The following is a 56,779-nucleotide window of genomic DNA, read 5'->3' as shown; positions in this document are numbered from 1 at the left end:
CGTCTTGCACCAACGGGTGACCTGCTCGACATACTCCGGCACTTGACCGACCGCCGCGCCCATGCCGCGCTCCGGCATCCCGTGCGGGCAACCGAAGTTCAGTTCGATGCCGTCGGCGCCGGTGGCTTCCACCAGCGGCAAGATGAATTTCCACGATTCTTCGACGCAGGGCACCATCAGCGACACAATCAGCGCGCGGTCAGGCCAGTCTTTTTTGACCTGAGTGATTTCCCGCAGGTTGATCTCCAGCGAACGATCGGTGATCAGCTCGATGTTGTTGAAGCCCACCACTTCACGGTTGGCACCGAAGTGTGCTGAGTAACGCGACGACACGTTGACCGCCGCCGGGTCCTCGCCCAGGGTTTTCCAGACCACGCCACCCCAGCCGGCCTCGAAGGCACGGACCACGTTGTAGGCTTTGTCGGTCGGTGGCGCGGAGGCCAGCCAGAACGGATTGGGGGCTTTGATGCCGGCGAAGACAATCGAGAGATCGGCCATTTACGCAGCCTCCACGTTGAGCATGAGTTGGGCGTTGATGGCCTCGGCGGCCCGTTTGCCGTGCTGGACGGCCTGCACGGTGAGGTCCTGATCGAGACTGGTGCAGTCGCCGCCGGCGTACACGCCGGGGATGCTGGTGCGCAGGTTTTCGTCCACTTGAATCCGCTCGCCCTGACGTTTGAGTTCACGGGCCAGCGGGTCGGCGAGGGCATTGGCGTCGAAGGCCTGGCCGATGGCTTTGAAGATCGCATCGGCGGCCAGTTCGAACGTTTCGCCAGTGGTTTGCAGGCGACCTTCGACTAACCAGGTCCGAGCGAAGCGCATGCCGCGTACTTGGCCTTGAGCATCGAGCAGGACTTCTTCGGGTTGTGCCCAGGTCAGCAAGCGCACTTGATTGGCTTTGGCGATGTCCTGTTCGTGGCCGGTGGCGCCCATTTCCTCGACACCGCGGCGGTACACCAGATTGACGTCGCGCGCCCCGAGGCGAGCCATTTGCACGGCCATGTCGATGGCGGTGTTGCCGGCGCCCAAAACGATACAACGGTCAGCGAGGGGGAGTTGGGTCAGGTCATCGGCCTGACGCAGTTCGCGGATGTAATCGGTGGCGGCCAACAGGCCCGGCGCGTCTTCATGAGCAAGCCCCAGCTGTTTGCTGGCGGCCAGACCCAGCCCAAGGAACACCGCATCGAACTGCTGATGCAGTTCGCTGAGGGTCAGGTTCTCTCCGAGTTTCTGCCCGTGGCGGATTTCGATTCCGCCGATTTCCAATAGGAACTCGAGCTCCTTCTGCGCGTAGTCGTCCACCAGTTTGTACTTGGCGATCCCGTATTCGTTGAGGCCACCAGCCTTTTCCCGTGCCTCGAAAATCACTACGTCATGACCATGCATGGCACTGCGGTGAGCGCAGGACAAACCGGCCGGACCGGCGCCGACCACGGCGATGCGCTTGCCGGTTGTTGCCGCACGCGTGAAGGGGTGTTCGCTGAAGTGTGCGTTGTCGACGGCGTAACGCTGCAACAGGCCGATCAGCACCGGGGCGCATTCATGGTCGTTGTTGCGCACGCAGGCTTGCTGGCAAAGCACTTCCGTCGGGCAGACCCGGGCGCAACTGCCGCCGAGGATGTTCGCCGAGAGGATTTTCTGCGCAGCGCCCTGAACGTTGTCCTGATGGATATTGCGGATGAACGACGGAATATCGATCTCGCTCGGACAGGCATTCACGCACGGCGCGTCGTAGCAGTACAGGCAACGCGAGGCTTCCAGATGAGCCTGACGGTCGTTGAGTGGTGGCGCCAGATCGGTGAAATGGCCGGCGAGGGCGGCTGCATTCTCGTGCGGATGCGGGAGGTGGTTCAGGGTCTTGATCACGGTGTTGGCCTCACGGTTATTGAGGTGCTGCCTCTGATGGGCATTGGTTTTGTGTTGTCGCTACCGGCCTCTTCGCGAGCAGGCTCGCTCCCACAGGGAAATGCATTTCAAATGTGGGAGCAAGGCTTGCCCGCGATAGGCCGAAGGCCGCTTTCAGCGTTTCACTGCGGTCGGCTTATTCATCTCAGCCCGCTTGCTCAGCAAATCAAACACCGCGGGATACGCCGGCCGTTCGACATACCGCCCGGCACCACGCTCGGCCCTTAAATCACCATCGGCCCACACCACCCGGCCCTGGCTGACCGTGTGGCTCGGTACACCGCGCACGGTCTTGCCTTCGAAGATGTTGAAGTCCACTTGCTGATGGTGAGTCTTCGCCGAAATCGTCCGCGTACCTTCCGGATCCCACAGCACCAGATCCGCGTCCGCACCGACGCGAATCGCGCCTTTGCGCGGGTAGAGGTTGAAGATTTTCGCGGTGTTGGTGGAGGTGAGCGCCACGAAGTGCTGCATCGACAGACGCCCGGTGTTCACCCCTTCATCCCAGAGCACCGCCATGCGGTCTTCGATACCGGCCGTGCCATTGGGGATCTTGCTGAAATCGTCACGGCCGGCGGCTTTTTGTTCGGCGCAGAAGCAGCAATGGTCGGTGGCGGTAGTGTGCAGGTTGCCCGATTGCAGACCGTGCCAAAGCGCCTCTTGATGGCCGCGCGGACGGAAAGGCGGGCTCATCACGTAACCGGCGGCGGTCTGCCAGTCCGGGTGTTGGTAGACGCTGTCGTCCAGCAGTAAATGCCCGGCCAGGACCTCGCCATAAACTTGTTGGCCCTTGCTGCGGGCGTAGGTGATTTCGTCGAGGGCTTCCTTGGTCGAGACGTGCACCAGGTACAACGGCGTGCCCAGGGTTTCGGCGATGCGGATCGCCCGACTGGCCGCTTCACCTTCCACTTGCGAGGGGCGCGACAACGGATGCGCTTCCGGGCCGGTCATTCCCTGGGCCATCAACTTGCGTTGCAGGTGATAGACCAGCTCACCGTTTTCCGCATGCACGGTCGGCACCGCGCCCAGTTCCAGGCAGCGCTCGAAACTCGCCACCAGCGTATCGTCGGCGGCCATGATCGCGTTCTTGTAGGCCATGAAGTGCTTGAAGCTGTTGACCCCGTGCTGGCTGACCAGCTCGGCCATTTCCTCGCGGACCTGTTCGCTCCACCAGGTAATTGCGACATGGAAACCGTAATCCGACGCCGACTTCTCGGCCCAGCCGCGCCACTGATGAAAGGCTTCCATCAAGGATTGCTGTGGATTGGGAATCACAAAGTCGATGATCGACGTGGTGCCGCCGGCAAGCCCCGCCGCGGTGCCGCTGAAAAAGTCTTCGCTGGCCACCGTGCCCATGAAGGGCAGCTGCATATGAGTGTGCGGGTCGATGCCGCCGGGCATCAGGTATTGACCGCTGCCGTCGAGCACTTCGGCATCGGCGGGAACATCGAGGTTTTCACCGATGGCTTTGATCACGCCGTCGGCGCAATAGACGTCGGCGCGATAACTTTCATCATGGGTAATAACGGTGGCGCCACGGATCAACAGAGACATTCCGAGTTCCTCGCAGGCAATGACCGACTTGTGCCGGTTCTAAATGTTTTATATGAAGCGACGCAAACAGGTGTATTCCTGTCAACGCTGTCAGGAATAAACGCTAGTCTGAGTTTGAGGATTGAGCAAGAATATTTTTTATAAGCTTATATCTGTTTTAACGTATTGATAAATAACGACTAAATACGTAAATCACCAAAATGGTGAGGCCGCTCACCATTTTGACGCACTTGACAGGTTCCAAAAATAGACGAGATTTCTTATGTGAAATCAGCCGCTTGAGGATGGTCTATGGTTGATGCGCAACGTTGAAAAAAAAGTGGCATGCACCAGATTGAGTCCTGACGGTTCGGACAACTTGCCTGGCATTTGGCCTGAGTGAACAAGCAAGTCACCGGTGACTCATTGGCTATATAAATAAACTGATAAATATCAGTTGGTTACAAATTTTTTATGGAACTGCCCGATGCGCAAACGGGGAGACCGGCACGTTAATTGATGCCTCCAGCCCCGGATGAGCAACAATAATCAAAAGAACAGTGGAGCGGCCATGCAACAGATCAGATCGCAAGTGACCGAGCGCGACGGCTTGTTTGAGCTCGAAGCCGGCAGTGACGTCCTCGACAGCCCCCGTTACAACCACGACATGGCACCGACCAAGGTGCGCGAACGAACCTGGAACAAATGGCACATCACCGCATTGTGGGTCGGCATGGCGATCTGCGTGCCGACCTACACCCTCGGCGGCGTGCTCACCGCGCATTTCGGCCTGAGCGTCGGTGAAGCGCTGCTGGCGATTCTGTTCGCCAACATCATCGTACTGATCCCGTTGACCCTGAACGCCTTTCCCGGCACCAAGTACGGCATTCCGTTTCCGGTGTTGTTGCGTTCGTCCTTCGGCATCCTCGGCTCCAACATTCCGTGCCTGATCCGGGCGCTGGTGGCGTGTGGCTGGTTCGGCATTCAGACGATGTTCGGCGGGCTGGCCATTCACCTGTTTCTCGGCTCGGTGTTCGAGGATTGGAAATCCCTCGGCGGTACCGGTGAAGTGATCGGGTTCATGGTGTTCTGGGCCTTGAACCTATGGGTGGTGATTCGTGGCGCGGACTCGATCAAATGGCTGGAAACCCTCTCGGCACCGTTGTTGGTACTGGTGGGTGTGGGGCTGCTGATGTGGGCGATGCCGAACGTATCGATGAGCGAATTGATGGCGATCCCGCCCAAGCGTCCGGAAGGGGCCAGCGTGGTCAGTTACTTTGCTGCCGGGCTGACCGCGATGGTCGGGTTCTGGGCCACCTTGTCGCTGAACATTCCGGATTTCAGCCGCTATGCGAAAAGCCAGAAGGATCAGATCGTCGGGCAGATTATCGGCTTGCCCCTGACCATGTTTCTGTTCGCCTCCCTCGGCGTGGTGATGACGGCCGCCTCGGTCAAACTGGTGGGCGTCACCGTCTCTGATCCGGTCACCCTGATCGGCCATATCCAGAGCCCGGTCTGGGTCGCACTGGCCATGGCGCTGATCATCATCGCCACGCTGTCGACCAACACCGCGGCCAACATCGTTTCGCCGACCAACGATTTCCAGAACGTAGCCCCCAAGTTCATCAACCGCACCAAAGCGGTGTTGCTCACCGGCCTGGTCGGCTTGGCGCTGATGGCCCATGAGCTGTTGAAGAAGCTCGGTTTGATCGTCTCGGATTTGAGCCTGGAGACGGTGTATTCCAACTGGTTGCTGGGCTATTCGAGCCTGTTGGGGCCGATTGCCGGGATCATGGTGGTGGACTATTTCCTGATCAAGAAACAGCAACTGGATCTGGCCGGACTTTACCGCGACGACGTTTATCCAGCGTGGAACTGGTTCGGGTTTATTGCGTTTGGTGTGCCGGTGGCGCTGACGCTGCTGTCGCTCGGCAGCAATGCATTCAGCTGGTTCTACGACTATGGCTGGTTCACCGGATCGGTGCTGGGTGGGCTGATTTATTACGGGTTGAATGTGATGCGGCCGAGTCCGATTGCTGTGAAAACTGCGGTGTGACGGATGGCCCTATCGCGAGCAGGCTCGCTCCCACATTTGGAATGCATTCCCCTGTGGGAGCGAGCCTGCTCGCGATGGCGGCCTCGAATACACCCAGGAAATGCCTGAAGAAACCTATAACAACTGCCTGAGGAGATCATCATGAACGCTGCCGTAGACGTTCTGCAGTCCACCGATCAGCACATCAACCGCGACCGCTTGTGGCAGTCGCTCATGGACCTGGCCAAGCTCGGCGCCACGGTCAAGGGCGGCGTCTGTCGCCTGGCCCTGACCGACCTCGACCGCCAGGCCCGGGACATTTTCGTCAACTGGTGCGAGGAGGCCGGTTGCACCGTCAGCATCGATGCCGTCGGCAACATCTTCGCCCGTCGGCCGGGTCGCAACCCCAACCTGCCACCGGTGATGACCGGCAGCCACATCGACACCCAACCCACAGGCGGCAAGTTCGACGGTTGCTTCGGTGTATTGGCCGGCGTCGAAGTGCTGCGCACCCTCAATGACCTGGGCGTGGAAACCGAAGCGCCGCTGGAAGTCGTGGTCTGGACCAACGAGGAAGGCTCACGCTTCGCCCCCTGCATGATGGGATCCGGTGTATTCGCGGAAAAATTCACCCTTGAAGAAACCTTGGCCAAGGTCGATGCCGAGGGCGTCACCGTCGGTGAAGCCTTGAACGCCATTGGCTATGCTGGCGAGCGCAAGGTCAGCGGCCATGCCGTCGGCGCCTATTTCGAGGCCCATATCGAACAAGGCCCAATCCTCGAAGACGAACGCAAAACCATCGGTGTGGTGATGGGCGCCCTCGGCCAGAAATGGTTCGACCTGAAACTGCGCGGCGTCGAAGCCCATGCCGGCCCGACGCCGATGCACCTGCGCAAGGACGCCCTGGTTGGCGCCTCGGTGATCGTCGGTGCGGTCAACCGCGCCGCTCTCGGCCATCAACCCCACGCCTGCGGCACCGTCGGCTGCCTGCAAGCCTATCCCGGCTCACGCAACGTCATCCCCGGTGAAGTGCGCATGACGCTGGACTTTCGGCATCTGGAACCAGCACGGCTGGACTCGATGATCGCCGAAGTCCGCGAAGTCATCGAAACCACCTGCGAGGAACACGGCCTGACCTTCGAACTGACACCTACTGCGGATTTCCCGCCGCTGTACTTCGACAAAGGTTGCGTCGAAGCGGTACGCGGCGCCGCCCAAAGCTTGGGCCTGTCGCACATGGACATTGTCAGCGGAGCAGGGCACGACGCAATCTTCCTCGCCGAACTCGGCCCGGCTGGAATGATCTTCGTACCGTGCGAAGGCGGCATCAGCCACAACGAAATCGAAAACGCCGCACCGGATGACCTGGCGGCCGGGTGTGCGGTGTTGTTGCGGGCGATGCTGGCGGCGTCGGCGGCGATTGCCAGTGGTCAACTGACGGCTTGAGATTTCCCGGCGTTGGGGGTGGCGGGCTTGCCCGGTGATGGGCTGCTGGAAATGGAGTGGGTGGCGACGGTCAGGTAGGCCGCCAATGCCAAAAGACGTTCGACTTGCCTCATTCCACCGACTCCATTGCAGGCAACGTTTCAGATATCAATAGATCCACCCGATGAATCGGCTTGCTCCGGTGCTTCAGCATCGCGCCATTGCGCTGGTTTAACACCGCGGTTATCTCCGCCAAAATCGACAACGCCACGCTCTCAGGCGCATCGCCGCCCAGGTCCAGCCCCATTGGGTAGTGCAGCATGGAGGTGTGCGATCCGATATCGGCCAGCAGCCGTTCGGTTCGCTCCCGTGGCCCGAGTTGGCCGAGGTAGGCGGGTGAACCGTGCAGCAATTGCCCAAGCCAATGCCGATCCTGTCGGTAGCTGTGAGTCATCACTACCGCCGCTGAGCCATCGATCAATGGGCTCAGATCGAAAGGGTTTTGCAGATTTGCGAAGATCACCGCATCGGCCTGAGGAAAGCGTTCAGGCCGGGCGAAGTGGCTGCGGCCATCGATGACGGTGACGTACCAGTTCAGCAACTTGGCGATGCGCACCAGCGGCTGGGCGTCGTGACCGGCACCGAAGATCACCAGCCGCGGTGGCGGCGCGACGTATTCGAAGAACACTTCGACTTCGCCACGGGCATCGGTGTAGAGCCTTAACGACGATTTTTTCTCGGTTAACGTCTTGCGCAGGTCGTGGCGGATGGCGCGGTCGAGTGTTGGGTTTCTCAAGGTGCAATCGGCATTCGACATCACTCGATCACCGACCTTGACCGACGCGTTGCGTGAGGTGGCAATGATGGTCGCCATGGCCGCGGGTTGTTGACTGTCGCGAACCCGGCACAGCAATTCGATGGCCGGTGACGGGCTTTTCACTCGCAGGCGTTCGAGCATCACAAACACCGTGCCGTTGCAGCCGAGGCCGAAGGTCAGGGAGCTGTGTTCGTCGTCTTCGTCCTCGGTGGCGCCGGTGCTGTAGCGACGCACCACCGGTTCGCCCGAATCGGTCAGCCACCAGGCTTTTTTTGCCAGGTCCTGTTCCAGGCAACCGCCGCTGACAGTGCCGATGGTGCGGCCGTGCAGGGGAATGAGCATGCGTGCGCCGGGGCGGCGATAGGCTGAACCTTCGACCTTGACCACGGTGGCGAGGATGGTTTCTTCGCCATTGAGGGCGGCGGTTTTGATGGCTTGCAGGAGATCGTTGAGGCCGGACATATCATTTCATCCCGAAGGCTGGCGCGGAATCTGTAGGAGCTGCGCACCGCAGCTTCTACAAGGGTTCTGGGCAGGGAGGTCAGTCGACATCCTGCTGCATCAACTGCCGCACCCCATCCCACGCTTCGGCGCGCATTTGCGCCAGATCCAGCCCCGGTATCACGCCGTCATCGACCACCACGCGGCCACCGACGAGGCTATACCGAACGGCAATCGGCTCTCCCGCCACCACCGGCGCCACGGCGATATCGTGGAAGCCGAAGAACCGAGGGTGATCGAGGCTGTAGATCACCAGATCCGCCGCTTGGCCCACTTCCAGCGTCCCGACCGCACCGAGTCCCAACACCTGCGCGCCACCGGCCGTCCCCCAATGGATCACGTCTTCGGCGGTGGTGGCCGACGCGCCTTGTTCTGCACGATGAATCAGCCACGCCGTATGCGCTTCACCAACCATGCTGCCGGACTCGTTGGACGCCACACCGTCCACCCCGAGGGAAATCGGCACGCCTGCCTCGAACATTTGCGGCACCGGAGCGATACCACTGCCCAGGCGCGCATTGCTCACCGGGCAGTGGGAAATCCCGGTGCCGGTTTGCGCAAGCATGCGGATTTCCCCCGGTTGCAAATGCACCGCATGGGCGAACCAGACATCGGGGCCGAGCCATTCGTGTTCGGCGACGAACTCCACCGGCAGGCAGTTGTATTTTTCGCGGCAGAAGTTGACGTAGTTCTGCGTCTCCGAGAGGTGCGTGTGCAACCGCAGTCCGAGGCCGCGAGCGGTGTGGGCCAATTCCCGGAGCAAGGTGGGTGGCAGCGAGAAGGTCGGTGTAGTCGGCGCGACCACCACCCGGCGCATCGCGTCCGGAGTGTCCTGGTGATACAGCGATTTGAGCCGTTCGATGTCACCGACCATCTGATCCAGTGTCTCCGGTTGCAACGCCGTTTTGGAGAACCCCGGATGCGCGCTGGCCGACTCCAGCGCCCCGCCCCGGCACAGTACAAAACGCATTCCGAACGCGTCAGCCGTGTCGAATAGCAGGTCGCCGGTCTCGGTGGTGCCGTTGGCGTGGTAGAGGTAATGGTGATCGGCGCAGGTCGTCACCCCCGACATCAGCAACTCGGCCATGCCCAACCGCGCGGCGATCCGCGCCAATTGCGGAGTAAACCGATTGAGCCGCGGGTAGGGCACGCTGGCCAGCCAGCCTTGCAGGTCCTGGTTCAACCCTTCGGGCACGGCTTTGAGCAGATTCTGGAACAGGTGATGGTGAGTGTTGATCCAGCCTGGATAGACCACCGAGTTGCGCGCATCGATCACCCGCTCGCCGGGTTGCGCAACCAGGTCCGCAGCCATTTCGGCAATGCGCCCGTTCACCACTCGAATGTCTACAGCTCCGGCCCGGGCTCGCGGGCCACGCAGGCCGGTCATCACCGCCACCGGATTCTTGATCAGGATGTTTTGAAGTTGAGTCATGGGTTTCTCCAGTCAGAGGCTGTGGGAGGCGGGCTTGGTCGCCGCGCTGTCGGGAACGCTGACGCCGTTGAGCGCCGCGTTGAGCAACACCGACACCAGGCAGGCGATCACCACGCTGCTGTGCAGGAACGGCTGGGACCACTCGGGCATTTGCTTGAACAGAGCCGGCGCGAGCACCGGCACAAGGGCAGCGGCGATGGTGAAACCAACGATCAATACGTTGTAGCGATTGCGTTCGTAATCGACCTTGGCCAGGGTCTGAATCCCCGCCGCCGCGACCACGCCGAACATGGCAATCCCGGCACCACCGAGGGCGGCGGTCGGCATCGAGGCGATGATTGCGCCGGCCTTGGGCACCAGTGCCACGGAGCACATCAGCAAGCCGCTGATCGCCACCACCCAGCGACTGCGCACGCCGGTCAGGATCACCAGCCCGACGTTTTCCATGAAGGCAATGAATGGAAACGCCGCGAACATCCCGGCGATGGTGCTCGCCAGTCCGTTGGCGCGCAGGCCGTTGATCACCTGTTTGTCTTCCACCGGTTTTTCGACGATGTCGCCGATGGCCACGAACAGCCCCATGGACTCGACCATCTGCACAATCATCACCACTACCATGGTGGCGATCGGGATCAGACTGAAGGTCGGCAAACCGAAGTAGAACGGATAGGGCACGGTGAGCCACGGTGACTCCTGAATGCTTTGGAAACTGCCCATGCCCAGACCGTAGGCCAGCCCCGCGCCCACCAGCATGCCCACCAGCACCGCCATGTTGCGCAGCATCGGGCTGCCATAACGGTTGACCAAGAGGATGGTCGCCAGCACGACGGCGGCGACTGCAAGGTACGCCGGCGCACCGAAATCGCTGGCGTGTCGACCGCCACCGACCCACTCATAGGCAATCGGAAACAGCTGCAAACCGATCACCGTGACGATGCAACCGGTGACCACCGGCGGAAAGAACCGCCGTAATCGACCCACAAACGGCGCGACCAGCATCGTGAAGATCCCTGCGCCGATCACCGCCCCACAAACCCCGGCGAACCCCACCTCCGGGTTGGTGCCGATGGCGATGACCGGGCCGACGCTGCTGAACGCCACACCTTGAAGGATCGGCAGACGCACGCCGAATTTCCAGAAGCCGACGGTTTGCAGCAGGGTGGCGATGCCGGAGCAGAACAGCGTGGTGCTGATCAGTACCACGGTGTCGGCCTGGGACATTTTCAAGGCGCTGGCAACAATCAACGGCACGGCGATGGCGCCGATGTACGAGACGGCCATGTGTTGCAGGCCGAGGGTGAGCATTTGTCGGATCGGCAGAATCTGGTCTACCGGGTGCACGGCTGAAGTCATGGCGAAGCTCCTCTTGCTGTTTTTTGTTGTAGAGAGGGATACCCGTTCAGTGTGCCCGGAGCCGCCATCCACCGGCCCCGGAGCCGTTTAGCCTGCCAGGCAGGCGGCAAAGCCCTGGTTCAACGCCGCGCGGTCCAGGTCGCGGCCGATGAACACAATCTTACTGGAGCGTGGTTCTGTGCCCCATGAGGTGGAGGCGCGGAACTCGACGAGGCTGTGCACGCCTTGCAGCACATAGCGTTGATCCTGATCTTTTACCGCCAACACGCCTTTCATGCGGTAGAGGTTGTCGGCTTGTTCGGTGCGCAATTCGCTGATCCAGCGGTGGAAGGCGCCCAGGTTTACGGCGCCGTCTACCGCGATGCCGACTGAGGAAACGCTGGGGTCGTGGTCATGATCCAGTTCATCGTGATGATGCTCATCAGCGTGGTGATCGTGCTCCGAGCCAATCTCCATCAGTTTTTGCGTGGACTCGAACGCGCCGATGCCGAGGATTTTCGTCAGGTCGATCTCTGCATAGCTGGAAGTCACCAGTTCCGCCGTCGCATTCAACCCGCGAATCTTGCCGCTCAGCGCCACCACTTCGTCTTCGCTGACCAGATCGACCTTGTTGATGACGATGCGGTCGGCACAGACGATCTGATCCACTGCCTGGTTGTCCACGCCATCCAGTTGCAGGTCTTCCAGGTGCTGGGCGATGTGCTTGGCATCGACCATGGTGACAATCGCATCCAGTTCCACTTCATCGGCGATCGGGTCGTTGATGAAAAAGCTCTGGGCCACCGGGTAGGGGTCTGCCAGGCCGCTGGTTTCGATCAGGATGTGATCCAGCCGCACCGGGCGCGCCACCAGTTCGCGGACAATGCGCACCAGGTCCTCTCGAACCTCGGCGGTGCAGCACACGCAGCCGTTGACCATCTCGTAGATTTCTTCGGTCTCAGAGCTGAGCACCAGGTCGCCGTCGATGCCGACTTCGCCGAATTCGTTTTCGATTACGGCAATCTTGCGCCCGTGGTTTTCCTTGAGGATGTAGTTGAGCAGGGTGGTTTTACCGGCGCCGAGGAAGCCTGTGAGGATGGTCACCGGGATCTTGCGGTTCGGGGTCGGGGCGTTGAATGGGCTGTTCATGCGAGCTCCTTCGTTGTTGCGAAATGGCCGGTGGGCGATGTGCCGGGTTCACCCCAGCGCAACGCGGTCCCGGCGTCGAGGCCGAACAGGTCGAGGACACGGCCAAGGCTGTGATCGACCATTTGCGAAAGGTTTTGCGGGCAGGCGTAAAAGGCCGGCACCGGCGGGGCGATGATTCCGCCCATCTCGGTGACGGCAGTCATGTTGCGCAGATGGGCCAGGGTCAGCGGCGTTTCCCGGGCCATCAGCACCAGGGTGCGGCGTTCCTTGAGGGTCACGTCGGCGGCGCGGCCGATCAGCCCCGATGAAGTGCCGGTGGCGATCTCCGCCAGGGTGCGCATGGAGCAAGGCGCGACCACCATGCCCAGGCAGCGGAACGAACCGCTGGCGATCCCGGCAGCCACGTCGTCGGCGCGGTGGTAATGGCTGGCGAGGGCGGTGACGTCCGCCAGTTTGTAGTCGGTTTCATGGGCCATGGTCAGCAGCGCGGCACGGCTGATGATCAGGTGGCTTTCGATGTTTAACTCCGCCAGCAATTCCAGCAGGCGTACGCCGTAGATGAACCCCGACGCGCCACTGATGCCGACCACCATGCGCCGGCGGTTCATGACTGCTCTCCGGGTGGATGTCTCTTCAGTAGATTGCGTGCACGCTCGACCACGTCCTGATCCAGCTGCGCCTTGATCCCGTCGAACCCCGAACCGCGCGTGGCATCCAGCCCCATGCGCGACGTGGTGCCGTTGACCGAGGACGATGGGTCCAGCGGACTGCCGGGCAAGCCGTCGATGACGAAGATGTCCTGATGCGGCTGAAAGTGTGTGGCCAGGGCCCACAGCACCTGGCTGTCATCGGTGATGTCGATGTCGCTGTCCACCGCGATCACGGTTTTCAGATACGGGTCCCAGCCCAGCAGCGCGAGCATGATCTGCCGCGCTTCGCCGTCACGGCTTTGATCCAGCGCCACGTAGCAATGAAAGTGCGTGCCGGAGTTCGGGTAGTGCATGGCGGTGACGGCGGGGAAGCGTGCCTTGAGCTTTTCACTCATCTCCGCTTCCCGCGGCAGTCGCGCCAGAGTCAGGTGTTCGGCGTAACGGCCGCCGACCACGTCCACCAGCCAGGCGTCTTTGCGGCGCATCAGCGTGTCGACCCGCAGCACGTTGTTGGTCGAGCGGTCCGAGGAATAGCCGCTGAACTCGCCGAACGGACCTTCCTCGGCATACGCCGCCGGGTCGATGGCGCCTTCGAGCACAAACTCGGCGTAGGCCGGCACGCCGATGCCATAGCGCGGCGTCTTGACCAGCTCCAACGGCGCGCCGAACAGGCCGCCGGCCACCGCACGTTCGTCGCTGCCAAATGGCAGACGCGCCGCCGCAGCGAGCATAAACAGCGGATGCGCACCGACTACCATGGCCACGCGCAATTCTTCACCGCGCTCCCGGGCGGTTTGCAGCATGCGCCACAGGTGACCGCGTGAGTGCAGGCTGGTGGCGAGGGTCTGCCGGGTATGGCGCATGGAGCGGTGATAGCTCATGTTGGCGATGCCGGTGACCGGGTCTTCGGCAATGATGATCGCGTTGGTGATGTAGGGGCCGCGGTCGCTGTCGAAGTGCTTGAGCATCGGCAGCAGCGCCAGGTCCACGGCTTCGCCTTCGAAGATCTCGTCGAGTACCGGGCCGGTTTTGACGTAGCGCGGCGGGATCGGATGGTTGGCACGGGTCTGGAAGGTTTCGTGCAGCTGCGCCGCAGTGACACCGAAGATCCGCGCGATGCGGGTCCGGGAGGCGAACACATTGGTGGCCACTGGCACCCCGAGTTGGCCGACCTTTTCGCAGATCAGCAGCGGGTCACGGCCCTGGGTGGCCAGAGCATCGACCAGGGCGGTGACGTCCTGATCGGCGGAAAGTTTTTCGTGAACGGTCAACACATCGTCCGGGTACTGCCGGCGATAGGCGTCGATAAAATCGTGAAAATCCTGGGTATCGCCGAGCGTAGAGAGGGTCATGGTTTCACCTCGTAAAAAGCAGGCGCGCAGGGCTGAGGGCGACGCTCGATCGACAAACCGTTGGCCTGCCGGTCGATCGAACGCCGGGCTCATCTGTACGCCTGGAAAGCCGCTTTTGTTACAAGTAGGTCGTGGTCAGACGAATGTCCGCCTCGATCAGATCCTTGGGTGGCGGTGTCGGTTCGATGCCGCACAACCGGGCAATGTTGTTACCCAGGTAATCCTCAAGGTGATCCTCATCAATCCCCAGGCCTTGCGGCGCTGGCGAACACAGGACTTCGAGTTCGCGCAACCACATGCCCGGTTCGTTCGGCGGCGAGTCGGTGCCGAAGACGATCTTGTTGCGCGGCAGCTCCTTGGCGAACTCGACGATCCGCGACTGGAAGCACCAGCCGGATTCGCAGTACACGTTCGGCGTGTCCATGGCCATCCAGAACGCTTCGAACGAGTAGTTGCCGCCGGTCTGGATGCCGAAGTGACCGATGATGAAGTTGACCATCGGGAATTCGCGGATGATCGGGTAGAACATCGTCGGGATGGTGTACGGACCGTCACCCGTGTGGATCAGCACCACGATGTTGTACTTGGCGCAGACTTTCATCGCCGGCCGCAGCCAGTCCAGTGCCCGGTCGGGACGATAGCCGTGCATGTTGGCGTGCAGCTTGAGCATCTTGAAACCGTATTCCTTGATATGAAACTCCAGCTCTGCTGCACCGTTTTCCGGTCCCCAGCGCGGGTTGAAGTTGAAGTTGCCAATGAACCGATCCGGGTACTTCATGCACAGCTCGGCGATGTACGACATGTAGTCGCGCACGCCTTCGCGGCCCCGCCGGTTGCCGTCGCGATAACCGGTGTTGCCCGGTGGCGGCTGGATGAAGCCCATGTCGATGCGGCGCGGTTTGCCGTTGATCATGTACGGGCCGTCCATCAGCTTGAGCATGCGCTCGCCGGTGAACGGTTCGCCGGTGTGACGCCAGGCCTCGTCGACCAGGTTGGTGGGGTGCAGATGGGTATCGATAATCATCGGTTCAACTCCTGGCCAGTTGGGTAGTGACAGGGCGCTTCAACTGCGCCTCGGCTTCGGACACGGAACGCGGCGGCGGGGTCGGTTCGAGGCCGATCATCCGCGCGGTGTTGTTGCCCAAGTATTCCTCCAGGGTGTCCTCGTCGAGGTTCAGGCCTTGCGGCGGCTCATGGCAGAGCACTTCCAGAAGGCGCAACCACATGCCCGGCTCGTTCGGCGGGGTGTCGGTGCCGAACAGGATCTTGTGGGTCGGCAGGACTTTGGCGAACTCGACGATCCGCGATTGCAGGCACCAGCCCGATTCGCAGTAGACGTTGGGCAACTCCATCGCCCATTGCATCGGTTCGAACACGTAGACGCCACCGGTCTGCACCCCGAAGTGGGCCATGATGAAATCGACGTTGGGGAATTCCTTGATCATCGGCACCCATTCCGATGGGATGCTGTACGGCCCGTCGCCAGTGTGCAGTTTGACCGGGATGCCCAACTCGGCACATTTCTCGAACGCCGGCCGGACCCAGTCCAGCGCACGGTCAGGACGATAGGCGTGCATGTTGGCTTGCATCTGGACCATCTTGAAACCGTGTTCCGTGACGTAGCGCTCGATCGCTTCGACGCCGTTTTCCACGCCACAGCGCGGGTTGTAGACGAAGCAGCCGATGAAGCGATCCGGGTAGGTCTGGACCATCTTCAGGGTGTAGGCCATATAGGCGTCGATCGATTCGCGACCGGTGAGGTCGCCGTCGGTCCAGGTGTAAATGGTGTTGCCTTGCGGCGGCTGGATGAAGGCTTTGTCGATGCGGCGTGGTTTGCCGTTGACCATGTACGGGCCATCCATCATCTCCAGCAGACGCTCGCCGGTGAACGGGTCACCGTCATGCCTCCAGGCGAGGTCCACCAGGTCGGTGGGATAGCAACTGATATCGATGATCATTGAAGTCGATCTCCTGATAGCGGGGAAGGGAACCTTGCGGTTCGCAGCAGCCACGTCCCGGGTAATCGGCCATTTCTATGCGCACAACGCTGCGCATTCCCACGCCTGGTCGCATCCGGCTCGGGACGCTGGTTGCTTGGGGGGAAGTATTGGAAGAGGGGTTGGGGTTCGTACAATATTAATTGGGCGAGGGGGTGATACGTGTTCGATATGGGGCCGGTTGATGGGGTAGATGTGCCGGCCTCTTCGCGAGCAAGCCCGCTCCCACATTGAATCTTCAACGGACACAAAATGTGTGAACGACGCCGATCAAATGTGGGAGCGGGCTTGCTCGCGAAGGCGTCAGGTCAGTGTTTGCTCAGCCAACTGTTTGATCACCTCTACCACCGGCGCCACCCGCTCGGCCTGCCCCGACGGCCACACCGCATACAAGTTGTAATGGGCCGCAATCTCCGACTCGGTCAGCTCCACCAACCTGGCGCTACGCAACGCATCTGCCGCCAACAACCCGCGCACCAACCCGGCACCAACGCCAGCTTCAGCTGCCGCAATCAAATTCGCCGCATTATCAAAAACCACCCGCGCGCCCGGTTCGGTGGGTGGCATCCCGGCCGCATCCAGCCAAGGAATCCACGAGCGCCGCGTATACCCCAGCAACGGCAATTCCAGCACCTGCGCCGGCGTGATGGGCACCTGCAATCCATAGCGCTCAAGCAACGCAGGTGAAGCCACCGCAGTCACCCGATCACCACAGATCTGCGTCATCTCGCAGTCCTCCCAATCCCCATAACCGTAGCGTAACGCCAGGTCCACCCGCTCGAACGAACTGCGATCCGAACGCGGCATCGACAGCAACACCACCTCATGGTCGGGCAACGCGTCGAGCAGTTCCGGCAGTCGTGGATTGAGCCAGCTCTGCGCCAGTTCACTGTCCACATCGATCGTCAGTCGTTGCGCCACGCTGCGGTTTTTCACCGAGGACAGCGCGCGGTCAATCTGCGCCAAGCCGTCGGACAACACGCTGGCGAACAACTGCCCGGCGTCGGTCAGGTTGCTGCCACCGCCTTCGCGCACGAACAGCGGCTGGCCGATGAAGTCTTCCAGGGCGCGGATCTGCTGGCTGATGGCGCTGTGAGTCAGGTCGAGTTTGCGCGCGGCACTGGAGAAGCTGCCGCTGCGCGCCGCCTGGATAAACGCACTCATGGACTGCACCGACGGGTATCGCTTGTACATGCTGTTAGTCCTACTTACACAGGATGGCAGAAATCGTCGCTGGCCCGATTTTCCGCAGACTCCCAATAATCGGCGACCAGGCCTGCACAAAGACGGGCCGCTCTCTTGGAGCCTGACAATGATCGAATTCACGGTAAACGGCGAACGACACGAGCTGGTAGAGACATCGCCCTCCATGCCCTTGTTATGGGTGTTGCGTGATCACTTGAAACTCACCGGCACCAAGTTCGGTTGCGGCATGGGCCTGTGCGGTGCCTGTACCGTGCACCTGGACGGTGTCGCAGTACGTTCCTGCCAACTGCCGGTCGCCGCCGTGGCGGGGCACAGCATCACCACCATCGAGGGCTTGTCGCCCACCGAACAGCATCCGCTGCAACTGGCCTGGGTTGCCGAAGATGTCCCGCAATGCGGTTACTGTCAATCCGGGCAGATCATGTCCGCGGCCGCGTTGCTCAATACCGGTGCGACAGTCACCGATGACTCGATCCTCAACGCCATGTCCGGCAATGTGTGCCGCTGCGGCACTTACGGGCGAATCAATAAAGCCATCAAGCGCGCAGCTGCTGCGCCGAAGGAGGCGTGATGACGTTTATCGACGACACACAGATCGAACTGCCGCGCCGTCTCTTTCTCAAGCAGGCCGGCACTGTTGCCTGCGGCCTGGCAATTGGGTTCTATCTGCCCTCAGGCATAGCCGCTACGGACCCGAAAGCAACTGCGCCTGCGGGTGATTTCGAGCCCAACGCCTGGGTTCGAGTATTGCCCGACGGCACGGTGAAACTGGTGGTGCACAAACACGATTCCGGCACAGGCACCCACACCGCATTGGCCGCTTGCGTGGCCGAGGAACTGGACGTCAATCCGATGACCGTGCAGGTGATATCGCCGGAAAATCCGTTCTTTGAAACCTACATTCACCCGATATGGAAAGTCTTCTCGACGGGTGGTAGCACCAGTGTTTCGCTGGAATACGATCGCCTGCGGATGGCCGGCGCCACGGCGCGCGCACTGCTGATCACTGCGGCGGCCAAGCAATGGAAAGTCAGTCCCGACAGTTGCACAACCGAAGAGGGCCGGGTGGTACATTCCGCCAGCAAACGCAGCCTGGGTTATGGTGAATTGGTGAGTGTTGCCGCGAAATTGCCAACACCGGCCAAGGTCACTCTGAAGGACCCCGCGCAGTTCAAGTACATTGGCAAACTGCGGCACAAGCGCGATGCGGCGGCCAAGGTTTGCGGGCGCTTCAAGTACAGCATCGACGTGGAATTGCCAGAGATGCTGGTGGCGGTGATTCAGCGCACTCCAGTGGTCGGCGCCAAGGTTGTCTCGATGGATTCCAGTACGGCGTTGCAAGTACCGGGCGTGCGTAAGGTGATCGCGATTCCCGGCCGGCCTGATGTGCTGGGCGGCAATCAGGAAGGCGTCGCAGTGCTCGCGGACAATTACTGGGCCGCGCAACAGGGTCGCGCGTTGCTCAAGGTGCAATGGAGCGATTCACCCCTGGCCGATTTTGACAGCGATCAACTGGCGACGGCGCAAGCGGCGGCCATCGACGACAAAAATGCACAACGGGTGTCCGCCATGGTTGCAGGTGATGTGAGCGCTCAGTGGCCGAATGCCGCGAAGCTGCTCGAAGCCGATTACCTCATGCCGTACAAGGTGCAGAACCCGCTGGAACCGATCTGCATAACCGCCCAGGTGAAGAATAACGCCATCACTTACTGGGGCGGCGTTCAGGTGCCATCCTCGGCGCTGGAAGCTGCGCAAACGGTGTGCAAGATCGCCAAGGACAAGGTCACCATCAACGAGTTGGTGTCCGGTGGCAGCTTCGGGGCGCGGGAGGCCAAGTACTGGTTGTTCGAAGTGGCATACCTGGCGCAGCAGGCCAAGGTTCCAGTCAAGTTGATGAACAGCCGTGAAGACGAAATGCGTTCGCTGTTCATGCACCCGGCGACGCTGCATCGAGTCAAAGGTGCGCTGGATGCTCAGGGCAAACTCACGGCGTTGAAACTTGACGCTGTCTCACCGGCTTCGCCGGAACAGTGGGAACCAGGCTATTTCGAACGCCCCGACCACATGGACTACAGCACGACCGAGGCTATCACTGCGTGGGACTTTGCTTATCGTCCTGCGAATCTGGACCTGGTCTGGGTCAAGCACGAAAGCAACGTGCCCAGCGGTTGGTATCGCTCCGTGAGTTTTATTCCCAATGTGTTTGCCGTCGAAAGTTTCATGGACGAATTGGCACACGGCGCGGGACAGGATCCGTTGGCCTTTCGCTTGGCCAACATGCAAGACCGGCCCCGGCATGTCGCGGTGCTGAAGAACGCCGCCGAACGCGCCGGTTGGGGCCAGCCATTGCCGGAAGGGACAGCCTTGGGGATCGCTACCAATCAGGGTTACACCAGCTTCATCGCGGTGGTCGCCAGGCTTTCGAAAAAAGACGGGACGATCAAGGTCGATAAGCTCACCTGTGTGGTCGATTGCGGTCTGGCGGTGTCGCCGGGCGGTGTCGAAGAGCAGATCTACGGCGGCCTGATGTGGGGCCTCGGCCACGCGCTGTTCGACCGCATGGACATCAAACAGGGCAGGGTGGTGCAGAGCAACTTCCATGATTACCGGGTGCCCCGGATGTCGGACATGCCGACGATAGATATTCTGGTGCTGGACGGCGAGCCGAGCAAACCTGGCGGTGTCGGTGAACTGGGCAGCACGTCGGTGGCCCCGGCCATCGCCAATGCGCTGTTCGGCTTGACTGGAGTGCGCCAGCGCTCGACGCCACTGACCCTGGGATAGCCGTCATGGACTTGCGATTGCTGCGGTACTTCATGGCATTGGCCGAAGAGCTGCATTTCGGCCGGGCCGCCACACGGTTGCACATCTGTCAGCCACCGCTGAGCCAGCAGATTCGTCTGTTGGAGGAAGAGCTGGGTACGCCGCTGTTCGAGCGCAGCCATCACCGGGTGGAACTGACGGCAGCCGGACAGATGCTCAAAGAACAGGCTCCGCTGGTGTTCGAACAACTGAACCGCGCGCTGGACCTGACCCGTCAGACCGGCCGTGGTCAGCTAGGGGAACTGGAAATCGGCATGATCAGCTCGGTGATGGTCGGGGTGCTGCCACGGGCATTGCATCTGTTTCGCGAGCGCTACCCGCAGGTCAGTTGGCGTCTGCATGAGATGACTCCGGCGGCACAGGTCATCGCGTTGAAGGAGAAACGCATCGATGCGTGTGTGTTTCGGGTCGGCTATGACGACCCGCAGCTGCGCAATGAACTGCTGGTCTACGAGCCGATTCGGGTGGTCATGCCTGTCGATCATCCGCTGGCCCGACACGAAAAACTGGCGCCGGCGGACCTGGCGCAGGAGCCGTTCGTGGCGTTGGAACTCAAGCAATCGCGGTTTGCCGATTTTCTCTATCAGTGCTGCATCAAGGCCGGGTTTACGCCGCAGATCCGTCAGCAGGTGATCGAGGTGCAAACCTTGCTCAGCCTGGTGCAGGCCGGTTTCGGCGTGGCATTGCTGCCGGCGTCCATCGAGCAGATGGCGCCGGCCGGGCTGGTGTTCCGCCGCCTGACACCGGCGTTGCCGGAAGTGCCGCTGTACGCCACCTATCGCGCGGACGACGACTCGCCGGTGCTCAAGTTGTTTCTCGATACATTGCGCGAGTTGGTGTTGGAGGCGCGCCTTGGGTGACATGCCGTTTGCACTATCCCACCCCCCCGCGGTCGTAATCTTCACAGGGCGGCGCATGAATGCGCCGCCGCACGCGTGGAGATCCAATGAGCCAGGACGTACTGACCACCGAAACCAATCGCCGTCAGTTGCAGCAGATTATCGCCGGCCTGTCCGATGGGGTGATTCTGCTGGAGCTCGACCAGACCCTCCTCTGGGCCAATGACGCCGCGTTGGCCATGCACGGCGTCGGGCAGCTCGGCGAGCTGGGGGCGAATGCCGAGGAGTACGCCAAGCGCTTCGCCTTGCGTTATCGCAATAATCATCCGGTTCAGGCCGACAATTATCCGATCAGCCGCGTCGCCCGAGGCGAGTCCTTCAGCGATGTGTTGGTTGAGGTGACGCCGGCGGATGACGATGAGCGCACCTGGGTTCACAGCGTGCGCAGCATGGTGTTGGCCGACAGCGCTGGCAAGCCGGAGTCGCTGGTGCTGATCATGAACGACGTCACAGAGTGGGCCAGCGCCGAACAGCGTTTCGAAAAAACTTTCAATGCCAACCCGGCCCCGGCGGTGATCTGTCGCCTCAGTGATTTGCGCTACATCAAAGTCAACCCGGGCTTTCTGGAGATGACCGGTTGTGCCCGTGATCAGGTGATTGGCCGTTCGACCTATGAACTGGACGTGCTGGAGGGCGCCGAAAACAAAGACCTGGCCAAGCAGCGGTTGCGCGAAGGGGCGACCATTCCGCAAATGCAGGCGCAGCTGCAATTACCCGAGGGTGGCAGCAAACAGGTGATCGTCGCTGGTCAGCCCCTGGAGCTGAACGACGAAGCCTGCATGCTGTTTTCCTTCGTCGACATTGAGTCTCGGCATAAGGCCGAAGTCGCCCTGCGCCAGAGCGAGGAACGTTTCGCCAAGGCTTTTCGACTGACCCCAGTGCCGATCCTGGTGTGCAACGCTGGCGATCAGGTGGTGATGGACGTCAATGAAGCGTTCCTCGATACGCTCGCGTATACCAGTGAAGAAGTGCTTGGCAAATCGGTGACGCAGATCGATTTTATCGATGACACCGGCGCGCGCTCGCGACTGTTTGCGGCGCTGGAAAAAACCGGAAGCGTGGATCGGGTCGATGTTCGGGTACGCAAGAAAGGCGCCGGGCTGATTGATTGCGCGGTCTCGGCCGACACTGTGAACATTCAGGACAATCCCTGCTACCTGCTGGTGTTTATGGACATCACCGAGCGTAAACGCACGGAGCTGGAGCTGGTGTCGGCGATCGAAGAGGTGATGAAAGACGCTTCCTGGTTCAGTCGCACGCTCATCGAGAAACTCGCTAACGTGAAAAACGTCAACTCGCCGCAGTTGCCCAGCGTGTCGTTCACCGACCTGACTGCCCGCGAGCGCGATGTGCTCGGGCTGATCTGCGAAGGCCTGGCCGACAAAGAAATCGCCGCGCGGCTCAAGCTCGCACCCAACACGGTGCGCAACCATGTGTCGACGGTGTATTCCAAGCTCGATGTTCACAGTCGTAGTGAGGCGATTGTCTGGGCTCGCGAGCGCGGTTTGTTCTCCAGCGAGTGGCGGCCCAAGTCCCAGCGGTAGGTGCAAATGCACTATCCGAGGGGGTGCAAATTCATGTTCTGGACAGAGGCAGCAATTCTTAGGCTGTAAGGGTGCGATACCGGTTTTCGGGTATTGCGTCCCTTTCGAAACAGCTACAGGAACTGCCAGATGATTCATGTGGCGCAATTGCGTTTGCAACTGGAGCGGAGCTTTTCGCCGTTGGCCTGTGATTGCTCGGTTACAGGTGATCATTCACTGACGTTGAAGCTCTATCATCCGCTGTCGGGGCAGGTGGATCTGGTGGTCAGCGGGTTGAGCGTGACCAACCTCAGAACGCCGGAGGCGATGTCAACGTTAATCGAAGAGCTGCGTTATGAACTTGAGAGCAACACGTTGCAACGTCGCGAGACGTCCTAGGAACTGTCGGGTTTTGCCCGCGGTCGTACAAAGAATACGAGAGTATTTTTTCTGTGACCGGTCCGCGGGTACGCGGTGAGAGTGTTGGGTCGCGGAAATATGTCGATCACCTACCGCGGGTCAACCTATGAAAAGTCTTGGGAAACGCATTTTTACGACACTGTCATTCGCACTCTGGATAGCGATTCTGGGTGGTTGTGCCAGTCCGCCACCGCCACCTCCCGCCGAGCCGCCTCCACCCCCTGTGCGCACGTGCCAAACCACTGAAAACACCGATGTGCAAGGCGATGTGAGGGCTGAGGGGCAGGTGACCCGGGAAACGACGCTCACGCGTTGTGTCACTCAGTAAGCATCCATCGGCTCATTTTGAACCGCCAGCAGCGCTGTGCTGCTGGCGGGTATCCGCGCGCTTCGCTCAGACTTCCTCGATCCTGACCCAGCGCGACTCTCGCGCTGCCAACCGGATCGCCGTCGCCAGCCGTTCGACTTCCCACGCCTGCTCGAAATCTGTTCCACCCTGAGATAAGCCTGCCAGCGCCATCACCAGATCATGCACTTCCAGCGTCTTGAGTTCGTTGTAGCCGAGCTGATGCCCTGCCGCCGGACTGAACGCCGCATAACCCGGCAGATTCGGCCCTGCCAGCAAGCGCTGGAAACCGTCCTGACCGGCACGGAACAGACGCAGTTCATTCAGGCGTTCCTGATCGAACACCAACGTCCCTCGGGTGCCGCTGATTTCAAAACTCAGGTGATTCTTGCAGCCATGCTTGAGCCAACTGCTGCTGAACGTGCCCCGGGCGCCATTCGCAAATCGCAACAAGGCGTGGACCTGATCGTCGACCGCGATACTGCGTTGCTCCTGACTGCCAGCCGTGGCAGGACGTTGCCGGTGTACGGTCTGGGTGTCGGCGCTCACTGCCTCGACATCGCCCACCAGATAACGGGCCATGGCCAACAAGTGACTGCCCAAATCGGCCAGTGCGCCACCGGCATGATCGGCGTCGCAACGCCACGACCAGGGTGACGCGGGATCGGCCATGAAGTCTTCGCTGAATTCACCCTGGAAACTGATGATCAGACCCAAGTCGCCGTTTTCAATCAGCTGCCGGGCGAGCGCGATCATCGGGTTGTGCTGATAGTTGTAACCCACCCGCGTCACCACGCCTGCCGTTTTGGCCGCCAGTCGCATGGCGTCGGCCTGTTCCAGATTCACCGCCAACGGCTTTTCGCAATACACCGGTTTGCCGGCGGCGAGTGCGGCCATGGCCATGGGGTAGTGCAGGTGATTGGGCGTGGTGATGGCGATCAGATTGACCTTGGGGTCATCGACCAGTTGTTGCCAGTCGCTATGGGCGGAGTCGAAACCCCAGGCATCGGCGCAGTGGCGGGCACGCTGGGGATCGGCGTCGGCCAGGGCGGCGAGTTTGAGTTTGAGAGGCAGTTCGAAAACCGCACTGACGTTGCGAAACGCCAAGGCATGGGCGCGGCCCATGAAACCTGTGCCGATGAGTCCGATACCGAGTTCGCGCATAGCCGGGGTCCTTTTTTTTGAATAGTGTTTTCAGGAGGGCTATTTATGGAATAAAAATTCCTTATTTGCAAATATTGGAATTAAAGTTCTTTCGCGTGATCGTTCCCACGCAGAGTGGCGGGAACGATCAATGAGGGCAAAAAAGAAGGCAGCCCGAAAGCTGCCTTTTTGTTCATCCGGTAAATCGGATCAGGACAAGAACCCACCATCCACATTCAACGAAACCCCTGTGGTGTAACTCGAAGCATCACTCGCCAGATACAACACCGCACCCGCCATTTCACTCGGATCCGCTACACGCTTGAGTGGAATCTGTTGCAATGCGGTGTTCAAAATAGCCTCGTTTTTCACCAGCGCCGAAGCGAATTTGGTGTCGGTCAGGCCCGGTAGCAGGGCGTTGCAGCGGATGCCGAACTGCGCGCATTCCTTGGCGAACACTTTGGTCATGTTGATGACCGCCGCTTTGGTCACCGAGTAGATGCCCTGGAAGATCCCCGGCGAGATGCCGTTGATCGAGGCGACGTTGATGATGCTGCCGCCGCCGTTTTCGCGCATCAGCTTGCCTGCTTCCACCGACATGAAGAAGTAGCCGCGGATGTTCACGTCGACGGTTTTCTGGAAGGCGCTGAGGTCGGTGTCCAGTACATTGCAGAACTGCGGGTTGGTCGCCGCGTTGTTGACCAGGATGTCCAGGCGCCCGAACTGTTCGCGGATGCCGGCGAAGACTTGGCTGATCTGTTCCATTTCACCGATGTGGCATGCCACGGCAGTGGCTTTGCCGCCGGCGGCGATGATCGCATCAGCCACGTGCTGGCAGCCGTCGAGTTTGCGGCTCGAGACGATCACGTGGGCGCCTTGCTGGGCCAGCAGCTTGGCGATGGCTTCACCGATGCCGCGGCTGGCGCCGGATACAAATGCGATTTTGCCGTCGAGGTCGAACAACTGAGTCTTGGACATGGGATTCTCTTATAAAAAGTCTTGTTATTGGGGCCAGTGGCGCAATCAGAGGCTGGATTTCTGGATGACTTGCAGGCTCATCTGCTCCAGCAGTTTGTTCATGTGAATGAACTGTGCGAAGCGTTTGTCCTGGGTCTGACCATGGAAGAAGCGGTAGTAGATCTGCTGCACGATGCCGGCCAGGCGGAACAGGCCGTAGGTGTAGTAGAAGTCGAAGTTGTCGATCTGGATGCCTGAACGCTCGGCGTAGTAATCGACGAACTCGCGGCGGGTCAGCATGCCCGGCGCGTGGCTCGGTTGACGACGCATCAGTTGCACCGGAGCCGGGTCGTCGGCTTCGATCCAGTAGGCGAGGGTGTTGCCCAGGTCCATCAGCGGGTCGCCGAGGGTGGTCAGTTCCCAGTCGAGCACGCCGATGATGTCCATCGGGTTGTTCGGATCGAGGATCACGTTGTCGAAGCGGTAGTCGTTGTGAACGATGCTGGAGGTCGGGTGATCGGCCGGCATCTTGTCGTTGAGCCAGGCTTTGACCGCTTCCCACTTCGGCGCGTCCGGGGTCAGTGCTTTCTCGTAGCGATCGCTCCAGCCTTTGATCTGCCGCGCGACATAACCTTCGGGTTTGCCGAGGTCACCCAAGCCATAGGCGTTGTAGTCGACCCGGTGCAGTTCAACGAATTTGTCGATGAAGCTCTTGCACAGCGTTTCGGTCTTCGCCGAATCCAGACCCAGTTCCGGGGGCAGTTCGGAACGCAGGATGATCCCCTTGACCCGTTCCATCACATAGAACTCGGCACCGATCACCGATTCGTCAGTGCAGTGCACGTAAGCTTTGGGGCAATACGGAAAACCATCACGTAGCTGATTGAGGATACGAAATTCGCGGCCCATGTCGTGAGCGGACTTTGCCTTGTGGCCAAAGGGCGGGCGACGCAGGACGAATTCCTGTTCGGGGTATTCCAGCAAGTAGGTGAGGTTCGACGCACCGCCCGGGAACTGGCTGATCTGTGGCAAACCACTCAGGCCCGGAATGTGGGCCTTGAGGTACGGATCGATCAGGCTGGCATCGAGTTCTTCGCCGGTGCGGATACGGGTGGACTGGTCAGTAAGCGCCATGCTTATCCCTTCTGCTTATTCTGGAGGCCTGAGACTATTGGCTAATCTAATGCGCACATCCGACACCCACAACCACGAAACGCCCTTATAGGTGAGCGTGTTGCCGGGCAATCATTGTGTTTGATACATCCGTTTGAATGGTAGTCAGATCATGCTCATCGACGATGGCAGGGCAATCGGGGTCAATACCGGATTGCCGGAGAAGAACGCCACCAGATTGCGACCTACCAGCTCCACGGTGCCTTGAGTGGCTTCCGGGGACAAACCGGCGACGTGCGGGGTGAGGATCACATTGGCCAACGTCTTGAGGGCATTGGGTACCTGGGGTTCTGCGTCGAAGACATCCAGCGCAGCGCCGGCAATCCTGCGCTGCTCAAGCGCGCTGATCAGGTCTGCAGTGACGATCACACTGGCTCGGGCGATGTTGACGATGAACCCGTTAGGCCCCAAGGCGTCGAGAACCTGTTTGTTGATCAAGTGTTTGGTGCCCAGCCCGCCGGGGGTGGCGACGACCAGAAAGTCTGATTCCCGTGCCAACTCGGTGGGCGTCGAGCGGAAGCTGTACGGCACATCGCTGCGATGCTGGCGGTTGTGGTAACTGACCGTCATGTCGAAGCCGTAGGCGGCGCGTTTGGCAATGGCCATCCCGACCGCACCGAGCCCCAGGATGCCCAAGTGCTTGCCCGCCAGCGAAGGGCGCATGATTTTCGGCCACTCGCCCCGGCGCACGGCGGCGTCGCAACGGGGAATGTCACGCACCAGCGACAGCAGCATCGCCATGGCATGGTCGGCGACTGAAGAGGCATTGACGCCGGCGCCATTGGTGACCGTAATGCCCCGGTTGGCGGCGGCTTGCAGGTCGACGTGTTCGTAGCCGGCGCCGATCACGCAGATGATCTTGAGATTGGGCAGAGCGGTGATTTCGTCGGCATACAGCCCCAATGGGCCACGGGTCAGCACCGCATCGATCTGGGCGCCGTGGCGGGTAATGGCATCGGCGCGTTCGGCAGGCGTGGGCGCCAGAATCAGGTGAAAACCCTGATGTTCGAGAATCGGCAGGTAATCATTGATGGTTTCAACCAGTACCAGAACGGTTGCGGGCATGCTGGGCTCCTGTGGACATCGGAAAGTCGGGGCTCGAAAGTGGCTTCAAAACGTTGCTTCAAATGGCTGATTCCGCAACGGTCTGGCATTTACCAAAGATAGCAGGCTTGTGGCCTGCGACCTCATTGTGGAAGCCTTCCGTAGCGCCTACACATCCACGGTGTTCAACACCCGAAGGCGCCGTTCAACGTCGCGGGTGTGTCACCGGCCCGTGTCCGAGGTGAGAAATGTCCGGGCTGCGTCGAGAATTTCATCGGACAAGGCGTCACCTCGGGTTGCACGGGCCAGGGTCAGGGCGCCGACCATCAGCGAATAGTCCACCAACGCTTTTTGCCGATTGGATTGGGGCTGATCCGCGCCCATTAGTGGTGCCAGCATCTGCAACAATGCCTCCAGTCCTTGGGTGTAGGTCTGGTGCAAACCACTTTCAGCGGTTTCATGACACATGTCGCCGGCAAACGCGGTCACCGGGCAGCTTTCGCCCGGATTATCGCGATTGGCCGCGGACAAGTAGGGCGCGATGATGCTCTCGCGGGCCGAGAGACTGTCGCCGTTATCCTCTATTTTCTGCTTCCAGCGTTCCATCGATTGGGTGAACGCCCGGCTGCACGCCTCTCGCGCCAGCGCTTCCCTGGATTCGAAATGACCATAGAACCCGCCATGGGTCAGGCCGGCCGCGCCCATCACATCGACGACACTGATCCCGTGCAGGCCGCGTTCGCGAAATAGACGCGCGGCGGCCTCGACGATGATCTCGCGGTTGAGTTCGGCTTGTTTGCGGGAGACTCGGGGCATTGGCGGCTCACAGGTATATAGAACGTAGATATCAGCTGACGTATTGAGCAATGCCATTGCCAAACGACCAGTTCTCTTTCTTGACCTCCACCAGGTTGATGAATACATCTTCCAGGCGCACCGCCAGTTCCGCGTTAAGGCTTTCGGCAATGGTTTTGTAGAGGAGTTTTTTCTGCTCGATGGTGCGGCCTTCGCTCAAGGTGATCTGAATCACCACCAGATTGTCGGTGCGATTGATGCCCAGGTAGCCGGGATCAAAGATGAAATGCTGTTCATCGTGCTCGGCCAGAATCTGGAAGTTATCGTTCTCCGGCACGCCAATGGCGCTGTGCATGGCGGCGTAGATCAATTGCCCGACACGTTTGGCGTGAGTAGGGTCTTGATGCTTTTTGATGTCGACGCGAACGAGTGGCATGAGAGGGCTCCGAAATGAGGATTTACCGGCCAGCAGTCGGGATCAAATTACATGACGGCAATCCTTTATTTAATAGATTTTTTAAACATCTATTTAATAAAAGGTGCCAGAGGATCTGATCCGCACAACCGCTCCTCAGCTAAGTCTTTGCTTCTGCTCATTAATCCCGGACAATCGCGCCCCTGTTTCGGCCAGGGCGCTGCCTGTCGGATTTTTCCGACTCGTCCTGACCGGGTAGCAACTGACCGGAATGCGGAGATCCCACCGGATGAATGATCAGGCCAATAGCGTCGACGAACGCTATGTATCGGCGGCACCAGCGACGCTTGAGAGCTGGAATCGCCATGACACCACCTGGATGCTGGGCCTGTTTGGCACGGCCATCGGGGCTGGCACGCTGTTTTTGCCGATCAACGCGGGTCTGGGCGGCTTCTGGCCGTTGCTGGTCCTGGCGGTATTGGCGTTCCCTATGACGTTTTACGCACACCGTGGCCTGACACGCTTTGTGTTGTCCGGACGCGAAGGCGCGGACATCACTGAAGTCGTGGAAGAGCACTTCGGGATCAAGGCTGGCGCGCTGATCACTTTGCTGTACTTCTTCGCGATCTTCCCGATCCTGTTGATCTACAGCGTGGCACTGACCAACACCGTGGGTAGTTTCCTCGAGCATCAACTGCACATCATGCCGCCACCGCGCGCCGTGCTGTCGTTGGTGCTGATCCTCGGTCTGTTGGCGGTGGTACGTTGCGGCGAGCAGGTGATCGTCAAGGCCATGAGCCTGATGGTTTATCCGTTCATTGTTGCGCTGCTGTTCCTCGCGGTGTTCCTGATTCCTCACTGGAACGGCGGCATCCTCGCCACCGCGTCGACGCTGCCAGAACCGTCGGCACTGCTGCACACGCTGTGGCTGGCGATTCCGGTGATGGTGTTCTCGTTCAACCATTCGCCGATCATCTCGGCGTTCGCAGTGGACCAGAAACGTCGTTATGGCGATCACGCCGAAGAGCGCAGCTCGCAGATCCTGTCCCGCGCCCACGCCTTGATGGTGGTAATGGTGCTGTTCTTCGTGTTCAGTTGCGTGCTGACCTTGTCACCGGCGCAATTGGCTGAAGCCAAGGCGCAGAACCTGTCGATCCTGTCGTACCTGGCCAACCACTTCAGCAACCCGACCATCGCCTTCGCGGCGCCGTTGATTGCGTTTGTGGCCATTTCCAAGTCGTTCCTGGGTCACTACATCGGCGCCAGCGAAGGTCTTAAAGGTCTGATCGTGAAGAGTGGCAAGCGCCCGGCACCGAAGACCCTGGATCGCATGACTGCTGCCTTCATGCTGGTGGTCTGCTGGATCGTCGCCACGCTGAATCCGAGCATTCTCGGGATGATCGAAACCCTCGGTGGTCCGGTCATCGCCGCGATCCTGTTCCTGATGCCGATGTATGCGATCCGCAAGGTTCCGGCCATGGCGCGCTTCCGTGGTCAAGCCTCTAACGTCTTCGTGACGGCGGTGGGCCTGGTGGCAATTTCGGCGTTGATCTATTCGCTGACTGCCTGATGATTTCTTCGGGGCTGTGAGTCCGCCATCGCCGGCGAGCCGGTCTCGCTCCCACAGGGACTGCGCAAAACCTGTGGGAGCGAGCCTGCTCGCGATTTAGGCGCCTCGGTCTTCTTGGAAACAAGCATTCTTGAGGCATAAAAAAACGCCGCTCATCTCACGATGGGCGGCGTTTTTTATTGCGTTGCAGCGTTAGGCTTGAACGACCGGGATGTTGGCGTTCGCAGCAGCTTCACGGAACTCGGCGATCTGGTCGAAGGACAGGTAGCGGTAAACATCGGCCGCCATGCTGTCGATCTTGCCAGCGTATTCCATGTACTCCTCGACGGTCGGCAGGCGACCCAGGATGGAAGCAACAGACGCCAGCTCGGCCGAAGCCAGGTAGACGTTTGCGCCGTCACCCAGACGGTTCGGGAAGTTACGGGTCGACGTCGACACAACAGTCGAGTTCGGCTCTACACGTGCCTGGTTACCCATGCACAGCGAGCAGCCCGGCATTTCCATGCGTGCGCCGGCCTTGCCGTAGATGCCGTAGTAGCCTTCTTCGGTCAGCTGGTGAGCGTCCATTTTGGTCGGCGGCGACAGCCACAGACGGGTTGGAAGCTGACCTTTGACCTGTTCCAGCAACTTGCCGGCAGCGCGGAAGTGGCCGATGTTGGTCATGCACGAACCGATGAACACTTCGTCGATCTTCTCGCCAGCAACGCTGGACAGCAGACGGGCGTCGTCCGGATCGTTTGGCGCGCAGAGCACAGGCTCCTTGATGTCGGCCAGGTCGATTTCGATGATTTCAGCGTATTCGGCGTCAGCATCGGCAACCATCAACTCTGGGTTGGCGATCCAGGCTTCCATCGCTTGAGCACGACGTTCCAGGGTGCGCGCATCGCCGTAGCCTTCGCCGATCATCCAGCGCAGCAGGGTGACGTTGGAGCTCAGGAACTCGGTGATCGACTCTTTCGACAGCTTGATGGTGCAACCGGCAGCCGAACGTTCGGCCGAGGCGTCGGACAGCTCGAAAGCTTGCTCGATGCTCAGGTTGTCCAGGCCTTCGATTTCCAGGATGCGGCCGGAGAAGGCGTTCTTCTTGCCTTTCTTCTCGACGGTCAGCAGGCCAGCCTGAATCGCGAAGTAAGGAATGGCGTGAACCAGGTCACGCAGGGTGACGCCTGGTTGCATTTTGCCTTTGAAGCGCACCAGGATCGATTCCGGCATGTCCAGCGGCATAACGCCAGTGGCTGCGGCAAACGCTACCAGACCGGAACCGGCCGGGAACGAAATACCCATCGGGAAACGGGTGTGCGAGTCGCCACCGGTACCGACGGTGTCCGGCAGCAGCATACGGTTCAGCCAGCTGTGGATGATGCCGTCGCCCGGACGCAGGGAAACGCCGCCGCGGGTCATGATGAAGTCTGGCAGGGTGTGGTGGGTGGTCACGTCGATCGGCTTAGGGTAAGCCGCGGTGTGGCAGAAGGACTGCATGACCAGATCGGTCGAGAAGCCCAGGCACGCCAGGTCTTTCAGTTCGTCACGGGTCATAGGACCGGTGGTGTCCTGAGAGCCGACGGTGGTCATTTTCGGTTCGCAATAAGTACCTGGACGAACGCCTTTGCCTTCTGGCAGACCGCAAGCCTTGCCGACCATTTTCTGTGCCAGGGTGAAGCCCTTGCCGGTGTCGACAGGTGCTTCAGGCAGTTTGAACAGGTCGGTAGCACCCAGGCCCAGTTCGGCACGGGCCTTGTCGGTCAGGCCACGGCCGATGATCAGCGGGATACGGCCGCCAGCACGGACTTCGTCCAACAGCACCGGGGTCTTCATTTCGAAGGTGGTCAGGACTTCGTCAGTGCCGTGTTTGCAGACTTTGCCAGCATGCGGGTACAGGTCGATCACGTCGCCCATGTGCATGTTGGTGACGTCGAATTCGATTGGCAGTGCGCCAGCATCTTCCATGGTGTTGTAGAAGATCGGAGCGATTTTGCTGCCGAAGCAGAAACCACCGGCACGCTTGTTCGGCACGAAAGGCACGTCGTCGCCGAAGAACCACAGCACCGAGTTGGTGGCGGATTTACGCGAAGAACCGGTACCGACCACGTCGCCGACGTAGGCGATCGGGAAGCCTTGACCGCGCATTTCTTCGATCTGCTTCATCGGACCGGTGACGCCCTGGGCGTCAGGCTCGATGCCTTCACGGGCCATTTTCAGCATGGCGAGGGCGTGCAGCGGGATGTCCGGGCGGGACCAGGCGTCCGGAGCAGGTGACAGGTCGTCGGTGTTGGTTTCGCCGGTGACCTTGAACACGCGCAGGCTGATCTTGTCAGCCAGCACAGGGCGGTTTTTGAACCACTCGCCGTCAGCCCAGGATTGCAGCACGCCTTTGGCGTGAACGTTGCCGTTCTTGGCTTTTTCAGCGACGTCGTGGAAAGCGTCGAACATCAGCAGGGTGTGCTTGAGTTCTTCGGCAGCGACTGGCGCCAGTTCGGCGTCGTCCAGCAGATTAACCAGAGTTACGATGTTGTAGCCGCCCTGCATGGTGCCGAGCAGTTCAACAGCGCGTTTTTTGTCGATCAGAGGGGATTTTGCTTCGCCTTGAGCGAGGGCAGACAGGAAACCGGCCTTTACATAGGCTGCTTCGTCCACACCTGGCGGAATGCGATTGGTGATCAGGTCAACGAGGAAAGCTTCTTCGCCAGCCGGGGGATTCTTCAGCAGCTCGACCAGGCCTGCAGTTTGTTCGGCGTTTAGCGGCTGGGGAACGATACCCAGTGCTGCACGCTCTTCGATATGTTTGCGGTAGGCTTCAAGCACAGTTATTACCCTCATCAGTGGTCCCAAATGGGTGTCCGGGACGCTCATCCCGAAATTGCCGTACTCATGCGCTGCGTGGCGTTGTGGGCCACTTAGCCAGAATTACCGACAATTCCTTACAGAAGCTGCTTTCAAAGTTTTACGCCTGCAGAACGGGGAGCTGATGAGGGTTGGCGTCAGGCTTTTCCCCGCTGGAAAAACCCTTCGCCAACACCGCTCTGAAGGAACGACTGTGCTCGTGACGCTTTGAAAACAGCTTCTAACGGACATTGGCGCCTTAAAAGGCTGGCTGATTCTACGGCAAAAAAAATGGAAAGGTAAGTTAGGCCCTGAACTTTGAGGGGTGATGAATGTTAGACAAAGGGCTAACATGCCGACCTGTTCTGCTTTCCCGTGCTTTCCCAACCTATGCCCAATCAGACCATCAAGACCCCCTGCGTCGGCCTCTGCTCCACTGTTTACGGTGATTTGGTGTGCCGTGGCTGCAAGCGTTTCCACCATGAAGTGATCAACTGGAATGGTTACAACGAGGAGGAGAAGCGTGCGGTGTGGCTGCGTCTTGAGCTGCTGCTGTCCCAGGTGATGGCCAGCAAACTTGAAGTTTTCGACCCCCAGCGCCTGCGACTGCAGCTGGAGCAGCGCAAGATCCGTTTTGTGCCGCATCAGTCGGAGTATTGCTGGGCGTATCAGTTGATCGCCCGGGGCGCGCGGGTCATCAACAACCTGGAAGCCTACGGGATGGTGCTGATGCCGGAGTTTCGCGACTGGAACCTGCCGGAACTGCGGGATGCCATTGATCGGGAGTTCTTTTTGCTCTCCGAGGCGCATTACCAGCGTTACATTGCCCCCGGTTTCCTCCGGGATACCTTCGGCGGCTAACCGTTAAAAGCATCGCGGGCAAGCCTTGCTCCTACAGATGACCGCGTCCCCCTGTAGGAGCAAGGCTTGCCCGCGATGGCGATCTATCTGGCGCCGCAAATCTCAATGCTGGGTCACGATCTCCTCCAGATGATCCATGATCGTATCCGGCTTCAGCACCAGCACATCACTCTCCACCGCATCCAGCACCACCTCCGCCGTATTCCCGATCAACGCCCCTGACAACCCGGACCGCGCCACGGTACCGATGACCGTCACCGCCGCCTGCAGTTTGTGGACCATGAACGGAATCAACACATCCGCCGGACCTTCCTCGATATGCAGATGCTCGTCATCAATGTCGAACTCGGCCTGAAACGATTTGCACTGTTCGCGATAGCGCGCCTCGATGGTTTCGCTGAGTTGCAACGTCGGGTCGGCCGCCGACAGCATCGGCGACGGATGGGCGCTGACTACGTGCAAATGGGCCTTGGCCAGGCTGGCAATGTCGTAACCGTGATCGACAATACAAGCGTGCAAGGTGCGGTGTTCACCATCGGTATTGCCGACATCGATCGCCGCCAGAATGACCCCGCCCGTCCAGGGCTTCGAGGTTTTGACCAATAGCACCGGCGTCGGGCAGTAACGCAGCAGCTTCCAGTCCGCCGGGGTCAGCAGGGCTTTTTTTAGCGGACTGTCGGGGTAATGCTGTTTGACCACCAGGCCGCAGCCTTCAGCCTGCTGCACATCGACGATGGTTTCGTGCAGGCTTTCGTTCCACGCCTGCTCGGTGGTGACGCTGTAGCCGTCCTCGATCAGCGCGGCCTTGAGCACGCCCAACATGCCGCTATGGTCATGCTTGCGGTCGCAGACCAGCAGATGCAGATGAGCCTGGGTCACGCCGGCAATCAGCTTGGCCCGTTTGAGCGCCAGGCTTTCCGGGTGTTCAGGTTCGAGGACCACCAGAATGCTGCGAATGGCTTGCATGATCGGGATCTCCATGAAGTAAAAAATACTGCGTTGGACAACTATAGTTGCTGGCTGGTGATTCGGGACTTGATGTATATCAACGGTCGCGACTGGTGGTCTGCCGGAAGGCCGGTATAATCGGCGCCCTTCGATTTTGAACCTCTGATCCGTGAGCCCCATGATCCTTCCCGAAATTCACCAGTTCCTCGGCTGCCGCACCCCCGATGGCTGGGTTCAAGCCGCGCTGGCCGATCAGGAAACCCTGCTGATCGATCACAAGAACTGCGAATTCAAGGCCGCCAGTACCGCGTTGAGCCTGATCGCCAAGTATCACTCCCACGTCGATCTGATCAACCTGATGTCGCGTCTGGCCCGGGAAGAGCTGGTGCACCACGAACAGGTCATGCGCCTGATGAAAAAGCGCAAGATCGAGCTGCGTCAGCTGTCCGCCGGACGCTACGCCTCGGGCCTGCGCAAAGTCGTGCGCAGCCACGAGCCGGTCAAACTGGTGGACACCCTGGTGGTCGGCGCGTTTATCGAAGCCCGCAGCTGCGAGCGTTTCGAGGCGCTGGTGCCGCATCTGGACGAAGACCTGGGCAAGTTCTACTTCGGCCTGCTGAAAAGCGAGGCCCGGCATTTTCAGGGTTACCTGAAACTGGCCTACCAGTACGGAGACGCCAAAGACATCGCCCAAGTGATCGACAAGGTCCGCGCTGCCGAGCAGGAACTGATCGAGTCGCCAGACGTGGAATTCCGTTTCCACAGCGGTGTGCCAGCCGCGGCCTGACGTTTTCGACTGGAAATGTAAAAAACTCTTAAAAGAATGAAACATCTCCGAAAACCGGCCCCCGAGGCCGGTTTTTGCTGCCTGTCATAACCGTCCGGTCACTGTTTGGCGCCATAATGCCGGCCACTTCACGCAAAGGCTGGCAGACGGTCGTTATGGATAACCTGGGTTTTGGCAAAGTACTGCTGGTGGAAGACGACGAAAAGCTCTCCGGGCTGATCGCGCATTTCCTGTCCCAACACGGTTTTGAGGTGCGGCAGGTGCATCGCGGCGACCTCGCATTGGCCGCGTTCCTCGAATTCAAACCGAAAGTCGTCGTGCTCGACCTGATGCTGCCGGGCCAGAGCGGTCTGCACGTGTGCCGCGAGATCCGCAGCGTGTCCGACACGCCGATCGTCATTCTTACCGCGAAGGAAGATGACCTTGATCACATCCTCGGGCTGGAGTCCGGTGCTGATGACTATGTGATCAAACCAATCAAACCGCCGGTTCTGCTGGCCCGGTTGCGTGCCTTGCAACGTCGCCAGACGCCGGACAGCGGCGTCTGTACCGCTCTGGAATTCGGCCATCTGAGCATCGACCGCAGCTGCCGGGAAGTGCGGCTGGCGGGTGAGGGCATCGAACTCACAACCATGGAGTTTGAACTGCTGTGGTTGCTGGCCAGCGCCGCCGGCAAGATTCTGTCCCGCGATGACATCCTCAATCGCATGCGTGGCATTGCGTTCGACGGTCTCAACCGCAGCGTTGACGTCTACATCAGCAAACTGCGGGGCAAGCTCAAGGACAACCCGCGCGAACCGGCGTGCATCAAAACCGTCTGGGGCAAGGGTTACCTGTTCAATCCGTTTGCGTGGGAGCTGTAAATGCTGCGGTTATTTTTAGGGTTGTACCTGGTGCTGGCGGTGGGGCTGGTGCTGGCATTGCAGACGGTTGAGCACACCTTCAACGCGCTGCTCGATGGGCAGATGCAGGCCTATAACCGTGAAGCGGTGCGAGGGCAGGCCTGGTCGCTGGTAGAGCAGTTACGCGGGCTCGAAGGCCCCGCGCGCGCGCAACAACTGGAAGCGTTGCGCCCGCATTACGGCTTGGGGCTGAGCCTGCCAGAAGCCGATCAGTTGGCCCTCGATGATCGTGAAAAAGCCCTGTTGGCCGAAGGAAAACTGGTGATTCGGGATGAGTACACCCAGTTCATTTCGTCGATCGACGGCGGTTCTCAACTGCTGAGTATCAAGTTGCCGGCCGAGCCGAGCCTGATGCCGTTCTACATCTGCGCCGCGTACCTGATGCTGGCCGGGCTGATCGGCATCGTGCTGTTTTTCTGGGTACGGCCGCACTGGCGCGATCTGGAAAAGTTGCGCCTGGCGGCCGAGCGTTTTGGTGATAACGACCTGTCGTCGCGGATCCAGCTGTCCAAACGCTCGAACATCCGTGACCTGGCCGAACACTTCAACCTGATGGCCGCGCGCATCGAAGGCCTGATCGCCAATCAGCGCGAGCTGACCAACGCCGTGTCCCATGAGCTGCGCACGCCGATTGCCCGGCTGTCGTTCGAACTCGACCAGCTCAAGCAGCAACCCGATCCGGCCCAGAACCGTGAACTGATTGCCGACATGTACGCCGACCTCGGCGAGTTGGAAGAGATGGTGTCCGAACTGCTCACCTATGCCAGCCTCGAGCGCGGCGCCACGGTGATCACTCGGGAAAACATTCAGGCCAGCAGTTGGCTCGACAGCGTGGTCGGCAGCGTCGCGCTGGAAGCCGAAGCCGCCCGCGTGCAATTGCTGATTGTCGAGTGTCAGGTCGATGAAGTCCGCATCGAGCCGCGTTTCATGGCCCGGGCGGTGATCAACCTGTTGCGCAATGCCATTCGTTATGCCGATGAGCGGGTGGAAGTGTCGTTGGTGCGCACCGGTGATCACTACGAAGTGCGAGTCAACGACGACGGGCCCGGCGTGCCGTTGGACGGGCGAGAGAAAATCTTCGAACCGTTCTCGCGCCTGGACGCCAGCCGCGACCGCCGCACCGGAGGCTTCGGCCTGGGCCTGGCGCTGGTGCGGCGGGTGTCGCAATCCCATGGCGGGCAAGTGGAAGTGATGGACTCGCCGTGGGGCGGGGCGTCGTTTCGCATGACCTGGGCGCATCAGGATTAAGTTTGTATTGTTCTTACTGGCCCCTTCGTCGGAACGCCGCCCGGAGCAGGCTCGCTCCCACATTTTGGAATGCATTCCCCTGTGGGAGCGAGCCTGCTCGCGAAGGGGCCATCAGCATCACCACCCGATCAAAAGGTGTAAACCACCTGCGAAGCCAACGATGTCTGCATCCGCCGTTCGACAATAGGACTGTCCGCCGCATCGTTGGCCAGATATTGCACGGCTAGAACCGTCGAAACACTCCACTGATCATTGACGGGCAACGACCAGGTCAAATCCGCCCCGCGACTCACCAGCCCGCCATGCGTGTCATAAGCCCTGAACCGACTGCGCGACGCTTGGGTATCGCTGACGCCGTACCAGGTGCGCACGTAATTATTGTCACCAAATTGGCTGTTGAGGCTGCCCACGACCTTGCCATGGTCGCCCTCATAAAAGGGCGCGCTGATGCTCAGTTTCAAGCGGTTCCACGCCGAGCCGGTGTCATGATTGTCATCGTCCTTTTCCAAGGCATGCTCAAAGCTCGCACCGAGGATAATCGGCCCCATGTGGTAAGTCCCGTCGAGCCCCAGTGCCGGGCGCGACTTGATCGAGCCCATGCCGTTCAGCTCATCCGAACCTTTGAACCCGGTCTTGCGATCCTTGCGCACATCACTGGCGCCGATGTACACGCTGAGGCCGAAGTCGTCCTCGTCAAACGCCCAGCCCAGACCCTTTTCGATGTCCAGAAAGAATCCGTAAGGGCTGACGATTTCACCGCCCAGCAGCGGCGCTACCACGTGTTCGTCACTGCCGCTGTAACGGGGCACACTGGCTGCACCGGCCCGCAAGGTGTAGCGCCAGTCTTCAGCGCGCAAAGAGTCAGTGGGAATGAGCAGGCAAAGCGAAGTCAACGACAGGGATAGCGAGCGAAACATGGGAGCACCCGAGGGAGTTTGGATGCGCCCATGCTAGGTGGCTGTCGGCCAGCAATCTTTGACAGCTTTGTCGGGAAACTGTCAAAGACTGTGAACCGGCCAAACCTTGTAGCAGCAGGCTTCGCCAGCCGCTACAGGGGCCGTGTTCTCAGCATCAGGTTGCGCGGTTCGCCGTAGAGCCGCTTTTTTCTTGATTCAGCGAATCAGATCCAGGCGCTCATGCCACTGCGCGATGGATTCTTCGGGCCAGATCTCGCACTGCCGATCACCGGCATGCGGCGGGACCTCCACCCACGGCGCTTTCGAACCGAGCATCACGTGCGTGTGTTCGGGAGGCACCGGCAGCGCCGTGTCGATGGCCGAGGCGAACGGGTGAATCAGCTCCGGCCATTCGGGGCTGAACAGCCATAGCCCCGAGCCACAGACCGAACAGAAATGCCGCTCTGCAGTGCTGCGGTGGGTGCGTTTGTCGCCTTCGTCCTTTAGCCGCGCATGGTAAATCGCGATGGATTTGCTTCCGCGCATCTTGAGGCTGGCGGCATTGCCAGCGATGTTGATCGCATAACCGCCACCGCCCTGAGTCTTGCGGCAGATCGAGCAGTAACAACGCTGGTACGGGTAGGGGTGGGCGCTGGTCAAACTGAACGACACCGCGCCGCAATGGCAGGAACCTTCGAGCTGCATGGGAACCTCCGACAAGTCTGGAACGTACCCAAGACAGCCTAGACCTTCAGCGCCCCTCGACCGGTACGAGAATCGCATCGCCGGTCGCCACCAGTTTCAGTTGATCACCGGTTTGCGCGAACAACTCGGCGCGGGCGAATACCTGCTTCTTGCCAGCCTTCACCACCTGGCCGCGAGCGATGAACACTTCGCCAATGGCGGGTGCCAGGCAGTTCACTGAGAAGTGTGAAGCCAGCACGTTGCCGGCGACCGTTCCGGCGGCGAATCCGCAGGCTGTGTCGAGCAGCGCGCCGATCAGTCCGGCGTGCAGGAAGCCTGCGTATTGCGCCATATCGCTCTCGCGAAACGCCATGGTGAGTTCGGCTTCGCCGCTTTCTGCGCGAGTGACTTCAACGCCGGCCCAGCGGTTGAAGGCTGAGGATGAGTTGATCTGTTTGAGTGTGTTGAGCATGGCGAATCCCTCCGGTTGAGGCACCAACATGCGCCGGGTTTTGGGGGAAGTCATGGTGGATAAGGGAGGGTGATAGACAGTTGGATTTTTGGTGAATGTGCTGGCCTCATCGCGAGCAAGCTCGGCTCCCACAGGGGATCGTTGTTGTACACAAAATTTGAGTTCACTGAAGATCAAATGTGGGAGCCGAGCTTGCTCGCGATGAACGATAACGCGGTCCCACTGGACGCCCACTGTCCGCCGGGTCAGCATGGCGCCTCGAAATCGGGACTTTGATCATGCGACGACTGCCTTCTTTAGCAGCACTCAGAACCTTCGAATGCGCCGCCCGCCACGCCCATTTCGGCCGGGCGGCGGCGGAGTTGTGCGTCACCGACAGCGCGGTCAGCCACCAGATTCGCCAGCTCGAAGAGCAGCTGGGCGTGACGTTGTTCATCCGTGAGGGCCGACAGATTCGCCCGACGATGGCCGCCGGGCGCCTGATGCAAAGCTTGCAGCAGGCCTTCGAACTGATCGGCGATGCCTGCGATGAGCTGCGTGACCCGTCATCGCTGGCGGTGTTGCGCCTGGCAGTCACCGCCGAGCTGGCGCAAAAGTGGTTGATGAGTCGCCTGACAGATTTCTACGCGCGCTATCCGCACATCACCTTGCACCTCTACGAACAACCGATTGACGCCACAGCGCCAGGGGAAGACATCGACCTGGCGATCACGTACGGCACCGGCCCGGTGGACAGCAGCGCGTACTTCGTCAGGCCGTTGCCGGCGTTGCAGTTCTTCCCGGTGTGCAGCCCCGGACTGTTCAATCAGGGCACCTTGAAAACCCCGAAGGATCTGGCGCGTCACTGCCTGCTGCACGACGATCAGGACGGCAAGACCTGGACCGCTTGGCTCACCAGCCATGCCGGCGATCAGCGACCCGAACGGCAGCTGTATTTTGCTCACGCCGGTTTGGCGCTGGAAGCGGCGGCTCAAAGCCAGGGTGTGGCCATGGGCGACAACTTGACCGCGCAGGAGGATTTGCTCAGCGGTCGGCTCGTGCGGCCCTTCACCTCAAGCATGACTGCACTCGGCCAATATGCGCTGGTGTGTGAGCGAGTGCGGCTGGAGCGCCCGGCAGTGGCGCAGATGCTGGAATGGTTCAACGATCAGCTGATCGATTGATGAGTTGAATTCAAGTAATCCGAAATAATCATCGTTGGCGAGGAGGGCGCCGGCGACCGTAGCCTGTGGTCATTCCAATCCCCGCTGATGAGGTTTGACCATGGCACGTTTGCTCGACTCCACCCCCAAACTCGATGGTTTTCGCCTGCCTGGCGAATTCGAAACCAAGTCGGGTTGCTGGCTCGGCTGGCCGGAGCGCACCGACGTCTGGCGCAATGGCGCCAAGCCTGCGCAGAAAGTCTGGGTGCAGATCGTCAGTGCCATCTCCCACAGCGAACCGGTCACCGTGTGCGCCTCCGCCGCGCAATTCGCCACCGCCCGCCGCCAATTGCCGCCGCAAGTGCGGGTGGTGGAAATGACCTGCAACGACACCTGGTTCCGTGACAGTGGCCCCTGCTTTGTGGTCAACGACGACAGCGGTGAGGTACGCGGCGTGGACTTTGAGTTCAACGCATACGGCGGTCTCGACGGCGGCTTGTACTACCCGTGGGACAAGGACGATCAGATCGCCAGCAAAATCCTCGAAATCGAACGGTTCGACCGCTACCGCGCGCCGCTGATTGCCGAATTGGGCGGTATCCAGAGCGACGGCCAGGGCAGCATTCTCACCACCGAGCAATGCCTGCTCAACCGCAATCGCAACCAGCATTTGGGCAAGGAAGAAGTCACCCGGCGATTGACCGATTACCTCGGTGCCGAGCAAATCATCTGGCTGCCACGGGGCTGCAAATTCGACGAAACCGACGGCCATGTCGACGATCTCGCGTGCTTCGTGCGCCCCGGTGAAGTGGTGCTGCAATGGACCGACAATCGCGATGACCCGCAATGGGAAATCTACCAGGAGGCCTACGACATCCTGCGCAGCACCCGCGACAGCCGTGGCCGTGAGTTGATCGTGCACAAACTGCCGCAACCGGATGTGCTGGAATGGACCGCCGAGGAAGCCGAAGGCCTGGATCAGCAAGACAGCACGCACACCCGTCAGGCCGGGACCAAAATCTGCGCGTCGTATATCAACTATTACGCCGGCAATTCCTCAATCGTGGTGCCGCTGTTTGGTGATCGTAACGATCAGGCCGCACAGGCGACCCTCGCCGAACTGTTCCCGCAACACACAATCGTCGGTATCGAAAACTCCCGGGAAATCCTCCTCGGCGGCGGTAACGTTGCGTGCATCACCATGCCGCAATATGCGGGCAGTGCCTGCCACAAAAAGGGAGTTTGAAAATGGGCCTGCACAAACTGACTCAAGCGTTATTGCTGGTGCTTGCACCCCTGTGTGTGCAGGCCGCCGACACCGCCAAACCGGTGGTCAATCTGTACATCTGGGGCGAGTACCTGGCCCCGGACACCCTGACCAATTTCGAGAAGAAAACCGGCATCCACGTGGTGGCCGATCACTTCGACTCCCTGGAAACCGTCGAGACCAAATTGCTCACCGGCCATAGCGGCTATGACCTGGTGCTGACCGCCGGCCAGCATTTGTCCCGGGCGATCCAGAGCGGTGCGATTCAAACTCTGAACCCGCAACAGCTGCCGCACTTTGCCGGCGTGGGTGACGAGTTCCGCCAGCACATGGCGGTGTTCGATCCGGGCAATCGGTACGCTGGGATCTACGCCTGGGGCACCACCGGCGTCGGCTATCAGGAAGAGGCAATCAAGAAGCGCCTGCCCGACGCACCACGTGACAGTTGGGCGATGCTGTTCGACCCGGCGGTGGTGTCGAAATTTGCCGATTGCGGGGTCAGTTTGCTCAATGATCCCAACGAGGTTTTCGCCGCGGTCATGAAGTACATGGGCCTGGACATCAACCGTCAGAACCTCGATGACCTGAAACGGGCCGAGCAGCATCTGGCGAAGATCCGGCCCTACATCCGCTACTTCGACAATGACCTGAACATCAGCGACCTCGCCAATGGCAACACCTGCGTCGCCATGTCGTGGAACGGCAACGTGGCCATCGCCGCCGGACAGGCCGAGGCTGCGAACAAGCCGTTCAAGCTGAGTTATCGGATACCGAAGGAGGGCACGTTGATCTGGTTTGACGCGATGGTCATTCCCAAGGATGCGCCTCATCCGCAGGCGGGACTGGCGTTGATGGATTATCTGATGACGCCGGAGGTGATTGCGCCAATCACTGACACCATCCACTACGCCAACGCGATTACGGCGGCGGACGGCTTGATTGATCCGGCGATTCGCAATGACCCGGGGACGTATCCGTCGGCTGAGGTGAGGGCTTCGTTGTATAGCAAGAATGACAATGGCAAGGCGTTTAACCGGGCGCTGATTCGGGCGTTCAGTCGGTTGAAGTCGGGGCTTTGAAATCGGGGCTTTCAAATCGACCCCTCACCCTAACCCTCTCCCGAAGGGGGCGAGGGGACTGATCGAGGTGTAAGAAGATATTCATCGACCTGAAAAACCGAGTCGATTATGGATTCAACAAAAACTTTCAGGTCGATGTAAACCTTAAGATCCTCACGGTCAGCCCCCTCTACCCCTTGGGGCGGTCCGACGTTTCGGGAGGGTTGGGGTGAGGGGTGGTTTCGGCACACGCCACAAATACCACGCCGCCACCGTCCGAAACGGACTCCACCCCAGCCCGATCTCAATCATCTGCTTGCGATTGGGCTGCACCTCCAACCCCTTCATCCGCCGATACCCCTCACGCACCCCGAAATCATCGGCCGGCAAAATGTCCGGCCGTTCCAGGCTGTAAATCAGCAACATCTCAACCGTCCAGCGCCCAACCCCACTCAGCGTGATCAAGCGTTCGATCAACGCTTCATCCTCCATGGCCACTGCCGTGGCGTAATCCGGCACCACACCGTCCAGCGCCGCTTGGGCTATTCCCTGAATGGTCGCGATCTTGCCAGCGGAAAACCCGCAACCGCGCAGCTGATCAAAGCCTGTCGCCAGAATCTGTTCAGGTCTTGGGAACGCCCCCGTCCCAAACAACGCGATCAACCGACCGACAATCGCATCCCCGGCTTTTGCATGCAGTTGCTGGTAGGCAATCGCCCGCACCAGCGACTCATAAGGATCGCGAGCCGCATGGGGCTGATGCAGACAAGGGCCGACGGCGGCGATGTGGCGGCGCCAGTCCTCATCGATGGACGATAGAAACTCGGTGGCGGGCAGATAGGCGTCGGGCATGGGATCAAGCTTTCCCGGGCGGCGTCAACAGGGCGTTCACTTCGCCATAGGTGAAGGCCTTCAGATCACGGCTGTCGAGTGTCCCTGTTTCCAGAAAGCTCTTGGCCAGTGCGCTCATGGCGCCATACAGAAACTCGGCGATACGTGAGCCTGCGCTCAAACGGCGTACGCCGAGGGCTTTCAGCTTTTCAGGCGATGGCACGCCGGGGAGCCCGAGGACGTTCAACGGCAACGGAGTGCCTTGGCACAGCGCAGCGATTTCGTACTCAGCTGTAACGCCAGCCGCAAACAACCCATCGGCACCGGCCGCCTGATACAACGCGGCGCGCTTGAGCGTCTCGGCCACGCGATCTTCTGCGGGCACCAGGCTCTTGAGGTACACATCGGTGCGGGCGTTGATGAACAGCTTCACATTTCGGCGACTGGCAACCTGCCGAGCGATTTCGATCTTACGCACCAGCAGCTCGGGCGGAGACGCACCGTCCTCGATGTTGATCCCGACGGCCCCGGCGGCAATCACCGCATCGATGAGGTCGGCCACCCGCGTCAGGTCATCGGAATAACCGGCCTCGATGTCCACGGTCAACGGCAGCGAGATCACCCGGGCGATGGACTCGACCGTTGATATCAGGCGCTCAAGGGGCAGGGCATTGCCATCCGGATAACCGTGAGCCCAGGCGACTGCCGCGCTGCTGGTGGCGACGGCTTTACAGCCCAGCTGTTCCACAATGCGCGCCCCGGCGGCATCGGCGACGTTGGTGAGGATCAGCAAACCGTCGTGGTGCAACTGGTGAAATAGGTTGTCCATCGAATGTCCTTCCTTATGACTGATTGAGAGAGCCGGAAAGTAATCAGAATGCGAGTTGTTGCGTGATCTGCACCGCCGCTTTTTCCAGCCTTAGCAAGAACGCCTTGCGCGGTTGTCCTCCACCATAGCCCGTCAGCGAGCCGTCCGCGCCGATCACCCGGTGACAGGGCACAACAATCGAAAGACGGTTATGCCCGTTGGCCAGGCCCACGGCGCGACTGGCGCCGGGTTTGCCCACTAGCGCCGCAATGGCGCCGTAGGTGCTGGTCTGTCCGTAAGGGATCTTCGCCAGTTCGGCCCAGACCTGGCGGGCGAAATCGCTGCCAGGCAAGTGTAGTGGAACGTTGAAGTCAGTGAGTTTGCCGGCGAAATACTGCGTCAGCTCGGCTTCAATCTGCTGCAAATGTGCGTTATGTCCTGGCGCGACGGCATAGCCGTATCGATTCTGCAGTTCTTCGACTTCCTTGGTCAGCGCCGGCCGATCAAGAAACTCCAGCAGCACCAGCCCACGTCGTTCGGCCATGGCGATCATCGGCCCCAGCGGTGTGGTCAGGCGAGTGAACAGCAGCGGCTCGCTGTTGGCGGCACGGCCGGGCGTGATGTTGAAGGACTTTTGAAACGCATCGCGAAACCCGCTCAGGGATTCGTAGCCCGAGTCGAACGCCGCGTTGTCGATGGAGTCGCCCTGTTTGATCCCGCCCAACGCCATGCCGAGGCGTCGGGTGCGCAGCCAGGCGTGAAAGGTCATGCCGAAATGCTGCTTGAACCAGCGGCGCAGTTTCAGCGGTTCGATGCCTTCGGCCAGCAGCTGGGCATCGGTCCAGCGCTGGTCGGGGGTGGCGTCTACGGATTTGAGCAGCCGCTGCACCCAGTCCGGCGCGATGGCCGCCGCGTCCAGCGGTTTGCAACGCAAACAGGCGCGGTAGCCCGCGGACATGCACTCATCGGCATGGGCGAAGAACTCGACGTTCTCCGGTTTCGGTTTGCGCGCCGTGCAACTGGGGCGACAGAAGATGCCGGTGGTTTTGACTGCGGTAAAGAACACCCCCTCGTAGGCGGTGTCTCGTTCGAGCATGGCGCGAACCATTTCGGCGTGGGGCGGCAGTAAAGCGGTCTGTATGTTCATGGGCTGAGCATAAAACCCTGTGGGCGATGTCTCCACCGGAAAATCGACAGTGAATTTTTGTGGTGCTGAACTACAGTCATCGGGTTATTGACAAGGCTGCCACTCAGGAACTGATTTCATGCAACCGTTCACGATTCAACACATTGATCATATTGTGCTGCGCGTCCAGGACCTGGAGCGCAGCATCACGTTTTACGCGCAGGTATTCGGCGCTGAACTGGTCAAGCGCCGCGATGACCTGGGGCTGGTGCATCTGCGCGCCGGCACCTCCATGATCGACCTCGTCAGCCTTGACGGTGAACTCGGGCGCAAGGGCGGTACGGCCGCCGGTCGCGAGGGGCGAAACGTCGATCATTTCTGCCTGCGCATCGAGCCCTTCGACGAAGCGGCGCTCATCAGTCACTTGCAGTCCTTCGGCCTGACGCCCGAGAAAGCGGCCACGCGCTTCGGCGCCGAAGGTCATGGCTTGTCGCTTTATTGCTTCGACCCGGACGGCAACCAGGTCGAGCTAAAAGGACCGTCGCAACACGATTGATTATGCCCGCTTCGCCAGCAACAACACCGAAGCCGCCGCTGATAACAATCCCGCGCAGCAACGATTGAATAGCCGCTTGCCCCGGGGTTCGGCGAACCAGCGGCGCATGTGCAGACCCATGTAGGCGTAGGCACCGATGGCGATCCATTCCAGCACCAGGAACAACGCGCCCAACACGGCGAATTGCGGCGATACGGCTTGGGTCGAGTCGACGAACCGGGGCAGGAACGCGGTGAAGATCAGGATTGCTTTTCGGATTGCTGGTGCCCAGCTTGAATCTCAGCTGCTGGGTGCCCGCTTTCGACCCAAAGCGGACATTCTTCAGGTACAACACGCACATCAACAGCCCAAGAGCTCCTTTCAGTCTCATTGGCTCGATACCGATGCGTTTGCTGGGAACGAGGTTTCGCTGTTTACTGCCGTTTAGGGATTGCCTGAACCAATAGCCGGACGACCGATACACGATGCATCCCATAACGTCATGATTTGCGTCACCGCGTCATCTATCTGTTTGAGGGGCACACCGTCTCGGGCCAATACCGAAATCCCCAGCAGAAAGCTGTCAAACACCGTGGCCAATGCCTCGGGCACAACCGTTGGTCGCAGCTCCCCGGATGCGATAGCGCGTTCGACACACGCCACGATCCCTGCACGGTTCAAGGATCTTGCGTCAGCCAGCGGCTGGGAGATGGCTTTGCTTTCATCCGTGCAGGCACTCAACAGACCCAGCGCCACCAAGCACCCTGCGGGGTGGTCGGGCTCACACTGCATTTTCGCGGAGCGCCGCAGCGTGAGTTCGATCGACTCTCTCGGGGAGAGCGTGGTATCAAACAGGCTATCGGTCACCCGGCCGTGGGTGTTCAGATAACGTTCCATCACTTCATTGAACAGCGCCTGCTTTGAGCCGAATGCAGCGTAGAAGCTGGGTGCGGTGATGCCGCCGCCGATATTTGCCTTGAGCTGGCTGAGTGATGTTGCGTCATAGCCGTGCTCCCAGAACAAATGCATCGCCTGAGTAATTGCCACGCCACGGTCAAAGGTGCGTGGACGTCCCATCTGTGCCATGTGAACCTCCTCTCGATCACTTAAATACTAATCGATATATAAGTCGTTGACTAGATCGCGGCACACCTCCATATTATACCGATCGGTATATATATGGGGTGGCAAATGACTATAGATGAACGACAGAGCGGAAAGCTTCCGCTTGGAGCCCTGCTTGCACTGGCGATGACGGGTTTCATTTGCATTGTCACTGAGACCTTGCCAGCAGGTTTGCTACCTGAAATCGGCAGTGGCCTGGGTGTCTCTGCGTCTCTGGCCGGACAGATGGTGACTGTCTATGCGTTGGGGTCGTTGCTGGCGGCAATCCCGCTGACCATTGCCACGCAAAGCTGGCGCCGCAGGACGGTACTGCTGCTGACGATTGTCGGCTTCCTGGTATTCAACTCCCTCACGGCGCTGTCTTCCGATTACTGGCTGACGCTGATTGCACGGTTTTTCGCCGGGGTTTCAGCGGGGCTGGCCTGGAGCCTTATCACGGGCTATGCACGGCGCATGGTCGCCCCTCATTTGCAGGGGCGCGCATTGGCGGTGGCGATGGTGGGTACGCCCATCGCGTTGTCATTGGGTGTGCCGATGGGAACCTGGCTCGGTGGATTCATGGGCTGGCGCATGGCCTTTGGATTGATGTCCGGCATGACCCTGGTGTTGATCGTTTGGGTGCTAATCAAAGTGCCGGATTACCCTGGCCAATCATCCTCACAGCGCATGCCGTTACGCCAGGTGTTTTTCACCCCAGGCGTCCGCTCGGTATTGGCGGTCGTCTTCACCTGGATGCTGGCCCACAACATTCTTTACACCTATGTCGCGCCCTTCGTTTCCAAGGCTGGGCTGAACAGCGACGTCGATTTGGTCTTGCTCACATTTGGTGTCGCGGCGCTGGCCAGCATCTGGCTCACGGGCCGACTGGTTGATCGGCACTTGCGAACAACCGTGCTGGCCAGCCTCGCAACATTCGCAGCGGTTTCGATTTTCCTCGGAGTGTTCTCAGGCTCCGCCGCGGCCATTTACGTGGGTGTCTTCATTTGGGGGCTGACCTTTGGTGGCGCGGCCACCCTGCTGCAAACAGCACTCGCCGACGCCGCAGGTAAGGGCTCTGACGTTGCGCTCTCCATGAACGTAGTGGTCTGGAACAGTGCTATTGCCGGCGGTGGACTGCTGGGTGGCGTGTTACTCGGCCAATGGGGAGCGAGTGCATTTCCGGGCGTGTTGCTGGCGTTGCTATTGATCAGCTTGGCCATTGCATTTCGGGCACGGGCGCATGGTTTTCCGCAAGGTCAACGGCACACCACCCAGGCGATCCACAGTCATTGATCGGGGGATAGCACGCCTTCGCATGGTCGTAATTTTCAGTCATAACTCGATGGAGAAATAAAATGAAAAAGCGCTTTAGATTGGCCATTGCCGCAGTCGCAATCACCCTGGCGTTGCCATGCTTGGCTCAAGCGGCAGAGTTTCCTGTTCCAGCGGGATTCAAGAGTGAATTCAAAACCATAGACGGCGTCAAGCTCCACTATGTGAAGGGCGGTTCCGGGCCTTTGGTTTACCTGTCCACGGATTTGGTCAAGCCTGGTATGAGTGGCACACCTTGATACCCGAACTCGCGAAGACTCACACCGTAGTTGCAGTGGATTTACCGGGCCTGGGCGAGTCGGAACCGCCCAAGACCAGTTACACCGGCACTGACGTCTCGAAATATCTGTTCGCCCTCGCGACACAACTAAGCGCGAACCAGCCGTTTGACTTGGTTGCGCATGACATCGGTATCTGGAACACCTATCCCATGGCGGTAACCCACCAAAGCCAGATAAGGAAACTGGTGTACATGGAGGCACCGATTCCCGACAAGCGCATTTACGATTTCCCGGCATTCTCACCACAGGGTGAATCGCTGGTCTGGCATTTCAGCTTCTTTGCCGCTGGCAACCAATTGGCCGAAAAGTTGATCACAGGGCATGAAAAGTTGTTCCTCTCGCACTTCATCAAAGAACACGCGACCAACAAGGATGCCTTTACGCCTGAGCTGCTCGATCTTTACGCCAAGTCATACGCCAAGCCCCATACGCTGAACGCGTCGTTCGAATACTACCGAGCGCTTAACCAATCGGTCACTGAAAACGTCGAGCTGTCAAAGACTCCCCTGAACATGCCCGTGCTGGCAATCGGCGGTGGAGGGCGCGGCGGAATGGGGCAATTTCAAGTGGATCAGATGAAAGAGTACGCGACCAATGTAGAAGGCCAAGTCTTGCCCAATTGTGGGCACTGGTTGCCGGAGGAGTGCTCCGCTGAATTGAATCCTCTGGTGGTCAAATTTTTGAATAACTGACGGATGCTCTTGATGCGTAAGGTGGCTGCTATTTGAGGCGCGGCAGCCACCGGTGTGAACCGTGGTCGGGGTTGGCAAATGTCCGCTTTTGGCCGATTTCTGCCCGTCGTGAAGGGCTATAACCGACCCAAAGGAGACGGTGGCCATGTGGGCTGTGGGCACGGTTTGCCAAAAAGAGGCGGAGAGTTGATTCTGGCAAGCGATGAGCAGACATTTTTTTGCGATTTACTCTGATACGCTGCTGAAACACTCGTTTACAGGAGTTGTTCGCATGATTGGCAAGTTAATTTCGACGGGTTTCAGTTTGGCCACCTTGCCCGCCCGCCTGACTTTTCGCAGCGTCCGCGCCTTGGCCATGACGCCTGCCGAAGCCAGCCGCCTGCTGGCGGACATGCGTCAGGCATCGGATCAGGCGGTGCAGGAACTCCAGGGGCTGTTGGCCAACGTCGATGCGGACATGACCCACAAAACGGCGCACCTCAGTGCTGCCGACAAGCGCCTGGCAGCCGAACTGGCCCTGCACGCCGCCGAACAACACCTGAACATGGCCGCGATCAACATTCTGCGGGCCGTCTGGCTGACGCTTCACTCGACGCCGAACTTGCCGCCAAGCGAGCTTGATAAGCGGCTTGAACAGACACGTAACGACTAACAGACCGTCCGGCGGATCGGTCAATCCGAGCGAGAAATGGGAGCTCAGCATCCTTGAATCGGCGCTTCATGTGCAGGTGGGGTTTATGGAGCGCTTACGTTTCAGCTCCAATGTAAGCAATGAGGCTAGCGCGCAGGCCCTGCAAATGTGGTGTCCATCGTGTGTCGGTCGTAATCCAGCAGGTATGTATGATGCAGACGATACAGCTGTGAAAGCAGATCTTTGTTGGGGCCGACCACATCCATACCTCTGTCGTCGTAGGGGAAAACCATGACGTGCTTCTTCAAATTGAAGAGGTATAAAACGCAGTTGGGTTTAGGCTGAATTGCGGCAAAGTCTCTAGCCAAAGCACACCAAAGAAATGCTTGAAGCAGAGTCGCAGGCGCTTCAAATGCGATGTTGATCCAATACTCCGGCTCCCTTTCGCAAAACCATTCCTCCGGATCTATCTCCTCACTCCAGACTGAGCATTCCGTGGGTATGTCAATGCCGGCAGATCGAAGCGCGTGAATCAGGGGCCGATGAGCAAATCGGTTGCTGCCAGAATGAATGCGCAGACAAGCAACAAGCGTCGCGTCATCAAGGAAGATATCGCTGCAGATCTTTGTTGATTTTCGTAGTGCTGTTAGAAATTGCTCAATCACTCCACCAGTTTCAGAGAGCTCAAAACGCAGACCTCCTGGATAGGAATAGAAAAGTGGCCTGGCAAATGCTTTACCCCCAAAGATCCTCTCAATTTCAAGTTGTAGATTCACTTGATCCCTTCATGGCTAATAGCCCGACTCCATAGCTTGGGCGGTGCAGACGGATATTACTGTATACGTAAGATCTGAGCTAAGCCGCGAGCGTCCGCTATTGGCCGATACGGACTATCAGCGAACTTTCGATTGGCCATCGTCAGGACTACCGGCCGCCACCAGAAACTCCTGCCGCGCCAACGCCAGCATTCCCACCGGAGCGCCCGCCACCACGTTTTCCGCCCCGGGATCCGCGCGCCACAATTGCCAGGCGAGATAGAGCAGATACGCCGCCCCCAGAATCTTGATCGCGTAGAACAGCAACTCCGACGTTTGCAGCACCACCGCCAGCCCCGCCGATGCGAGCACGATCATGCCGGAGAACGCGAGCAGCCGACCGATCCCGGCGACACAGGCGATGCGATAGCCGTAGCGGGTCGAGTTGCTGACCGACAACAGGTTGTTCGGCCCGGGCGCCATGTTCAAGGCAAAGCAGGCCGGCAGAAACAGGGTGAGGGTGGCGAGGTCCATGACGGGTCTCCAAAAGCAGGAACGGCATTTTTATCACAGGCGCGGTGTGGCTTGACCCATACAGTGGTGGACGTCGGTCGCGGTACAGCTGAGGGGTATTTTGTTCAATACAGCCCTCAGGTCGCTCTTTACCTTGAGGCCTCGTTCAACTGAATTGAAGAAGGTCTGTGATGAGTCTGATTATCTCCATGGCGGCGTTCGCATTGGTCGCCTCGATAACCCCGGGACCAGTGAACATCGTGGCGCTGAGTTCCGGCGCGCAGTTTGGTTTTCGCGCCAGTCAACGGCATGTAGCCGGGGCGACGTTGGGTTTCGTCGTGTTGTTGGTGCTGATGGGATTAGGCCTGCATGAAGTGTTGCAGCAATGGCCAGCGCTGACGCAGGGGGTGCAATGGGCGGGTGTGGCGTTCCTGTTGTACATGGCCTTCAAGTTGGCCGCCGACAATGGGCATCTGGATGCGAAGGCGTCAGGCCGGGCGCCGTCGATGCTGTATGGCGCGGTCATGCAATGGCTCAATCCGAAAGCCTGGCTGGCTTGCGTGGCCGGCATGGGCGCTTTTGTGGCGGATGGCGAGGCGCGGCTGGTCTGGCAGTTTGCGGTTGTTTATCTGGTGGTCTGCTATGCATCGGTGGCGTGTTGGGTCTATGCCGGGACCTTCTTGCGCGAGTACTTGAACAACGCCAAGGGACTGCGGTTGTTCAACAGGACAATGGCCTCGTTATTGGCTGTCTGTGCCGTGTATTTGGTGTATGCCTAGAGTCAGTGGCCAGGCCGGAAGATGCCGCGCCCCATCAGACAGGGGCGCGGTATCAGCGACGAGGAGGAAGCATGTCAAGCGTCAATTCAAACCGCTTAACGCGTTTTCCGTTGGGCGGTCCAGCGCACTGAATCGGCCCTTCCTCAGTTCTGTAATCGCATAGATGGCACGTGCGGTACGGCCATTGCCATCCGAGAAAGCGTGATAGCCAAGGAAAGATCCAAACAGGTGTTTGCCAAAGTGTTCGTGTGCCGGATCCATTTTGGCCATGTGGTGCTCCAGCATTGCAGTGCCTGAGATATTGGACGGGTAGCGAACATCCGGGCGAGGACTGCGGTACTTATCGAATGCGTTGGGTGCAACACGTCGATGCAGTTCGTTATAAATCGTGGGATCGGTCAAGGGCTTGTTGCTGGCGGCGTATTCAAGGAGCAAGGTCCGGAGGGTGTTTGTTTCATTCTCAGAATTCGATGCATTCAGAATCCAGGCGGTTGCTCGATCCGTGTTGTCAGTCAAACCGTGAGGATTGAACCGTGATTCATCCAGTACGCCATGGTAAGGCGCCTTGCCCAGATCCTTGGTAAGCAATCCTTGCTGGTGTGCCTGCATGGCTACCAGATTCTTGTATTCCACGCGTAAGGTGTCCTGGAGAACCTCAGGCAAAACAGTGACGTCCTTGAACTGGTGAAGATTGTCCAGATAAAAGGTTTGCGCATGCCGACGTGTCAATGTATCGACCACTTTCGAATCCAGAATCTTGCTGAGTTGGTGAGCGCTGTCGGACTTGAGTGCGATCTCGGCCAAGGAGATTTCCATCAGGTGCTGAAGCTCCTGTTCAGGAATGTGCTGGAGGAGATTCTTGTGGTTGTCGTACAGGTGCTTGAGCACGTGCTCAGCGGTTTCGATACCCTCATTTTTGAAGATCGCTCGCCCGTGACCCACAACGTCCAGTGTCATGCGCAACTCTGACGCCACGCCGGAATGATTAACCGCTTTGAGCAAGTCATAGCTGCTTGCGCCAGTCAGTCGGAGTAATTGCGTACGAGCGAAGTGAGGAATGGAGGGGACACCGAGCTTCGCCAGGCTCCTGCCAACCAGCTTTGTACCGCCCTTTAGCAATTGAGGCACGCCGTCCAGAGGGTTAAATAGTCCGATAACCGTGCGTGCAGCGATCCGGGAAGCAGAAAGCAGTTTTGTGGCCAGGGTTGCGCCTTTTGTGACAGCGGCGACAATTTTCAATGGCGCGGCGACCAGCGAGATCGCGATCAATGCCGCCTCCATAACGCAACCGGCGATGGCGTTTTTCTGTCTTGAGGGAACACCCGAAGAAAGTTCCTCTATGCACTCCTTGAATGGAATGATCAAGTTGAGAATGACATTGAACACTTTGTCGGTTTTTTCAATGGCTAATTCCCGGTCTGTCCGGTTAAAGCCGATCTGGCTCAGCTCTTCTTCATTAATGAATGTATTGCGTTCAGCAATCAGCTTACTGACGTCTTCTATCCGCCGGGAATTAAAGTACTGCACCGGATTGGGAGCGGTCGTGTCATGGGCTGACGTCTCGAATTCTCCAATTTTAGTGAGGACTACCGAGGCATTCTGATCGCCGCGCGGCGGAATGTTTTTAACGTACGCGTCAATGTCGACGGGCGCCTCCAGAAGCAGTTTGCTATCAACAAACTCTCCTCCAATTGGATCGGGAATCAGGTGATAGGAAAATCGGCTCTTGAATGCCTGGTTTGAGCGGCAATCCAGTCTGAGTGGAAACAGTTCATAACAACGAATCAGTGGCCCTTTCACAGCACAGAGTATGACGCCGTAGCGTCCTGGATCTGCTACCGGTTCGGGCAGGGGGATAAGCCCGGCAACTGGGTTTAATGCAGAAATGAAGGGTTTAAGTGTGCTGGCGATGTTCTTGGGAATGTCTTTTTTTACCTGGTATATCGCCAATCGGCCATGTTCGATAAACGACCTGTCTGATTGATGCAGTTGCGACAGTGCGTACCGAATATTGGTCGATAGTGCGGTAGTGATGCCATTGTAATGAGCGTGAATTGCCTCCTCATACAAATCATTGGCGGGATACAAGTATTTCAATTTGGGGAACTCCTGATAAATATCAGTGCCTCTGATTCGCCCCCAATCACCGGTATGAAGTTCATCACCCAGGTACAGATCCAGCACCGATACCTTTCGCCCTGCGCCGCCTCCATTGCCACGATGCTTTACCAGCAATTCGTCAGGGTTGCAGAGAGGTACTTTTGATGTCAGCTCCTTCAGCGCAATGGCTCTGCGACTGGGTATTGGCTTGTTGACGTCGCTCACGGCATGGGTCAAAGCCATGACATACCGGTCGTATTCTTCGATGGCGCGAAGGACTGTTTTCTGGCTCAGGCTACCGTCAGCGTCCCGTTCGACAAGGCTATTCATCAATGCCCAAGTGACAATCGGATCGAGGTTGTTCGTGGCATGCAACGATGCCAGTTGTGGCATTAAACCCGGGACCAGGCTGAAGCCGAGCAGGTGCTCATAGGACATCAACCGCGAAGCGCCGGGGGCGACGGCCTCAACCAGCTGCACCGCCTGGCATAAGACGACCCAACCCGGGGTGCCCACTTGCAATTCAGGTGGCAGGTCACGGATCAGGTATTGCGGCGCCATGCCCGCCAGAATCCATTGCGCCAACAGTGGAGCGAGCATCTGATGTAGCTGGAAATGATTGGCCAGATAATTTTCCAGTTCCAGTCGCACTACTCCAGGCTTTTGTTGCAAGAAGCGTTTGGCGTAAAAGTCGAAGCCTGCGAAGGAGGTGTTGGCGCTGTCGACGTCAGGATCGAGATCGAGCAGCATGGCTGCAATCAGCAGTTGATCGATGAACTGTTGAGATGCCTTTTCTCCGTTCCCTTCACCGAACCAACCCAGCGCATCAAGGTAATTTTGCCCGTGATTGCAGGTTTGCCGGGCGATTTCCAGCAGCCTTTGCATTCGGTATTCAATGCTGGTGGGCAGCTTTTCTGATCCGGCGCTTTCGCTGATCAGCCAGGCGCCAATCTGTTTGATCAGGAAGGAGGCATCCTCTTTCAGCTGACGGGTTTGCTGACCAATGATTGAGCGGGTAGTTTCAGTCAGACTAAACGGTGAATCTTCGGGAGTGTCCAGAAGTTGCCAGTAATTTTCCAATGGTGGGCTTGCGGGAAGATTCGCGAAATTAAGCACGTCGATCAGCTGTTGGGTGTCCTCTTTAGTGCCTGGCTTCGGCAAACCATGGAACTGAAGCCATTGGCCAATCGAAATCCGCCCATTTGAGGTAATTGTCCCTCCAGCCTGTCCGGCCAAATTGGCGAGCAATTTCAGGTCGTCGACGATGCTGGGTATGGCGGTTTTGGCGTGGGGGGTAATACTGATTTTTCTAAAAAAGACATTAACCTCGGTTGAGTTAATGTCAGGGATTGCACCCCGACTCATCTGCTCTTGAACGGCCCAGAGTTCTCCCTTTGTATCGACATGAAAGGCATAGTCTTCCGGTATACCACTTTTAATCCTCATCTTAATAAAGTCGGCTTGGCGGGTCAGACGCAATAGATAAATCGCCCCCGCACGCTGAGCTTCATCAAGGCTTGAGCCGATCACAGATTTACCACCAAGGCGACTCCATGTGCTGTCGAGCCTGCTCAGCAAGTACTCGTCACCAATAACATTGATAAGGGCTTTTCTCACTTCCTGTAACTGACGTTCATTGCGCGAGGCGATGGGTGCATCGATAGACGTGTACATAAGATAACTTCCATGTTTTTTTTGGGCGAATTGATGCAGGTGCAGCGGTTCCAAGGCAGCGACCTGTTCGATTTCAACTGTCTGTTGGTTT

General features: G+C 59.3%; 51 protein-coding genes and 2 pseudogenes (1 of these 53 running past the window's edge). 21 read left to right on the top strand and 32 right to left on the bottom strand.

The features are described from left to right. From preA to hydA, 3 genes are all read right to left on the bottom strand, one after another. A protein-coding gene (gene preA, locus ACYZUA_RS18445; RefSeq protein ID WP_461960028.1) for an NAD-dependent dihydropyrimidine dehydrogenase subunit PreA crosses the window boundary here: on the bottom strand, positions 1–498 show its beginning. 777 nt of this gene lie to the left of the window's left edge; the window shows 498 of its 1,275 coding nt (coding positions 1–498); the start codon lies at positions 496–498; the stop codon falls past the left edge of the window. After that, positions 499–1,866 carry an NAD(P)-dependent oxidoreductase gene (locus ACYZUA_RS18440; RefSeq protein ID WP_461960027.1) on the bottom strand — a complete coding sequence of 456 codons (1,368 nt, stop codon included), beginning with the start codon at positions 1,864–1,866 and terminating at the stop codon, positions 499–501. A 153-nt stretch (positions 1,867–2,019) separates the two neighbouring features. Continuing rightward, positions 2,020–3,459: a dihydropyrimidinase gene (gene hydA / locus ACYZUA_RS18435; protein ID WP_223430876.1), complete on the bottom strand. Its 1,440-nt coding sequence runs from the start codon at positions 3,457–3,459 to the stop codon at positions 2,020–2,022. Positions 3,460–4,009: 550 nt separating this feature from the next. Between hydA and ACYZUA_RS18430 the strand changes: the two genes are divergently transcribed. Further along, entirely contained in the window at positions 4,010–5,494 is a 1,485-nt protein-coding gene (locus ACYZUA_RS18430; protein WP_461960026.1) for an NCS1 family nucleobase:cation symporter-1, read from the top strand. Positions 5,495–5,635: 141 nt separating this feature from the next. Next, positions 5,636–6,919, top strand: coding sequence for a Zn-dependent hydrolase (locus ACYZUA_RS18425; RefSeq protein ID WP_461960025.1), 1,284 nt, complete (start codon positions 5,636–5,638; stop codon positions 6,917–6,919). Here ACYZUA_RS18425 and ACYZUA_RS18420 read toward each other — a convergent pair. The 10 genes from ACYZUA_RS18420 to ACYZUA_RS18375 all read right to left on the bottom strand — a co-directional run bounded on the left by ACYZUA_RS18420 (position 6,904) and on the right by ACYZUA_RS18375 (position 17,322). Continuing rightward, entirely contained in the window at positions 6,904–7,032 is a 129-nt protein-coding gene (locus ACYZUA_RS18420) for a hypothetical protein (RefSeq protein ID WP_461960024.1), read from the bottom strand. The genes ACYZUA_RS18425 and ACYZUA_RS18420 overlap by 16 nt on opposite strands. Beyond that, positions 7,029–8,177, bottom strand: a complete 1,149-nt coding sequence (locus ACYZUA_RS18415; protein ID WP_461960023.1) for an XdhC family protein — start codon at positions 8,175–8,177, stop codon at positions 7,029–7,031. Before ACYZUA_RS18415 ends, ACYZUA_RS18420 begins: the two co-directional genes overlap by 4 nt. Before the next feature lie 79 nt (positions 8,178–8,256). After that, a complete protein-coding gene (locus tag ACYZUA_RS18410) occupies positions 8,257–9,648 on the bottom strand; it encodes an amidohydrolase family protein (RefSeq protein WP_461960022.1) in 1,392 nt (463 codons plus the stop codon). Between the two features lie 12 nt (positions 9,649–9,660). Then, a complete protein-coding gene (locus ACYZUA_RS18405) occupies positions 9,661–11,001 on the bottom strand; it encodes a nucleobase:cation symporter-2 family protein (protein WP_461960021.1) in 1,341 nt (446 codons plus the stop codon). Between the two features lie 87 nt (positions 11,002–11,088). Then, positions 11,089–12,129: a CobW family GTP-binding protein gene (locus tag ACYZUA_RS18400; protein ID WP_461960020.1), complete on the bottom strand. Its 1,041-nt coding sequence runs from the start codon at positions 12,127–12,129 to the stop codon at positions 11,089–11,091. Continuing rightward, the gene (locus tag ACYZUA_RS18395; RefSeq protein ID WP_461960019.1) at positions 12,126–12,737 is read right to left on the bottom strand and encodes a UbiX family flavin prenyltransferase; all 612 of its coding nucleotides are present in this window, start codon (positions 12,735–12,737) and stop codon (positions 12,126–12,128) included. Before ACYZUA_RS18395 ends, ACYZUA_RS18400 begins: the two co-directional genes overlap by 4 nt. Then, complete coding sequence (locus ACYZUA_RS18390; RefSeq protein WP_461960018.1) at positions 12,734–14,131, bottom strand: UbiD family decarboxylase; 1,398 nt, start codon at positions 14,129–14,131, stop codon at positions 12,734–12,736. The genes ACYZUA_RS18395 and ACYZUA_RS18390 overlap by 4 nt, the downstream gene beginning before the upstream one ends. A gap of 118 nt (positions 14,132–14,249) precedes the next feature. After that, the gene (locus ACYZUA_RS18385; protein ID WP_134418495.1) at positions 14,250–15,155 is read right to left on the bottom strand and encodes an amidohydrolase family protein; all 906 of its coding nucleotides are present in this window, start codon (positions 15,153–15,155) and stop codon (positions 14,250–14,252) included. Between the two features lie 4 nt (positions 15,156–15,159). After that, complete coding sequence (locus ACYZUA_RS18380) at positions 15,160–16,089, bottom strand: amidohydrolase family protein (RefSeq protein ID WP_461960017.1); 930 nt, start codon at positions 16,087–16,089, stop codon at positions 15,160–15,162. Between the two features lie 342 nt (positions 16,090–16,431). Further along, entirely contained in the window at positions 16,432–17,322 is an 891-nt protein-coding gene (locus ACYZUA_RS18375; protein ID WP_461960016.1) for a LysR substrate-binding domain-containing protein, read from the bottom strand. A gap of 118 nt (positions 17,323–17,440) precedes the next feature. Between ACYZUA_RS18375 and ACYZUA_RS18370 the strand changes: the two genes are divergently transcribed. The 5 genes from ACYZUA_RS18370 to ACYZUA_RS18350 all read left to right on the top strand — a co-directional run bounded on the left by ACYZUA_RS18370 (position 17,441) and on the right by ACYZUA_RS18350 (position 22,978). Continuing rightward, positions 17,441–17,905: a (2Fe-2S)-binding protein gene (locus ACYZUA_RS18370; RefSeq protein WP_461960015.1), complete on the top strand. Its 465-nt coding sequence runs from the start codon at positions 17,441–17,443 to the stop codon at positions 17,903–17,905. Beyond that, positions 17,905–20,118 carry a xanthine dehydrogenase family protein molybdopterin-binding subunit gene (locus tag ACYZUA_RS18365; RefSeq protein ID WP_461960014.1) on the top strand — a complete coding sequence of 738 codons (2,214 nt, stop codon included), beginning with the start codon at positions 17,905–17,907 and terminating at the stop codon, positions 20,116–20,118. Before ACYZUA_RS18370 ends, ACYZUA_RS18365 begins: the two co-directional genes overlap by 1 nt. Positions 20,119–20,123: 5 nt before the next feature. Next, positions 20,124–21,017: a LysR substrate-binding domain-containing protein gene (locus ACYZUA_RS18360; protein ID WP_461960013.1), complete on the top strand. Its 894-nt coding sequence runs from the start codon at positions 20,124–20,126 to the stop codon at positions 21,015–21,017. Between the two features lie 86 nt (positions 21,018–21,103). Further along, a complete protein-coding gene (locus ACYZUA_RS18355) occupies positions 21,104–22,600 on the top strand; it encodes a helix-turn-helix transcriptional regulator (RefSeq protein WP_461960012.1) in 1,497 nt (498 codons plus the stop codon). A 129-nt stretch (positions 22,601–22,729) separates the two neighbouring features. Further along, positions 22,730–22,978 (top strand): DUF1652 domain-containing protein, encoded by a 249-nt coding sequence (locus ACYZUA_RS18350; protein WP_461960011.1) that lies wholly within the window; start codon positions 22,730–22,732, stop codon positions 22,976–22,978. A gap of 415 nt (positions 22,979–23,393) precedes the next feature. Here the strand turns inward: ACYZUA_RS18350 and ACYZUA_RS18345 are convergent, their stop codons facing one another. The 6 genes from ACYZUA_RS18345 to ACYZUA_RS18320 all read right to left on the bottom strand — a co-directional run bounded on the left by ACYZUA_RS18345 (position 23,394) and on the right by ACYZUA_RS18320 (position 28,893). After that, positions 23,394–24,509 (bottom strand): Gfo/Idh/MocA family protein, encoded by a 1,116-nt coding sequence (locus ACYZUA_RS18345; RefSeq protein WP_461960010.1) that lies wholly within the window; start codon positions 24,507–24,509, stop codon positions 23,394–23,396. Positions 24,510–24,698: 189 nt separating this feature from the next. After that, positions 24,699–25,466: an SDR family oxidoreductase gene (locus ACYZUA_RS18340; protein WP_008149805.1), complete on the bottom strand. Its 768-nt coding sequence runs from the start codon at positions 25,464–25,466 to the stop codon at positions 24,699–24,701. Between the two features lie 45 nt (positions 25,467–25,511). After that, entirely contained in the window at positions 25,512–26,579 is a 1,068-nt protein-coding gene (locus ACYZUA_RS18335; RefSeq protein WP_046048879.1) for a phosphotransferase family protein, read from the bottom strand. A gap of 144 nt (positions 26,580–26,723) precedes the next feature. Then, on the bottom strand, positions 26,724–27,683 hold the full coding sequence (locus ACYZUA_RS18330; RefSeq protein ID WP_461960009.1) for a 2-hydroxyacid dehydrogenase: 960 nt from the start codon (positions 27,681–27,683) through the stop codon (positions 26,724–26,726). A gap of 201 nt (positions 27,684–27,884) precedes the next feature. Further along, on the bottom strand, positions 27,885–28,478 hold the full coding sequence (locus tag ACYZUA_RS18325) for a TetR/AcrR family transcriptional regulator (RefSeq protein ID WP_461960008.1): 594 nt from the start codon (positions 28,476–28,478) through the stop codon (positions 27,885–27,887). 31 nt (positions 28,479–28,509) lie between these two features. Next, positions 28,510–28,893: a tautomerase family protein gene (locus ACYZUA_RS18320; protein ID WP_461960007.1), complete on the bottom strand. Its 384-nt coding sequence runs from the start codon at positions 28,891–28,893 to the stop codon at positions 28,510–28,512. A 268-nt stretch (positions 28,894–29,161) separates the two neighbouring features. Here ACYZUA_RS18320 and ACYZUA_RS18315 point away from each other — a divergent pair, with 268 nt between their 5' ends. Then, on the top strand, positions 29,162–30,442 hold the full coding sequence (locus tag ACYZUA_RS18315) for a serine/threonine transporter (protein ID WP_461960006.1): 1,281 nt from the start codon (positions 29,162–29,164) through the stop codon (positions 30,440–30,442). A 192-nt stretch (positions 30,443–30,634) separates the two neighbouring features. On the opposite strand, the gene acnB is transcribed toward ACYZUA_RS18315, so the two are convergent. Then, complete coding sequence (acnB, locus tag ACYZUA_RS18310) at positions 30,635–33,244, bottom strand: bifunctional aconitate hydratase 2/2-methylisocitrate dehydratase (RefSeq protein WP_461964036.1); 2,610 nt, start codon at positions 33,242–33,244, stop codon at positions 30,635–30,637. Positions 33,245–33,652: 408 nt separating this feature from the next. Here acnB and ACYZUA_RS18305 point away from each other — a divergent pair, with 408 nt between their 5' ends. Beyond that, on the top strand, positions 33,653–34,123 hold the full coding sequence (locus tag ACYZUA_RS18305; protein ID WP_461960005.1) for a DUF1289 domain-containing protein: 471 nt from the start codon (positions 33,653–33,655) through the stop codon (positions 34,121–34,123). 102 nt (positions 34,124–34,225) lie between these two features. Here ACYZUA_RS18305 and ACYZUA_RS18300 read toward each other — a convergent pair whose 3' ends face one another. Then, positions 34,226–35,089 (bottom strand): universal stress protein, encoded by an 864-nt coding sequence (locus ACYZUA_RS18300; RefSeq protein ID WP_461960004.1) that lies wholly within the window; start codon positions 35,087–35,089, stop codon positions 34,226–34,228. Between the two features lie 160 nt (positions 35,090–35,249). Between ACYZUA_RS18300 and ACYZUA_RS18295 the strand changes: the two genes are divergently transcribed. The 3 genes from ACYZUA_RS18295 to ACYZUA_RS18285 all read left to right on the top strand — a co-directional run bounded on the left by ACYZUA_RS18295 (position 35,250) and on the right by ACYZUA_RS18285 (position 38,008). Further along, entirely contained in the window at positions 35,250–35,858 is a 609-nt protein-coding gene (locus ACYZUA_RS18295) for a MiaE family protein (protein ID WP_461960003.1), read from the top strand. Positions 35,859–36,013: 155 nt separating this feature from the next. Further along, on the top strand, positions 36,014–36,721 hold the full coding sequence (locus ACYZUA_RS18290; RefSeq protein WP_461964034.1) for a winged helix-turn-helix domain-containing protein: 708 nt from the start codon (positions 36,014–36,016) through the stop codon (positions 36,719–36,721). After that, positions 36,722–38,008, top strand: coding sequence for an ATP-binding protein (locus tag ACYZUA_RS18285; RefSeq protein WP_461960002.1), 1,287 nt, complete (start codon positions 36,722–36,724; stop codon positions 38,006–38,008). Positions 38,009–38,136: 128 nt separating this feature from the next. On the opposite strand, the gene ACYZUA_RS18280 is transcribed toward ACYZUA_RS18285, so the two are convergent. The 3 genes from ACYZUA_RS18280 to ACYZUA_RS18270 form a co-directional block, all read right to left on the bottom strand. Then, positions 38,137–38,925 (bottom strand): MipA/OmpV family protein, encoded by a 789-nt coding sequence (locus ACYZUA_RS18280; RefSeq protein WP_461960001.1) that lies wholly within the window; start codon positions 38,923–38,925, stop codon positions 38,137–38,139. 195 nt (positions 38,926–39,120) lie between these two features. Further along, positions 39,121–39,609, bottom strand: coding sequence for a GFA family protein (locus tag ACYZUA_RS18275; RefSeq protein WP_461960000.1), 489 nt, complete (start codon positions 39,607–39,609; stop codon positions 39,121–39,123). Positions 39,610–39,655: 46 nt separating this feature from the next. Continuing rightward, entirely contained in the window at positions 39,656–40,060 is a 405-nt protein-coding gene (locus ACYZUA_RS18270) for a PaaI family thioesterase (RefSeq protein ID WP_461959999.1), read from the bottom strand. Between the two features lie 278 nt (positions 40,061–40,338). Between ACYZUA_RS18270 and ACYZUA_RS18265 the strand changes: the two genes are divergently transcribed. The 3 genes from ACYZUA_RS18265 (at position 40,339) to ACYZUA_RS18255 (ending at position 43,548) form a co-directional block, all read left to right on the top strand. Next, a complete protein-coding gene (locus tag ACYZUA_RS18265; RefSeq protein WP_461959998.1) occupies positions 40,339–41,223 on the top strand; it encodes a LysR substrate-binding domain-containing protein in 885 nt (294 codons plus the stop codon). A 100-nt stretch (positions 41,224–41,323) separates the two neighbouring features. Continuing rightward, on the top strand, positions 41,324–42,448 hold the full coding sequence (gene aguA / locus ACYZUA_RS18260) for an agmatine deiminase (protein WP_461959997.1): 1,125 nt from the start codon (positions 41,324–41,326) through the stop codon (positions 42,446–42,448). A 2-nt stretch (positions 42,449–42,450) separates the two neighbouring features. After that, a complete protein-coding gene (locus ACYZUA_RS18255) occupies positions 42,451–43,548 on the top strand; it encodes an extracellular solute-binding protein (protein WP_461959996.1) in 1,098 nt (365 codons plus the stop codon). A gap of 159 nt (positions 43,549–43,707) precedes the next feature. On the opposite strand, the gene ACYZUA_RS18250 is transcribed toward ACYZUA_RS18255, so the two are convergent. Genes ACYZUA_RS18250 through ACYZUA_RS18240 form a run of 3 tightly spaced genes read right to left on the bottom strand, consistent with a single transcriptional unit; the run spans position 43,708 to position 46,313 of the window. After that, positions 43,708–44,379 carry a DNA-3-methyladenine glycosylase family protein gene (locus ACYZUA_RS18250; protein ID WP_461959995.1) on the bottom strand — a complete coding sequence of 224 codons (672 nt, stop codon included), beginning with the start codon at positions 44,377–44,379 and terminating at the stop codon, positions 43,708–43,710. 4 nt (positions 44,380–44,383) lie between these two features. Further along, complete coding sequence (locus ACYZUA_RS18245) at positions 44,384–45,187, bottom strand: isocitrate lyase/PEP mutase family protein (RefSeq protein WP_461959994.1); 804 nt, start codon at positions 45,185–45,187, stop codon at positions 44,384–44,386. Between the two features lie 43 nt (positions 45,188–45,230). Continuing rightward, complete coding sequence (locus tag ACYZUA_RS18240; RefSeq protein ID WP_461959993.1) at positions 45,231–46,313, bottom strand: bifunctional transcriptional activator/DNA repair enzyme AdaA; 1,083 nt, start codon at positions 46,311–46,313, stop codon at positions 45,231–45,233. 118 nt (positions 46,314–46,431) lie between these two features. Between ACYZUA_RS18240 and ACYZUA_RS18235 the strand changes: the two genes are divergently transcribed. Next, positions 46,432–46,848, top strand: coding sequence for a VOC family protein (locus tag ACYZUA_RS18235; RefSeq protein WP_461959992.1), 417 nt, complete (start codon positions 46,432–46,434; stop codon positions 46,846–46,848). Here ACYZUA_RS18235 and ACYZUA_RS18230 read toward each other — a convergent pair. After that, positions 46,849–47,100 (bottom strand): annotated as a pseudogene (locus tag ACYZUA_RS18230) (LysE family translocator); the annotation flags it as partial. Between the two features lie 171 nt (positions 47,101–47,271). Beyond that, positions 47,272–47,913: a TetR/AcrR family transcriptional regulator gene (locus tag ACYZUA_RS18225; protein WP_461959991.1), complete on the bottom strand. Its 642-nt coding sequence runs from the start codon at positions 47,911–47,913 to the stop codon at positions 47,272–47,274. A 105-nt stretch (positions 47,914–48,018) separates the two neighbouring features. Between ACYZUA_RS18225 and ACYZUA_RS18220 the strand changes: the two genes are divergently transcribed. From ACYZUA_RS18220 to ACYZUA_RS18205, 4 genes are all read left to right on the top strand, one after another. Beyond that, positions 48,019–49,224, top strand: a complete 1,206-nt coding sequence (locus tag ACYZUA_RS18220; RefSeq protein WP_461959990.1) for an MFS transporter — start codon at positions 48,019–48,021, stop codon at positions 49,222–49,224. Positions 49,225–49,286: 62 nt separating this feature from the next. Continuing rightward, complete coding sequence (locus tag ACYZUA_RS18215; RefSeq protein WP_461959989.1) at positions 49,287–49,502, top strand: hypothetical protein; 216 nt, start codon at positions 49,287–49,289, stop codon at positions 49,500–49,502. Beyond that, positions 49,499–50,236, top strand: a complete 738-nt coding sequence (locus ACYZUA_RS18210; protein WP_461959988.1) for an alpha/beta fold hydrolase — start codon at positions 49,499–49,501, stop codon at positions 50,234–50,236. The genes ACYZUA_RS18215 and ACYZUA_RS18210 overlap by 4 nt, the downstream gene beginning before the upstream one ends. Before the next feature lie 271 nt (positions 50,237–50,507). Continuing rightward, positions 50,508–50,888: a hypothetical protein gene (locus tag ACYZUA_RS18205; protein ID WP_009043509.1), complete on the top strand. Its 381-nt coding sequence runs from the start codon at positions 50,508–50,510 to the stop codon at positions 50,886–50,888. A gap of 125 nt (positions 50,889–51,013) precedes the next feature. On the opposite strand, the gene ACYZUA_RS18200 is transcribed toward ACYZUA_RS18205, so the two are convergent. Further along, entirely contained in the window at positions 51,014–51,643 is a 630-nt protein-coding gene (locus tag ACYZUA_RS18200) for a DUF3885 domain-containing protein (RefSeq protein WP_461959987.1), read from the bottom strand. 144 nt (positions 51,644–51,787) lie between these two features. Beyond that, positions 51,788–52,156 (bottom strand): annotated as a pseudogene (locus ACYZUA_RS18195) (LysE family translocator); the annotation flags it as partial. Between the two features lie 170 nt (positions 52,157–52,326). On the opposite strand from ACYZUA_RS18195, the gene ACYZUA_RS18190 reads away from it, so the two are divergent. Next, the gene (locus ACYZUA_RS18190; protein ID WP_461959986.1) at positions 52,327–52,914 is read left to right on the top strand and encodes a LysE family translocator; all 588 of its coding nucleotides are present in this window, start codon (positions 52,327–52,329) and stop codon (positions 52,912–52,914) included. Between the two features lie 81 nt (positions 52,915–52,995). Here the strand turns inward: ACYZUA_RS18190 and ACYZUA_RS18185 are convergent, their stop codons facing one another. Then, on the bottom strand, positions 52,996–56,742 hold the full coding sequence (locus ACYZUA_RS18185; RefSeq protein ID WP_461959985.1) for a hypothetical protein: 3,747 nt from the start codon (positions 56,740–56,742) through the stop codon (positions 52,996–52,998). Positions 56,743–56,779 lie beyond the last annotated feature (37 nt).

The organism is Pseudomonas sp. LS2P72 (assembly GCF_054897865.1).
This window is presented reverse-complemented; position numbering and strand designations above follow the sequence as displayed.

What these genes read in the sequence shown, in the direction of transcription:
- ACYZUA_RS18420 (WP_461960024.1), bottom strand. Translation starts at nt 7,032, where the DNA reads ATGAGGCAAGTCGAACGTCTTTTGGCATTGGCGGCCTACCTGACCGTC.
- ACYZUA_RS18320 (WP_461960007.1), bottom strand. Translation starts at nt 28,893, where the DNA reads ATGCCACTCGTTCGCGTCGACATCAAAAAGCATCAAGACCCTACTCAC.
- ACYZUA_RS18425 (WP_461960025.1), top strand. Translation starts at nt 5,636, where the DNA reads ATGAACGCTGCCGTAGACGTTCTGCAGTCCACCGATCAGCACATCAAC.
- ACYZUA_RS18275 (WP_461960000.1), bottom strand. Translation starts at nt 39,609, where the DNA reads ATGCAGCTCGAAGGTTCCTGCCATTGCGGCGCGGTGTCGTTCAGTTTG.
- ACYZUA_RS18385 (WP_134418495.1), bottom strand. Translation starts at nt 15,155, where the DNA reads ATGATTATCGATACCCATCTGCACCCCACCAACCTGGTCGACGAGGCC.
- ACYZUA_RS18300 (WP_461960004.1), bottom strand. Translation starts at nt 35,089, where the DNA reads ATGCAAGCCATTCGCAGCATTCTGGTGGTCCTCGAACCTGAACACCCG.
- ACYZUA_RS18360 (WP_461960013.1), top strand. Translation starts at nt 20,124, where the DNA reads ATGGACTTGCGATTGCTGCGGTACTTCATGGCATTGGCCGAAGAGCTG.
- ACYZUA_RS18375 (WP_461960016.1), bottom strand. Translation starts at nt 17,322, where the DNA reads ATGTACAAGCGATACCCGTCGGTGCAGTCCATGAGTGCGTTTATCCAG.
- ACYZUA_RS18395 (WP_461960019.1), bottom strand. Translation starts at nt 12,737, where the DNA reads ATGAACCGCCGGCGCATGGTGGTCGGCATCAGTGGCGCGTCGGGGTTC.
- ACYZUA_RS18215 (WP_461959989.1), top strand. Translation starts at nt 49,287, where the DNA reads ATGAAAAAGCGCTTTAGATTGGCCATTGCCGCAGTCGCAATCACCCTG.
- ACYZUA_RS18335 (WP_046048879.1), bottom strand. Translation starts at nt 26,579, where the DNA reads ATGGCGCTTACTGACCAGTCCACCCGTATCCGCACCGGCGAAGAACTC.
- ACYZUA_RS18430 (WP_461960026.1), top strand. Translation starts at nt 4,010, where the DNA reads ATGCAACAGATCAGATCGCAAGTGACCGAGCGCGACGGCTTGTTTGAG.
- ACYZUA_RS18380 (WP_461960017.1), bottom strand. Translation starts at nt 16,089, where the DNA reads ATGATCATCGATATCAGTTGCTATCCCACCGACCTGGTGGACCTCGCC.
- ACYZUA_RS18390 (WP_461960018.1), bottom strand. Translation starts at nt 14,131, where the DNA reads ATGACCCTCTCTACGCTCGGCGATACCCAGGATTTTCACGATTTTATC.
- ACYZUA_RS18415 (WP_461960023.1), bottom strand. Translation starts at nt 8,177, where the DNA reads ATGTCCGGCCTCAACGATCTCCTGCAAGCCATCAAAACCGCCGCCCTC.
- ACYZUA_RS18205 (WP_009043509.1), top strand. Translation starts at nt 50,508, where the DNA reads ATGATTGGCAAGTTAATTTCGACGGGTTTCAGTTTGGCCACCTTGCCC.
- ACYZUA_RS18235 (WP_461959992.1), top strand. Translation starts at nt 46,432, where the DNA reads ATGCAACCGTTCACGATTCAACACATTGATCATATTGTGCTGCGCGTC.
- ACYZUA_RS18355 (WP_461960012.1), top strand. Translation starts at nt 21,104, where the DNA reads ATGAGCCAGGACGTACTGACCACCGAAACCAATCGCCGTCAGTTGCAG.
- ACYZUA_RS18410 (WP_461960022.1), bottom strand. Translation starts at nt 9,648, where the DNA reads ATGACTCAACTTCAAAACATCCTGATCAAGAATCCGGTGGCGGTGATG.
- ACYZUA_RS18190 (WP_461959986.1), top strand. Translation starts at nt 52,327, where the DNA reads ATGAGTCTGATTATCTCCATGGCGGCGTTCGCATTGGTCGCCTCGATA.
- ACYZUA_RS18315 (WP_461960006.1), top strand. Translation starts at nt 29,162, where the DNA reads ATGAATGATCAGGCCAATAGCGTCGACGAACGCTATGTATCGGCGGCA.
- ACYZUA_RS18290 (WP_461964034.1), top strand. Translation starts at nt 36,014, where the DNA reads ATGGATAACCTGGGTTTTGGCAAAGTACTGCTGGTGGAAGACGACGAA.
- ACYZUA_RS18330 (WP_461960009.1), bottom strand. Translation starts at nt 27,683, where the DNA reads ATGCCCGCAACCGTTCTGGTACTGGTTGAAACCATCAATGATTACCTG.
- ACYZUA_RS18305 (WP_461960005.1), top strand. Translation starts at nt 33,653, where the DNA reads ATGCCCAATCAGACCATCAAGACCCCCTGCGTCGGCCTCTGCTCCACT.
- ACYZUA_RS18250 (WP_461959995.1), bottom strand. Translation starts at nt 44,379, where the DNA reads ATGCCCGACGCCTATCTGCCCGCCACCGAGTTTCTATCGTCCATCGAT.
- ACYZUA_RS18255 (WP_461959996.1), top strand. Translation starts at nt 42,451, where the DNA reads ATGGGCCTGCACAAACTGACTCAAGCGTTATTGCTGGTGCTTGCACCC.
- ACYZUA_RS18350 (WP_461960011.1), top strand. Translation starts at nt 22,730, where the DNA reads ATGATTCATGTGGCGCAATTGCGTTTGCAACTGGAGCGGAGCTTTTCG.
- ACYZUA_RS18370 (WP_461960015.1), top strand. Translation starts at nt 17,441, where the DNA reads ATGATCGAATTCACGGTAAACGGCGAACGACACGAGCTGGTAGAGACA.
- ACYZUA_RS18405 (WP_461960021.1), bottom strand. Translation starts at nt 11,001, where the DNA reads ATGACTTCAGCCGTGCACCCGGTAGACCAGATTCTGCCGATCCGACAA.
- ACYZUA_RS18325 (WP_461960008.1), bottom strand. Translation starts at nt 28,478, where the DNA reads ATGCCCCGAGTCTCCCGCAAACAAGCCGAACTCAACCGCGAGATCATC.
- ACYZUA_RS18245 (WP_461959994.1), bottom strand. Translation starts at nt 45,187, where the DNA reads ATGGACAACCTATTTCACCAGTTGCACCACGACGGTTTGCTGATCCTC.
- ACYZUA_RS18220 (WP_461959990.1), top strand. Translation starts at nt 48,019, where the DNA reads ATGACTATAGATGAACGACAGAGCGGAAAGCTTCCGCTTGGAGCCCTG.
- aguA (WP_461959997.1), top strand. Translation starts at nt 41,324, where the DNA reads ATGGCACGTTTGCTCGACTCCACCCCCAAACTCGATGGTTTTCGCCTG.
- ACYZUA_RS18285 (WP_461960002.1), top strand. Translation starts at nt 36,722, where the DNA reads ATGCTGCGGTTATTTTTAGGGTTGTACCTGGTGCTGGCGGTGGGGCTG.
- hydA (WP_223430876.1), bottom strand. Translation starts at nt 3,459, where the DNA reads ATGTCTCTGTTGATCCGTGGCGCCACCGTTATTACCCATGATGAAAGT.
- ACYZUA_RS18400 (WP_461960020.1), bottom strand. Translation starts at nt 12,129, where the DNA reads ATGAACAGCCCATTCAACGCCCCGACCCCGAACCGCAAGATCCCGGTG.
- ACYZUA_RS18340 (WP_008149805.1), bottom strand. Translation starts at nt 25,466, where the DNA reads ATGTCCAAGACTCAGTTGTTCGACCTCGACGGCAAAATCGCATTTGTA.
- ACYZUA_RS18280 (WP_461960001.1), bottom strand. Translation starts at nt 38,925, where the DNA reads ATGTTTCGCTCGCTATCCCTGTCGTTGACTTCGCTTTGCCTGCTCATT.
- ACYZUA_RS18225 (WP_461959991.1), bottom strand. Translation starts at nt 47,913, where the DNA reads ATGGCACAGATGGGACGTCCACGCACCTTTGACCGTGGCGTGGCAATT.
- ACYZUA_RS18295 (WP_461960003.1), top strand. Translation starts at nt 35,250, where the DNA reads ATGATCCTTCCCGAAATTCACCAGTTCCTCGGCTGCCGCACCCCCGAT.
- ACYZUA_RS18270 (WP_461959999.1), bottom strand. Translation starts at nt 40,060, where the DNA reads ATGCTCAACACACTCAAACAGATCAACTCATCCTCAGCCTTCAACCGC.
- ACYZUA_RS18365 (WP_461960014.1), top strand. Translation starts at nt 17,905, where the DNA reads ATGACGTTTATCGACGACACACAGATCGAACTGCCGCGCCGTCTCTTT.
- ACYZUA_RS18345 (WP_461960010.1), bottom strand. Translation starts at nt 24,509, where the DNA reads ATGCGCGAACTCGGTATCGGACTCATCGGCACAGGTTTCATGGGCCGC.
- ACYZUA_RS18265 (WP_461959998.1), top strand. Translation starts at nt 40,339, where the DNA reads ATGCGACGACTGCCTTCTTTAGCAGCACTCAGAACCTTCGAATGCGCC.
- ACYZUA_RS18240 (WP_461959993.1), bottom strand. Translation starts at nt 46,313, where the DNA reads ATGAACATACAGACCGCTTTACTGCCGCCCCACGCCGAAATGGTTCGC.